Here is a 56,640-nt window from a genome sequence, read left to right on the forward strand (position 1 = left end):
GCCAAGCTGATCCCGATGAACGAGCCGGTCGGGGCGACTTGAGGAGGGAGGGCCCTCTCAAACTCGAGCGTGGGGCCCATCGTCGCCGAATGCATGCCGCGCCGCCGGCGAGTTTTTCAACGGAATCGGCGCAGAGCGGTCGCAGCCTCAACCCGCCTCGACCTCAGCCGTGGCGCCTTCGTCCACCCACCACCCCCAGACGCAAAAAACCCCGGCGGTAAGACTTGCGTCTCGACGACCGGGGCTTCCACGGGATGCCTTCACCTGTTCCGTCGCCCGCCAGTACATCCGTGGTCGACCCGATGGCGGGAAGGCTCCCTGAAGTCCGTGCCTTTCGGCTCGGACCACCATGGGCACCATATGACACCGATATCGTGAATAAAGTATGAACAAATCGAGGCGGCGGCGCCTTTATTCGGCTTCCGCCGAAAAACGCTCGCGATAGGCCTGCGGTCCGATCCCGAACCGGCGCAGAAACGCCCGCCGCATCGTCTCCTCGGCGCCGAAGCCGCAGCGCCGCGCGACCCGGGCGACCGCCCGCCCCTCTTCCAGCATCCGCCGCGCCGCCTCGAGCCGCATCTCCTCCACCGCCCGCGCCGGCGTCCGCCCCGTCGCCTGCCGATAGTGGCGCGAGAAGCTGCGGGCGCTCATCGCCGCCTTGTCGGCGAGGTCGGCGAGCGTCAGCGGCTGGTCGAGATGGAGCGCCATCCAGGCGTGGAGATCGTCGAAACGACCGCTCGCGTCCTGAAGCGACAGCGCCACCGAGAACTGCGACTGCCCGCCCGGTCGCTTGAGGAAGACCACCAACTGCCGCGCCACGTCGAGCGCCACCGCCCGGCCGAGATCGGCCTCGACCATCGCCAACGCCAGATCGATCCCCGCCGTGACCCCGGCCGAGGTCCAGACCTCGCCGTCGCGGATGAAGATCGGATCGGGCTCCAGCCGAACCTTCGGGAAACGCGCCTGAAATTCGTCGCAGCGATGCCAATGGGTGACCGCGCGCCGCCCGTCGAGAAGCCCGGTCGAGGCGAGCAGGAACGCCCCGCTGCACACCGACGCCGCCCGCCGCGCGGCACCCGCTCGCGCGCGGACCCAATCGACCAGCCCCGCGTCGTCGCAGGCCCCGTAGACCCCGAAGCCGCCGGCGACGATCAGCGTGTCGAGCGGCGCGTCGGTCGCGGGAAGCGGCGCGGCCGCGAGTTCGAGCCCCGACGAGGTCCGCACCCGCGGCTCCGCCGCCACCACCACCGCCTCGTAAGGCACCGGCTCGCCGGCGATCCCCGCTCGATCGTTGGCCGAGGCGAAGACCTGCAAGGGGCCGGCGACGTCGAGCAACTGGCAGGCGGGAAAGGCGAGGATTTCGACGCGGCGCATTTTGGCGAGATCCGAGGGGTGAATGGCAATCACGCCGGATCGTCGCCCGCTAGGCTCCGATCGTCAACCAGGAGACCCGCGCATGACCCTCCGCATCGGCATTCTCGTCTTCCCCGGCGTCCAGCAACTCGACCTGACCGGCCCTTACGAGGTCTTCGCCTCCGCCCCCGGCACGAAGGTGGAGTTGGTCTGGAAGTCGCTCGAGCCCGTCACGACCGCCACCGGCCTCGTCCTCACCCCCGACCTGACCTTCGCCGACGCCCCACAGTTCGACGTCGTCTGCGTGCCCGGCGGCGGCGGCGTCAACGCCCTTCTCGCCGACGCGGAGACGCTCGACTTCCTGCGGCGGCAGGCGGCCGGCGCGCGCTACGTCACCTCGGTGTGCACCGGCTCGCTGGTGCTCGGCGCCGCCGGCCTCCTGCGGGGCAAGAAGGCGACGACCCATTGGAACGCCGTCGATTTCCTCCCCGCCTTCGGCGCGATCCCGGTCGAGGCGCGGGTGGTGCGCGACGGCACGCTCTTCACCGCCGGCGGCGTCACCTCGGGCATCGACTTCGCGCTGGTGGTGGTGGCCGAGCTGATCGGCGAGACCGAGGCCCGGGTCGTCCAACTCGCGCTCGAATACGCCCCCGCCCCGCCCTTCGGCGACGGCACCCCGAAGACCGCCGCCCCGGAGATCCTCGCCGCCGCCAAGGCCGCCATGGCCGGTTCGCGCACCGAGCGGGAACGGCTTCTGGCCGGGGCGTGAAGCGGCGCATGAGGCTCGCCCCCATCGTTCGGCTTCACCCTGAGGCGCCCGGCATCGCCGGGCCTCGAAGGGCGAAGCCACGACGGGCCGTGCCGTTCGAAGCCGAACGATCCGAGCCGGCGCACACGCACACGGGCCCGCGACAGGCCCGCGCTCCCGTGCTATGCCGCGCGCCATGCCGACCCACGTCTATCGCCTCACCACCACCCGCTCGATCGCCACCCGCGTCGCCGACGCCCTCGGCGACGGCGAACTCGTCTTCGCCTTCGCCGATGCCGCCGGCGCCTTCGACCACGGCGACGGCACCTGGGGGGTCGAGGCCTATTTCCCCGAGGCGCTCGACGAGGCCGACCTCGCCGAGAGCCTCGCCGACCTCCTCGAGGCCGACGGCATCGTCTCCCGCGAGGCCGCGCTCGCCACCCTCGCCCGCGCCACCCAGCGCCCGCTCGACGGCGCCGATTGGGCCGCCATCGGCCTCGACGCGCTGCCGCCGATCGCGGCCGGCCGCTTCCGCGTCTTCGGCGAACACAATCGCCCGGAGGCGCTGCGCCGCGAGGACGTGCTGATCGAGGCCTCCTCCGCCTTCGGCTCGGGCGATCACGCCTCGACCCAGCTCTCGCTCGCCGGTCTCGACGAGATCCTGAAGCTCGCCCGGCCGAGAAACGTCCTCGATCTCGGCACCGGCACCGGCATTCTCGGCCTCGCCTTCGCGCGATTGTGCCCGACCGTCCCGGTGCTGGCGACCGATATCGCTCCGCACGCCGTCGCCACCGCCGAGCGCAACCGCCGCCTCAACGGCGTCGACCGCGCCTTCCGGGCGCTGACCGCCGACGGCCTGACCGACGTCCGCATCGCCCGCGCCGCGCCCTTCGATCTGGTGCTGGCCAACATCCTGCCCGATCCGCTCTGCCATATGGCCGGAGCGCTGGTGCCGCTGATGGCGCCGGGCGCCTTCCTGGTGGTGGCGGGCTTGCGGATCGGCGAGCAGAGCCGGCTCGAGCACGCCTATCGCGCCCGGGGCTTGCGTCTCGTCTCGCGCCGGTCGATCAAGGAATGGGCCTCGCTCACCTTCCAGAAGCCCTGACGCCCTCACGGAGTTTCCCATGCCCGCCGTCCAGGTCCGCCTCGTCGCCGAAGGCCCCGAATCCGAACGCCTCGAGCGCCTCCTCGGCGAAGCCTTCGAGGACGAGGGCTATCCCGTCACCCGCGAGGAGACGGTGCCTTATTCGGAGATCTGGTCGGTCGACACCCTCGTCTTCGACGCCGAGAGCGAGGAACAGGCCGCCGATCTCATCCGCGACGCGCTCGGCACCGACGCCTTCACCGCGCCGCTCACCACCTCGGTGCTCGATCTCGACGCCAATTGGGTCGCGATGAGCGAGGAGATCCGCCACCCCGTCCAGGCCGGCCGCTTCTACGTCCACGGCAGTCACGATCGCCATCGCCGCCCGCCCTCGGGCATTTCGATCGAGATCGACGCCGAGATGGCCTTCGGCACCGGCCACCATGCCACCACCTGGTGCTGCCTGATGGCGCTCGACCGGCTCCTCAAGGCGCGCCGCTTCGAGCGTCCGCTCGATCTCGGCACCGGCACCGCCGTGCTCGCCATCGCCGCCGCCCGGGTGTTGCGCGTGCCGGTGATCGCCACCGACATCGACCCCGTCGCCGTGCGGATCGCCGCCCGCAACGCCCATCTGAACGGCGTCGGCGCGGAAGTCCGCTGCATCGTCGCCGACGGCATGAAGGCGCGCCTGCTCGACACCGAGGGCCCCTACGATCTGGTGCTCGCCAACATCCTGGCCCGTCCCCTGACCAAGTTGGCCTTCCCAGTCGCCGCGCAGCTGGCGCGCCGGTCGGTGGTGATTCTCTCCGGGCTGCGCACCATCGAACGGCAATTGGTGCTCGCCGCCTGGGCCTCGCAGGGCCTGCGTCTCGCCTTCGAGGTCGAACGCGACGGCTGGCTCGCCCTGGTGCTCGAGACGGGTGATCGCTGATCGCCGTCTAGACGTATTCGCTCTCCGTATTTTTGACGGGCTGCCGCGTCGATCGACGCGCGCGCTCGCCGATTGCTTCGCTCGACCGGAGTGGAAGCGTGTCTCGACGCTCGGTCGTGATCGTCTTCCACCTCGCGTGACCTCCGAATCGTGTCGAAAATTCTCGAGGGCCCGCGTCATATCTCATGTTTCTGAAAATCATTGAAAGTCTATATCGCACTCGATTGGAATAAATTAAAATAATACGAATGCACCGCGTCATTGCATACATCCGCCCCTCGCGAGCCGTCAAACAAATGTGTAGTCGTAAGACTCGCTATTGACCGAGTGACGACTTGATACCTACATTCGCCATGGAGGTATCGGAGACCGAAAGTGCGATGACGGATCCCGAACCCGTTGACCAGTGGGAGGGACATCATGCCCCGTATGAAGATCGCCAATGGAACCTGGATCCTGGTCGGTGACGGTCGCAGGGCCATGGTCCTGCGCAACGACGGTCTGGCGGAAGCGCCGAACCTCCACTGCATCGCCAGCCGCGAGACCACCAATCCTCCGACCCGCGAGCAGGGCAGCGACGCGCCCGGCCGCGCCTATGCCTCGGTCGGCTCGATGCGCTCCAGCGTCGAGGAGACCGATTGGCACGAGCAGGAAGAGCGTCGTTTCGCCGCCAGTCTGGCCGCCGACCTCAACGCCGCCGCTCACGACGGCCGTTACGACCACCTGATCGTGGTGGCGCCGCCGCGCATCCTCGCCGAGCTGCGCCAAGACCTCTCCGGCGAGGCCAAGGCGCGTCTGCGTGCCGAAATCGACAAGGACCTGACGCGCCACACCATCGCCGACATCGAGACCATCCTGCTGGCCGCCGGCTGACCCCCCGCTCACGGACGCGCTCCTCCCCCTGACGCGTTCGTGGCGGCGACCGAAAGATGATCCCGCTCGAAAGGCCGCGCCGGTTCGCGAGAACCGGCGCGGCCTTCGACATTTCGCGCCCCTGTTTCGCCCCCCTCGGGAGGCGACGCCGGGGAGCTCTGCGCGCGAGACCGCTTGCCGGAACGCGGCGCGACGCTACACTCGCGCCTCATGTTCCAGAGCTTCGACACCCTCGCCGACCCCACCCTCGGCGCCCCCCGCCTCGCCCGCCTGCGCACCGAGATGGCGCGCGTCGGCCTCGATGGTTTCCTCGTGCCGCGCGCCGACGAATTCCAGGGCGAATACGTGCCCCCCTCGGCCGAACGGCTGCATTGGCTGACCGGCTTTTCCGGCTCGGCCGGCATCGCCGTGGCGCTCGCCGAGCGCGCCGCCGTCCTCTCCGACGGCCGCTACACGCTGCAGATCCGCGCCGAGGTCGATCCGGCCGCCTTCACCCCCGTCGACGGCGTCGCCACGCCCGTCCACGACTGGCTCGCCGAGAACGCGCCGGAGGGCGGCCGCATCGGTTTCGACCCCTGGCTCCACACCCGCGCCCAGACCCGGCGTCTGATCGAGGGCCTCGCCAAGCGCAGCGCCGAGCTCGTCGCGGTGGCGGAGAACCTCGTCGATCGCATCTGGAGCGACCGGCCGGCCCCGCCGACCGGCCCGATCTCGGTCCAGCCGCTCGCCTTCGCGGGCGAAACCGTCGAGACCAAGATCGCCCGCATCGCCGCCGATCTCGGCGCCGACGCCGTGTTGCTGACCCAGCCCGATTCGATCGCATGGCTCTTCAACATTCGCGGCCGCGACGTCGCCCACAATCCGATCCCGCTCGCCTTCGCCCTGGTGCCCGCGAAGGGTCGTCCGACGCTCTTCGTCGCGCCGGAGAAGCTCGACGCCGAGGTCCGCGCCCATCTCGCCCCGCACGTCGACGTCGCCGACCGCGACGCGCTGCTCGCCGCGCTCGACCGCCTCGCCGGCGGCGCGGTCGCGCTCGATCCCGCCTGGACCCCGGAGATCCTGGTCCGCCGCCTGGAGACGGCCGGCGCCCGCGTGGTCGAGAAGGAGGATCCGGTGATCCTGCCCAAGGCGTGCAAGAACGCCGCCGAGATCGAGGGCACCCGCGCCGCCCATCTGCGCGACGCCGTCGCCATGGTGAAGTTCCTCGCCTGGTTCGACGCCGAGGGTCACACCGGCGACGAGATCGGCTGCTGCGAGCGCCTCGAGGCGCTGCGCGCCGAGAGCGGCGAACTGATCGATCTCTCCTTCGGCACCATCTCCGGCGCCGGCCCCAACGGCGCCATCGTCCATTATCACGCGACTCGCCAGACCAATCGGCGGATCGATCGCGACAGCCTGTTCCTGCTCGATTCCGGCGGCCAGTATCGCGACGGCACCACCGACGTCACCCGCACCATCGCCGTCGGCACGCCCTCCGACGAGATGCGCCGCTGCTTCACTCTGGTGCTGAAGGGCCACATCGCGATCTCCTCGGCGCGGTTCCCGGTCGGCACGCCCGGCGCCGCTCTCGACACGCTCGCCCGCATCGCCCTGTGGAAGGCCGGCCTCGACTACGACCACGGCACCGGCCACGGCGTCGGCTCGTTCCTGTCGGTTCACGAGGGGCCGCAGCGCATCGCCAAGACCGGCGCGGTGCCCCTGCGCCCCGGCATGATCGTCTCCAACGAGCCCGGCTACTACCGCACCGGCCAATTCGGCATCCGCATCGAGAACCTCGAGTTGGTCATGCCGGCCGAGGCGATCGCCGGCGGCGAGCGGCCGATGCTCGGATTCGAGACCCTGACCCTGATCCCGATCGACACCCGCCTCGTCGACACGCGCCTGCTCGCCCGCGACGAGATCGCTTGGCTCGACGCCTATCACGCCCGCGTCCGCGCAGGCGTCGGCCCGCATCTCGACGCGACCACCCGGTCCTGGCTCGAGCAGGCGACCCGGCCGCTCGGCCGTTCCTCCCGCCCCTGAGACGGCCCGGCCGTCCCCACCCCGAGACGGCCACCGCCGTCGGCGCCTTCGAGAGGCTTCCATGAGCGACTATCGCCTTCACTGCTTCGGCGAAAGCGGCAATTCCTACAAGGCGGCCCTGATGCTGGAACTGACCGGCTGCGATTGGACGCCGCTGTGGGTGCCGTTCTTTCAAGGAGCGACCCGCTCCGAGCAATGGCGCGAGACCATCAACGCCATGGGCGAGGCCCCGGTTCTGATCCACGGCTCGCGCGCGCTGACCCAGTCGGGCGTCATCCTCGACTATCTGGTCGAGCAGACGGGCCGGTTCGGCGGCGCCGACGCCGACGAGAAGCGCGAGATCCTGCGCTGGATCCTGTTCGACAATCACAAGTTCACCAGCTACTTCGCCACCCTGCGCTTCATGCTCGGCATCAAGAAGATGCCCGAGAGCCCGGTCACGGAGTTCCTGCGCGGCCGCGTGATCGACGCCTGGAAGGTGGTGGAGAAGCAGCTCGAGGTGACCGATTGGCTCGTCGGCGGCCGCCCGACCATCGCCGACTTCTCGCTCGCCGGCTACGTCTTCTACGACGAGGAGGTCGGCTTCGATCCCTGGACGATGTTCCCGGCGATCGATGCCTGGCGGCAACGCCTCGCCGCGCTGCCCGGCTGGAAGGGACCGTGGGAGCTGATGCCCTCGAAGCCGACCGACGCCTGAGTCACACCTCGGGCAACGGACGCGGTCGGCGATCCTCGCCGATCGCCACGAAGGTGAAGACGGCCGAGGTCACCTTGACCATCTCGTCGCCCTCGCGCGGACGGCGCCAGGCCTCGATCAGGATCTTCATCGAGGTGCGGCCCGTGCCGACGATGGTCCCGTAGAAACTGACCTCGTCACCGACCAGAACCGGCTTCAGAAACGCCATCCCCTCGACCGCGATCGTCGCCGCGCGCCCACGCGCGCGTCGCGTCGCGACGTTGCCGGCGGCGAGGTCCATGTGGGCCATCAGCCAACCGCCGAAGATGTCGCCGGCCGGATTGGTGTCGCCCGGCATGGCGATGGTGCGGATGACGGGGGCGCTGTCGGGCGGATGATCGGACACGCGGAACTCCGGACGGACGAGACGGCGGAAGGCGTCGCGATGATGCGCGGCGGGCGAACCCGCGTCGCCGCGACCCGACGCCGCTGGAAGCCGATCGGTGAACCCGACCGGCCGAGGACGAACCCGCGATCGATCAGTCGTGATCGATCCAGCGATGGCGCAGACCGGCGTGGCGGCTGTATTCGCGCATGCCGCATTCGTCCGTCGTCGAACGGAACCGCGGCCGCGTCGGCGCGACCGTGAGACCGAAGGTGCGGCGCAGAACCTCGAGAAGACCGACCATGGAACCCTCCTTCGTCGGTGAAATTGGACCTGAAGCCCTCGGTCGCGCGTCCCTCCTCGACTGCGGTTCGATCCCCGCACTGTCATTGTGCGCGAAGCCTACCATATTGCGCCGCAACATGAATGATCCGCCTTCGCAATTTCATGCATGAAAGCCATGCGATTGCAGCAAGCCGAACCCGGCGACGGCCGCCGAGACTGCGACATCCCCCTCTTCGGTCGAGCGCGTATGGAATTTCGCCCGCCGTCGGGCTAGGGATGGCGACGCCGCGCGGAAAGCCAAGGAGCCTCGTCATGGCCGTCTCGACCGTCCCCACCCGTCCGATCGCCGGTCAGAAGCCGGGCACCTCGGGACTGCGCAAGAAGACGCGGATCTTCATGGAGCCGGGCTATCTCGAAAACTACGTCCAAGCGATCATCGAGGGCGTCGGCGGCGTGAAGGATCGCGAGATCGTCGTCGGCGGCGACGGCCGCTTCTACAACGACACCGCGATCGGCGTGATCCTGCGCATGCTCGCCGCCAACGGGGCGAAGCGCGCGATCGTCGGCCGTGGCGGCATCCTCTCGACGCCGGCGGCGTCCAACCTGATCCGCATCCGCAAGGCCTTCGGCGGCTTCGTGCTCTCCGCCTCGCACAATCCCGGCGGCCCCGACGAGGACTTCGGCCTGAAGTTCAACGTCTCGAACGGCGGCCCCGCCCCCGAGCCGATCACCGACGCGATCTTCGAGGCGACCAAGACCATCGCCACCTACGCCATCGTCGAGGAGGCCGCCCCCTCGATCGAGACGCTCGGCACCTTCGACCTCGCCGGCATGGTGGTGGAGATCGTCGATCCCGTCGCCGACTATGTCGCGATGATGCGCGATCTCGTCGATTTCGACCGCATCCGCGCGCTCTTCGCCTCCGGCTTCACGCTGCGTTTCGACGCCATGAGCGCCGTCACCGGACCCTATGCCACCGCCATCCTGGAAGGCGAGCTGGGCGCGCCGAAAGGCACCGTGGTCAACGGCACGCCGCTGCCGGACTTCGGCCACCACCACCCCGACCCCAATCCGGTCCACGCCAAGGAGCTGTTCGACATCATGTTCGGCCCCGACGCGCCCGACATGGGCGCGGCCTCCGACGGCGACGGCGACCGCAACATCGTTCTGGGACGCGGCATCTCGGTCGCCCCCTCCGACAGTCTGGCGCTGCTCGCCGCCAATCTCCACCTCGCCAAGGGCTATACGGCCGGCCTGAAGGGCATCGCCCGGTCGATGCCGACCAGCCGCGCCGCCGACCGCGTCGCCGCGAAACTCGGCGTCGGCATGTACGAGACGCCCACCGGCTGGAAGTTCTTCGGCAATCTGCTCGATGCGGGCAAGGTGACGATCTGCGGCGAGGAGAGCGCCGGCACCGGCTCCGACCACGTCCGCGAGAAGGACGGCCTCTGGGCGATCCTGATCTGGCTCGACATCGTCGCCACCCGGCGCCAGTCGATCATGGAGATCGTCCACGATCACTGGAAGACCTACGGCCGCGACTACTATTCGCGCCACGACTACGAGGCGCTGCCGACCGACGTCGCCGATGCCCTGTTCGCCGACCTGCGGGCGTCTCTGGCGACCCTGCCGGGCAAGGTCTTCGCCGGCCTGCTCGTCACCAGCGCCGACGATTTCGCCTACACCGACCCGACCGACGGCTCGGTCTCGTCGAAACAGGGCGTGCGCATCGGCTTCGAGGACGGCAGCCGCGCCATCTTCCGCCTCTCCGGCACCGGCACGGAAGGCGCCACGCTACGCCTCTACGTCGAACTGTTCGAGGCCGATCCCGCCCGCCACGATCTCGACTCGCAGATGGTGCTGGCCGGCGTCCTCGACGCCGCCGACGCCATCGCCGGCATCGAGAGGCGCACCGGCCGCGACGCGCCGAACGTGATCACCTGAAGGCCTCCGATCGCCGGGACGGCCCTCGGCCGTCCCCGGGCGAGGTCACCAGCGGCAGGCGCCGCCGAGGACGTAACGCGTGCGGGTTCCCTCGCGCGCCGCTTCCCGGTGCGAGAGTTCCAGATCGATCCGCATCGAACTGTCGTCGTGCTCGGCGGCCGCGTCGGCCTCGCCGAAGTCGCCGCGGAACAGCCGTCCGGCGAGCGCGATGAGTCGGGTCATGGTGGTCTCCTGATCGAAATCCTGACAGGCCCACTCGGCTCGACGTTCTTCCCTCGGGCACGCCTCCATCGGGCGCGCCGCTGTCGTTGTGACGAAGATCACATCCGACTATGACGATATGCGGGCAGGAATGGCAATTCATGCCCGTCATGCAAATTCATGCGGCGTCGATCGGCCGGTCGCCGGCCGTCACCCCGCCCCGACCAGCGCCAGCCATTCCTCCTCGGTCATGACCTGGACGCCGAGCGCCTGCGCCTTGGCGAGCTTCGAGCCCGCCCCCGGCCCCGCCACGACGATGTGGGTCTTGGCCGAGACGGATCCGGCGACCTTGGCGCCGAGCCGTTCGGCCATCGCCTTGGCCTCGTCGCGGGTCATCTTCTCCAGGCTGCCGGTGAAGACCACCGTCTTGCCGGCGACCGCCGTGTCCGACTTCGGCGTCTCCGCGTCGACGATGGTGAGTTCCGCGACCAGTTTCTCGACGATCGCCCGATTGTGCGGCTCGCGGAAATAGGCGGCGACGCTGTCGATCACCGTCTCGCCGATCTGGTCGATCGCGTCCATCTCCTCGCGCGCCACCGCGTCGCCGGCGACGATCTTCTCCGCCGCCTCGTGGAACGCCGCCCACGAGCCATAGGCCCGCGCCAACTGCCGCGCCGTGGTCTCGCCGACGTTGCGGATGCCGAGCGCGAAGACGAAGCGCTCGAGCGCAATCGTCCGCCGCGCCTCGATCGCCGCGAAGAGCTTGGCGACGGAGACCGGGCCGAACCCTTCCTTGTTCTCGAGCTTCTTCAGCGGGTTCGCCGCATTGCGCTCGGCGAGCGTGAAGATGTCGGCCGGCTCCCGCACCGGGAGATCCGGATCGGCGAAGAAGAACTCGATCTGCTTCTCGCCGAGCCCCTCGATGTCGAAGGCCTTGCGGCCGACGAACTGGCGCAAGTGCTCCTGGCGCTGGAACGGACAGGCGAATTCGCCGGTGCAGCGACGGATCTTGCCCTCCTCGCCCGAGGCGGTCTCCTCGCGGATCAGCGCCGTCTTGAGGTCGCATTGGCAGAGATGCGGGAACTCGAAGGCCGGACGCGCGGCATGCGCCCCGTCGTCGACCACCTCGACGATCTGCGGGATCACGTCGCCGGCCCGTTGCACCACCACCGTGTCGCCGATGCGCGCGTCCAGCCGGACGATCTCGTCGGCATTGTGCAGCGTCGCGTTGGTGACGACGACCCCGCCGACCGTGACCGGCATCAGCCGCGCCACCGGCGTATGCGCCCCGGTGCGGCCGACCTGGATGTCGATCCCCTCGAGGATCGTCCGCGCCTTCTCCGCCGGAAACTTGTGGGCGATCGCCCAGCGGGGCGAGCGCGACACGAAGCCGAGCCGGGTCTGGAGATCGATCCGATCGACCTTGTAGACGACGCCGTCGATGTCGTAGCCGAGGTTCGCCCGGTCCGCCTCGAGCCCGCGATAGACCGCCAGCATCTCCTCGACCGAGGAACAGCGCACCATGCGCGGATTGATCGGGAACCCCCAGCGCCCGAAGGCCTCGACCCGCTCGAACTGGGTCGCGACCTCCCACTCCGGCACGATCTCGCCCCAGGCATAGGCGAAGAACTTCAGGACCCGCGACGCAGTGATCTTCGGATCGAGCTGGCGCAGGGATCCGGCGGCGGCGTTGCGCGGATTGGCGAAGACTTTGCCGCCGAAGGCCTCCGCCTTGGCGTTGAGCGCCGTGAAGTCGGCATGGGCCATGTAGACCTCGCCGCGCACCTCGAGCACCTCCGGCAGGTCGCCCGACAGCACTTGCGGGATCTCGGCGATCGTCAGCACGTTGGCGGTGACGTTCTCGCCCTCCGCCCCGTCGCCGCGCGTCGCCGCCGAGACGAGCCGCCCCGCCTCATAGCGCAGCGACAGCGAGAGGCCGTCGATCTTCGGCTCGGCGGTGAAGGTGATCGGCTGGCCGTGGGTGGCGAGGAACTTGTGGACGCGCGCCACGAACTCGGCCACGTCCTCGTCCGAAAAGGCGTTGTCGAGCGAGAGCATCGGCACGACGTGCCGCACCTTCTCGAACTTCTCAGAGGGCCCCGCCCCGATCGCCGCCGTCGGCGTATCCGCCCGCTTCAGCGCAGGGAACGCCGCCTCGAGCGCCACCAGCCGCCGCCGCATCGCGTCGTAGTCGGCGTCCGACATGATCGGCGCGTCGTCGCGGTGATAGGCCGCATCCGCCGCCGCGACGCGTTCGGCGAGCCGCGCCATCTCGGCGGCGGCCTCGGGGGGAGAGAGCTGGTCCGGCGCGATCGCGGTTCGATCGTTCGACATCGACGTCCTCGTGATTGGGTTGGCGCGAGCGACCGCCCGCGACGCCTCATCCGGCGAGCAGGCTCTCCGCCGCCGCGCGGGCCTCGGCCGTGATCGTCTCGCCGGAGAGCATACGGGCGATCTCGTCGCGGCGGGCGTCCGCGTCGAGTTCCACCACCCGCGTCACCACCCGGTCCTCGCCACCGGCGACCGGCTCCTTCGAGATCAGGAAATGCGTGTCGGCCCGCGCCGCCACCTGCGGCGCATGGGTCACGCTCATCACCTGCACCGTCTCGGCGAGCCGCGCCAGACGCTGGCCGATCGCCCCGGCGACGGCACCGCCGACCCCGGTGTCGATCTCGTCGAAGATCAGCGTCGGCGCCGAGCCCTTGTCGGCGAGCGACACCTTCAGCGCCAGCAGGAAGCGCGACAGCTCGCCCCCCGACGCCACCTTCATCATCGGCCCGGCCCGGGTGCCCGGATTGGTCTGGACGTGGAACTCGATCCGGTCGATCCCCTCCGTCCCCGGCGCGTCCTCGCTGCGGTCGATCAGGAACCGCGCCCGCTCCAGCTTCAACGCCGGCAGTTCCGCCGCCACGGCGATCTCCAGCGCCCGCGCCGCCGTCTCGCGCGCCGCGCTGAGCGCCCGCGCCTGGACGCGATAGTCCGCCTCGGCCGCCTCGACCGCCGCCTCCAGCGCCGCCAGCCGCTCCTCACCGTGATCGAGATCGGCGAGATCGGTCGCCATCCGAACCCGGAGCGGCGCCAGCGCGTCGACCGCGCAGGAATGTTTGCGCGCCGCCGCCCGGAGCGCGAACAGCCGCTCCTCGGTGCGCTCCAACTCGCGCGGATCGAAATCCGCCTCGCGCAACGCGGCTTCCAGCGCCCCGCGCGCCGCCTCCAGCAGATCGAGCGCCTCGCCCATCGGCTTCAACGCGCTCTCCGCCAGCCCCGGCAGGGCGCCGGCCTTGCGCTCCAGCGTCCGCATCAGCGTGACGATCACCGGGATCGGCGAATGGGTGCCCTCGAAGGTCTCGACCGCCTCGGAGAGATCGCCCGCGACCTTCTCCGACTGCATCATCTTGTGCCGCCGGGTGGCGAGTTCGGTCTCCTCCCCCGCCTCCGGCTTCAGGGCGTCGAGTTCCTCGAGGCTGGCGCGCAGATAGTCCGCCTCCCGCCGCGCCGCCTCGATCCGGGCGCGGTGGCCGTCGCGCTCGCGGATCGCCTTGCGCCACGCGCTCCACGCCGCCCCGAGCGCGGCGACCGGCCCCTCGAGCCCACCGAAGGCGTCGAGCAGACGGCGATGCTCGCGCTCGTCGATGAGCGCGCGATCGTCGTGCTGGCCGTGGATCTCGACCAGCCGTTCGCCGACCGAACGCAGCAGCGTCGCGGAGACCGGACTGTCGTTGAGAAAGGCGCGGGTACGCCCATCGGCGCTCTGGACCCGGCGGACGATCAGATCGCCGCTCGCCTCGATGTCGTTCTCGGCGAGGAGCCGCCGCGCCGGGTGATCGCCGGCCACGTCGAACACCGCCGTGACCTGCCCCTGGGCGGCGCCGTGCCGCACCAACCCCGCATCGCCGCGCCCGCCGAGCGCCAGCGACAGACTGTCGAGCAGGATCGATTTTCCCGCGCCGGTCTCGCCGGTCAGTACCGTCAGACCACGCGCGAAATCGATCTCCAGCCGTTCGATCAGAACGATGTCGCGGATCGACAGGGCGGCGAGCATGGGGTGTCCGTGATTCTCCGGGAGCGTCGTCGGACGATAGCCGCAGTGAGAACGAATCGGAACCCCCCGACGCGGCTCACACCGCGCGCGGGACGATCACGCCTCCGCCCCCACCGGGCACGTCGACCTCAGAGGAGCTTCACGCCCGCCAGCGAACGCGAGATCCAGCTCGACGTGTCCTCGCTCGGCTCGTAGCCGCCCTTCTTGAGGAGGTCGTAGCTGTCCTTGTACCACGGGCTGTCCGGGAAATTGTGCCCGAGCACCGCCGCCGCCGTCTGCGCCTCGTTGACCACGCCCATGGCGTAGTAGCACTCGACCAGACGCGCCAGCGCCTCCTCGACGTGACGGGTCGTCTGATACTGCGACACCACCGACTTGAAGCGGTTGATCGCCGCCAGATACTGATGCTTGCGCAGGTAGAAGCGGCCGATGTCCATCTCCTTGCCGCCGAGCTGATCCTTGACGCTGAGGATCTTCTTGCGCGCGTCCTCGGCATAGGGCGAGGTCGGATATTTCTGGATCAGCTCGTCATAGGCGGCGAGCGCATTGGCGGTGCGCGCCTGATCGCGGCTGACGTCGGGGATCTGCAGATAGTAGCTCTCCGCCGTCAGATACTGGGCGTAGGCTGCGTCCGGGCTGGTCGGATAGAGCGTGATGAAGCGCTGCGCCGAGGTGATGCAGTCGGTGTAGGCGCCGCGCTCGAACTGGGTATAGGCCTGCATCAGCACGGCCTTCTTCGACCATTCCGAATAGGGGTGGAGCCGGTCGACGTCGTCGAACTTCTTCACCGCGTCGGCGCGCTTGCCCGCCTGCAGCTGCACCAGACCCTCGTTGTAGAGCTGGTCGGCCGGCGTGGTGTTCTCGAGAAGATCGTCCTTCTGCGAGGCACAGGACGCGAGCAGCAGCGACAGAGCCAGGGCCGAGCCCACCCGCCCGCGTGAACCGATGCGCCGAAGCACCGCGACGGGGTTCGTCGAAAATCCCATGCCCATCACTTCGCCATCCCCATGCTCACGCGATCGACCGTGCCGAACCCGCATCTCGTCCGCTGTACCTCGAGCATCCGCCGCGCTCGACACGACGGCGACCTCGCTCGACCTTCTACCGCGTCGAGCGTTCGCCGTCATCTTCGTGAGAAGGCATTGGTCCGTTTTTGTGGCGGACACCGAAATCGGACGCGCGACGCGGCGGATCGTCGGGACGGGTTCAGGCCACTTCGGCGCGGAAGGCGGGCGCCACCATGGCGGTGCCGAGCTCGGCCGCCGGCGTCGCCGGACGGCTCGCCGCCTCGACCAGCGCCCAGGCGGTCGGATCGGCGAAGAGCGCCTGAAGGGTCATGAAGTTGAGGCGATGGCCGCCCTTGTAGGAGCGATAGAGCCCCTGGATCGGCGCGCCGGACAGCGCCAGATCGCCGATCGCGTCGAGCAGCTTGTGCCGCACGAACTCGTCGACGAAACGCAGGCCTTCCGGATTGAGAATGCGATCGTCCTTGATCGCCACCGAATTCTCGAGACTCGACCCCTGGCACAGGCCCATCGGCAACAGCTTCTCGAGATCGGAGACGAAGCCGAAGGTGCGCGCCCGCGAGATCTGGCCGCGGAACGAGGCCGGCGTCAGATCGACCCCGATCGACTGATGGCCGATCACCGGATTGGTGAAGTCGATGGTGACCTCGTAGCGCGATCCCTCGTGGGGCCGCAGCTCGGCCCAGGCGGCGCCGTTCTCGACGCGGATCGGCTTGAGAATCTTGAGAAAGCGGCGACGGACCGCCTGGCGGACCACGCCGACCTGATCGATCGCCTCGACGAAGGCCTCCGACGATCCGTCCATCACCGGGACTTCCGAGCCGTCGATCTCGACGATCACGTTGTCGATGCCGAGGCCGCGCAGCGCCGCCATCAGATGCTCGATCGTCGCGACCGAGGCCGCGCGCGGATCGCCCACCATGGTGCAGAGGTCGGTGGCGGAGACGTTCTTCCAGGCCGCGGGGATCTCGACGTCGCGCCCGCCCTCGAGGCCGGTGCGCAGGAAGACGATGCCGGTGTCGGGGTCGGCGGGATGGAGCGAGAGCGAGACGCGCAGACCACTGTGGACGCCGATCCCCACGACCCGAGCCGTGTCGCCGATCGTCGTCTGGAAGTTCGCCGTGTTGCGCGCCATCGTCTTCATCCGTTGATCCCCGCCCCGCTCGTGACCGAACTCGAGGAAATGATCTCCCTCCCCTCGTCCCGGTCCCGCCGCCGCACCCGAGAGGGGGAGCCGAAGCGGTCGTCCGAAGGAAGCCTCGACTGAACACTACCCGTCATGCAGCGCGAAGCGAAATCACGCTTGATTACACATTGTTACCACGATTGGATTTCCGATTTCCCTTTCCTTTCAATGAAATGGCAGAGCACTTCGCACATGCGGAAACGGGGCCCGCCACATATGTGACGGACCCCGCTCGAGAGGCGTTCCGAAGGACGCCGCGTCAGTTCGCCTGACGCCGCAGGAAGGCGGGAATCTCGAGATTGTCTTCCTCGCTCGCCCGCGAGGCGACGCTCGGACGACCCATCGGGTCGAGATGGCCCGCCGCCGGACGGTGGGTCGGCTCGGGCGCGCGCGGCGCCGGACGCTTGGCGAAGTCCTCGTGAGAGGCCGAGCGATAGGCCGAGGCCTCACGCGGCGCCGGCTGTTGGAAGGTCGGCTCGCGCGCCGCCGCCGGGGCCTCGTCGTGCTCGTCGCGACGGCCGAGACCGTGGGCGAGACGCTGCAGCAGACCGCGCGGACGCGACTCCTCGGCGTGGCTCTCCTCGGGCTTCGCCATCTGGCGCTGAGCGATCGGCGGGAATTCGTCGATGCGCGGCACCCGGGTCTGGGCGGTCGGACGCTCGGCGGTCGGCGGGATGTAGGGGCTGCGATCGACCTGCGGTTCGGCCCGCATCGTCGGCTGCTCGATCTCCTGGATGGGGTCCTTGTGGACGTAGGTCGGCGCCGCCGGCTCGTAGCGCTGGATGGTGACGGCCGGGTCGGCCGCCGCCTGGGTCACCGGCTGCGGCATCGGCTGAGGCGCTTCCATCGCCGAGGCGGCGACGGCCTTGATGTCGAGCTCCATGCGGGCGGCGAGCGCGTCGCGCACCATCTCCTCGGAGCGGGCCGGCGCGGCCGCCGCCGGGGCGGCATGGACCGGAGCCGGCGCCGGGGCCGGAGCGGGCGCCGGGGCCGGAGCGGCCGGGGCGTGGTGCGCATGGGCATGGGCGGCGCTCGGCGCGGGCGCCGCGGCGGCGGCGCGCTGCGGCTCGAGCGCGGCGGGAACCGGACGGCCGGCGGCGCGCAGACGGTTGGCGAGATCCGCCATCCGCGCTTCCTGCTGGTTCACCTCGGTCTTGACCTCCTGGTCGATGCCGGTCGCGACCACCGAGACGCGGACCACGCCCTCGAGGCTGTCGTCGAAGGTGGCGCCGAGGATGATGTTGGCGTCCGGATCCACTTCCTCGCGGATGCGGGTGGCGGCCTCGTCGACCTCGAACAGGGTGAGATCCTTGCCGCCCGAGATCGAGATGAGGACGCCCTTGGAGCCCTTCATCGAGGTCTCGTCGAGCAGCGGATTGGCGATCGCGGCCTCGGCGGCCTGGAGGGCGCGCTTGTCGCCGGAGGATTCGCCGGTGCCCATCATCGCCTTGCCCATGCCGCGCATGATCGAGCGGACGTCGGCGAAGTCGAGGTTGATGAGGCCTTCCTTGACCATCAGATCGGTGATGCAGGCGACACCCGAATAGAGCACCTGGTCGGCCATCGCGAAGGCGTCGGCGAAGGTGGTCCGCTCGTTGGCGATGCGGAACAGGTTCTGGTTCGGGATGACGATCAGCGTGTCGACGCTCTTCTGCAGCTCGACGATGCCGTCGCCGGCGACGCGCATGCGCCGGGCGCCCTCGAACTGGAACGGCTTGGTGACGACGCCGACGGTGAGGATGCCCATCTCGCGCGCCGCCTTGGCGATGACCGGCGCCGCACCCGTTCCGGTGCCGCCGCCCATGCCGGCGGTGATGAAGACCATGTGGGCGCCCGTGAGGTGATCGTTGATCTCGTCGAGGACCTCGTCGGCGGCGGCCCGGCCGACTTCCGGCATCGAGCCGGCGCCCAACCCTTCCGTGACCGCCACGCCCATCTGGATGATGCGTTCGGCCTTGGACAGGGTCAGCGCCTGAGCGTCGGTGTTGGCGACGACGAAGTCGACGCCCTTCAATCCGGCCTGGATCATGTTGTTGACGGCGTTGCCACCGGCACCACCCACACCGAACACGGTGATCCTCGGCTTCAGTTCCCGAATGTCGGGCATCTTCAGATTGAGCGTCATGGCATCCTCGCTTGTCCCACCCATGGGCGCCGGGCGGTCGTCGTCTTCATCGTCACCGAACGATCCGGTCGCGCCCCTTTCGAGGCGCCCGGACCCACTCACCAACTCTCCTTCAGCCATTGGCCGACGCGGGAGAGGTAATGCCCCCCCGAGGCGGCCGAGGGCCGACGCTGGTTGCGCAGATCGAACTGTTCGATCTGAGCCACCTGCGGATAGATCAACAGGCCCACGGCGGCGGCGAACGCCGCGCCCTTGGCCGCCTGCGGCAGCCCGGCGATGCCGAGCGGCCGGCCGAGACGGACGTTCCGTCCCAGAATTCTGCGCGCGACCTCGACCACGCCGGTGAGCTGGCTCGCTCCCCCGGTCAGGACGACCCGCTTGCCGACGCGGCCCGCGAAGCCCGACTTGGCGAGCCGGTCGCGGGTCAGCTCCAGGATCTCCTCGACCCGGGGCCGAATGATCCGGGTCAACGCGCCGCGCGGCACGTTGACGATGTCATGGCGCTCCGCGCCGACCGACGACACGCCGATCACCTCGTGATCGTCGGACGAGGTGGCGAGCGCCGAGCCGTGCAGCGTCTTGATGCGCTCGGCGTCGGCGACCCGGGTCGACAGCCCCTGCGCGATGTCCATGGTGACGTGATGCCCGCCGATGGCGATCGCATCGACGTGGCAGAAGGCCCCGTCGGCGAAGACCGACATCGAGGTGGTGCCGCCACCCATGTCGACGCAGGCGACGCCGAGATCGGCCTCGTCGTCGACGAGGGTGGCGAGGCCCGAGGCATAGGGCGTGGCGACGATCGTCTCGACCTCGAGATGGCAGCGGTTGACCGCCAGCTCGAGATTGCGCACCGGCGCGCAGTCGGCCCCGACCACGTGCATGTCGACGGCGAGCTTCTCGCCGAGCATGCCGACCGGATCCTTGATGCCGCGCGTGCCGTCGAGCGCGTAGCCGATCGGCAGCGAATGGATCAGCGTGCGGTCCTCGGTCAGCGAATGGGAGGCACCGGCCGCCAGCACGCGCTGGATGTCGGCCTCGTCGACCACCTCGCCGCCGACGTCCACATGCGCCCGGTAGACCTCCGAATGGAGCCGCCCGGCGGTGATGTTGAGGATCAGGCTCTCGATCGTCAGGCCCGCCATGCGCTCGGCCGCGTCGACCGCCAGCCGGATCGACTGCTCCGCCTCGTCGAGATTGACCACCATGCCCGACTTCATGCCGCGCGAGCGTTGCATGCCGTAGCCGAGCACGGTCAGATCGTGGGTCCGGCCCGGCAGCACCTTGTCGTGGCCGCGCGGAGTCAGCTTGGCGATGATGCAGGTGACCTTGGTCGAGCCGACGTCGAGCACCGAGACGACGCTCGCCCGGCGGTTCGACAGCGGACGCATCCGCGGCACGGTGTGATCGGAGGGAGGAAGCGTCGTCATCCGCGAGCCTCCTTCTTGGCGCCGGACTTGATTCGCATCTGCTCGCGCCGAACCGCCGCCGCGGCGTCGGAGAGACGCACGAACAGACGATCGGGAACGCGCATGTCGACCACCTCGACGTCGCGCTCGAGCAGCTTCTTGGAGTCCTGGAGCACCGCCACGCGCTCGAGCGCCGCGGCCGGGTTCTCCTCCGGCAACAGGATCTCGATCCCGTCGACGGTGATCATGTTCCAGCGCCGTTCCGCCACCAGTACCGCGGCGCGGATCTTCGGCCGGAGGCTCGGCGCGGCGTTCATCAGCTCGACCGCCTCGGCGACGCGCGTATTGGCGCCCTGACCGACGATCAGCGGCAGGCCGGCGTTGCGCGTCTCGAGCACGTCGCTCATCACCGCGCCGGTCCTGTCGACCACCCGCACCTTGCCCTCGTCCTGCCACAGCGCGAACGGCCGGCGCTCGGTGAGATTGACGACGATCCGGTTGGGATAGAGCTTCTTGACGGCGACGTCGGCGATCCAGGGGATCTCGGCGATGCGCGAGCGCGCCTTCTCGACGTCGACCATCAGCAGCGACGACGTCTGGGTGACGTCGATCCGATCGGAGATTTCGGTGGAATCGGCCTCCGACAGGCCCCGGATCTCGATCGAGGCGACCGAAAAGCCGAGACCGGCGGTCAGCGCGTCGGCGGCGGTGCGCCACGCCCCCGACAGTGCCATGCCGTAGACGCCCCAGGCGCCGAGGAAGGCGAGCGCGGCGACGGTGCCCTGCATCGGACGCACCGACGAGAGCATCCGGTCGGCGAGACGGGTCCAGCGCCGAACGGTCCGCACGACCCGGCGCCAGTGAAATCCCGCGTCCTGCGGCATTTCACGAGCGTAGGGCGTACGATCCCAGCGCCGAGTGTCCCTCACCGATCGCAACTCGCGTCCTCCACCAACCATGTGACCAGCTCCTCGAAGGAGAGGCCCGAATGAGCCGCCATCTCCGGAGCCAACGACGTCGCCGTCATCCCCGGTTGCGTATTCACCTCGAGACAGACGAGTTCCCCGGTGCCCCGATCGTCGTATCGGAAGTCGGCTCGCGACACTCCGCGACAGCCGAGCGCCCGATGCGCCCTGACCGCCAGCATTTGGACCTCTTGGTAAATATCTGGTAAAATTTGCGCCGGAAGGACGTGACGAGACCCACCTTTCCGATACTTCGCATCGAAGTCGTAGAAGGCCTGACCCTCGGGAAGGATCTCGATGATGCCGAGCGCCCGCTCGGCCCCGGGGATGCCCTGCACCGCGCAGGTGAGCTCCCGCCCCGCCACGAATTTCTCCACCAGAACCGCGTCCCCATAGGGCCAATCCTCGCGCAGCAGCTCCTGCGGCGGATGGGTGCGGTCGGCGCTGACGATGATGACCCCGAAGGACGAGCCCTCGGCCACCGGCTTCACCACGTAAGGCACGGGCAGAACATGCTCTCTCGCCGCCTCGAAGCGGCTCGTCACGACCCCGCGGGCGAGCGGGATGCCGGCCTGGGCGAAGACCATCTTGGCCTTGTCCTTGTTCATCGCCAGCGCCGAGGCGAGGATGCCGGAATGGGTGTAGGGGATCCGGAGCGTCTCCAGCATGCCCTGGATCGCCCCGCCCTCGCCCCAGGGGCCGTGCAGCGCGTTGAAGGCGACATCGGGCCCCAGCGCCTCCAGACGGGCGTAGACGTCCTTGCCGACGTCGAGGCGGGTGACCCGGTAACCGGAGCGCTCCAGGGCCGCCGCGCAGGCCTCGCCCGACCACAGGCTCACCTGCCGCTCCGAGTCCCACCCCCCCATCAACACCGCGACGTGCTTGGTCATCTCATTCATCCCAGTTGCCGGGCGGCCGTCGTGGCGCCCCCGAATCGCTTCGGCCCGAGCGGAGGTCCGCCGGGCGTGAAAGAACATGTCCGATACGCAGGAACTGAACGCGTCGCCCTCGCCGATGCGTCACGCCCGTGAGGCCGGGCGCCCGAATCCATCCGCCGAAGCGGCGAGGCTTCGCGCCAGCATGAATCGAAGCTCGGCGAAAGTCACCATGCCATCAGGGGCTTCGGAGATTTGGTCGCGCCCCGCGCAGGCGCCCGTCGGAGGCGCGGCGCGCTCACGCGCCGAGGAACGGCTCGATCGTCTCGCCCTCGGTGAAACGCCCGAGGCGCTTGATCTCCCATTCGAGCCGCACCCCCGAGGAGGCGAGCACCCGGTTGCGCACGGTCTCGCCGAGCAACTCGATGTCGTGGGCGGTCGCCTCGCCCTCGTTGATCAGGAAGTTGCAGTGCATCTGCGAGACATGGGCCCCGCCGATCGCCAAGCCACGACAGCCGGCCGCGTCGACCAGCTTCCAGGCCGAATGGCCCGGCGGGTTCTTGAAGGTCGAGCCGCCGGTCTTCGAGCGGATCGGCTGGACCGTCTCGCGATGCTCGGTGACCGCGTCCATCTGCGCCGTGATCGCGTCGCGGTCGCCCGGCACCCCCTCCATCACCGTGGAGAGGAAGATCAGATCGTCCGGCGCCGAGGAGTGGCGATAGGCATAACCCATCTCGGCATTGGTGAGCGTCACGATCTCGCCGGCGCGGTTCATCGCCGTCACCGTGACGACGCGCGCCCGGGTCTCGCCGCCGTTGGCGCCGGCGTTCATCCGGAGCGCCCCGCCGATGCCGCCGGGAATGCCGAAATAGAAGGCGAACCCGTCGATCCCCGCGTCGAGCGCGGCGCGTGCCACCATCTTGTCGGCGATCGCCGCGCCGATCTCCATCCGCGTCTCGGAGACGACCTTGGTCCCGCCGAAGCCCTTCTGCGACAGCCGGATCGTCACGCCCGGCACGCCGCCCTCGCGAATCAGCAGATTGGAGCCGAGCCCCACCACCGTGATCGGCACGTCCTCGGGCAGCGCCTTCAGGAAGTCCGAGAGATCCTCCGCGTCGGCCGGCTGATAGTAGAGTTCGGCCGCGCCGCCGACCCGGAACCACGTCGTGTCGCCGAGCGCGAAGCCGGGCAGGAGCGCGCCGCGAACGCGTCGGGTATCGAGACGGGCGAGGAGATCGGTCGACGACATCTTGGATCCGCTTCCGGTCGAGAGAGGGTCAGCCCTGGGCGGCGAGTTGCTTGGGCAGGGCATAGGCCCACTGGGTGATGTTGCCGGCGCCGAGGAAGACGACGTAGTCGCCGTCGCGGGCCTGGGCACGGACGATCTCGGCGATCTGCTCGGGACGCTCGAGCGGCGTCACGTCGCGGTGGCCGCGTCCGCGCAGGCCTCCGACCAGCGCGTCGCGGCTGGCTCCGGCGATCGGCTGCTCGCCGGCCGGATAGACGTCGGCGACCATCACCGCGTCAGCGTCGTTGAACGCCTGGCAGAATTCCTCGAAGAGCGCGGCGAGACGCGAATAGCGATGCGGCTGGACCACCGCGAAGACGCGGCCGCCCTTGCCCTCGCCGGTCACCGCCGCGCGCGCCGCCTTGAGCACCGCCATGATCTCGACCGGATGGTGGCCGTAGTCGTCGAACACCGAGACCCCGTTCCACGCGCCGGTCGGGGTGAAGCGCCGCTTGACCCCGGTGAAGCCGGCGAGCCCCTTGCGGATCGCCTCCGGCGCGATGCCGATCTGATCGGCGACTGTGACGGCGGCGGTGGCGTTCGAGACGTTGTGGACGCCGGGCATGTTGACGACGAGATCGTCGATCACCTTCTCGGTACCGGCGATGCGGTCGCGGATCGTCACCGAGAAGCGCGACTGCTGGCCGATCGCCGAATGGATCACGTAGCGCACGTCGGCCTGCGGATTGGTGCCGTAGGTGACGATGCGGCGATCCTCGATCTTGCCGATCAGCGCCTGCACCTCCGGGTGGTCGAGGCACATCACCGCGAAGCCGTAGAAGGGCACGTTCTCGACGAAGTGGCGGAAGGCGTCCTTGACCTTGTCGAAGGTGCCGTAGTGGTCGAGATGTTCGGGATCGATGTTGGTGACGACCGCGATGTCGGCCGGCAGCTTGACGAAGGAGCCGTCGCTCTCGTCGCTCTCCACCACCATCCATTCGCCGCCGCCGAGCCGGGCGTTGGTGCCATAGGCGTTGATGATGCCGCCGTTGATCACGGTCGGATCGAGCCCGCCGGCGTCGAGCAGCGCCGCCACCATCGAGGTGGTCGTGGTCTTGCCGTGCGTGCCGCCGACCGCGATCGCCGACTTGAAGCGCATCAGCTCGGCCAGCATCTCGGCCCGCCGCACCACCGGCAGGAAGCGCGCCCGCGCCTCGACCAGCTCCGGATTGTCGGGCTTGATCGCCGAGGAGACGACGACGACCCGCGCGTCGCCGAGGTTGGCGCCGTTCTGGCCGACGAAGACGGAGATGCCCTTCTCGCGCAGCCGTTGGACGTTGGCGTTGTCGGCCGCGTCCGAGCCCTGCACCTTGAAACCGAGCGTGTGCAGCACCTCGGCGATGCCGCTCATGCCGATGCCGCCGATCCCGACGAAATGGACGGGTCCGATGGTCGAGGGCATCTTCATGGCGGGAGGTCCTTCCGGGTCGTGCGCCGCGACGGCCATCGCCGCGATTCGGACGTGTCTACTCAGGTTTCCCAGGATTGTCGAACCCTTGCAACCATGAGCCGGGTCGGTCGAGCCCCTTGCGTCATTCGACGGGATCGGAAACCGGGAGGCCGCGGCCACCTCGCCGCCAGGACAATGAGATCAGCCGCTCGAAATCGCCGCGCGGGAACGCATCCTTCTTGGCCCGGCCCACCCCTTCAATTGCCGCTCGAACGCGATCGCCTGATCGTAACGTTCGTATCCCATCGCCCACAGAAGTTCGACGGAGCGGCGAGAGTGCGTATATCCTCGATAGTGGCCCGACTGATGCTCCCCGATGCGACGATCGAGGTCGGTCTGGGCGAGGCCGACGTAGTAACTGCCGTCCGAACACCGCAGAATGTAGACGAACGGGCCGGACATGACGCTCCCCATGAGCCACTCATGGTTCGAGGCCGGCCTCCGGCCGGTACCTCACCATGAAGCGGAGCCCGGCGAGACGCAATCGAGGGTAGTCCCGATCGACCCGAGGCTTCATGCCGAGGCGCGAGCGAAGCGAGCCTCGAAGCACGAAGCCGGGCGACGCCGTCTCACCGCCGCGCCGCCACCGCCTCGACCAGATCGGCGAGCCGCGCCACCGCGTCGGGGCGTCCCGCCGCCCGTGCCGCCGCCGCCGCTTCCGCCAATTGCTCGGGATCGGTCATCGCCTTGGTCAACTCGTCGGCGAGACGGGCCGAGGAGAGTTCGCTCTGACGGATGGTCCAGGCGCCGCCGGCTGCCTCGAGATGGGCGGCGTTGGCGGCCTGATCCTGGTCGAGCGCGCCGGGCAGCGGCACCAGGATCGCCGGCCGGCCGATCACCGCGAGTTCGGTGACGCTCGACGCGCCCGACCGGCACACCACCAGATGTGAGGCCGCGATCCGCGCCGGCAGATCGATGAAGAAGGGCTCGACCTCCGCCGCGACCCCGATCCGCCGGTAGCCGAGCCGGACCGCCACCAGATCCTCCGGCCGCGCCTGATGGACGATCGAAAGCCGCGCCCGAAGCTCCGGCGCCAGCGCCTCGATCGCCGGCGGCAACACTTCGGCGAAGAAGCGCGCGCCCTGACTGCCGCCGAACACAAGAAGTTTGAACACCCCGTCCGGCGTCGGCGGATCGAACGGTACCCGCGCCGCCGAGATCACCATGTCGCGCACCGGATTGCCGGTGACCGTCGCCTTGGACGCGAAGCCGCCCATCAGGCCGGTCGCCGGAAACGACAGCGCGATCCGGCTCACCCGCGCCGCCAGCGCCCGGTTGGCCCGCCCCATCACCGCGTTCTGCTCGTGCAGGATCGTCGGAATGCCGCGCAACTGCGCCGCGAGCAGCGGCGGGAAGGTCGGATAGCCGCCGAAGCCGATCACCGCCTTCGGCCGGATCCGCCCCATCAGCCGCCACGCCTGCCAAGTGCCGTGCGCCAGGGCGAACACGGTGCGCAGGAGCGCCAGCGGATTGCGGCTCTTGAAGGTCGCCGACGCCACGATGTTGACGGCGCGCGCGGGAAAGGCGCGGCCGTATTTGTCGGCGCGCTCGTCCGTCGCCAGCTCGACGACATGGCCACGGCGCGCCAGTTCGCTCGCCAGCGCCTCCGCCGGGAAGAGGTGGCCGCCGGTGCCGCCGGCCGCGAGCAGAAGAGTTTCGCCCATGGGACAGGTCTCGCGTTGCGTCGGAGGATCAGGCGGCCTGCGCCGCCGCGTCCTCGTGACGTTCGATGTGGATCGGCGGCGCGAAACGCGTCGCCTGCGGGCGGCGGCGGGTCAGAGCCATCAGCGCCCCCATCTCGAAGGCGACTGCCAACAGCGACGATCCGCCGTAGGAAATGAACGGCAGGGTCATGCCCTTGGCCGGCATCAGTTGCAGATTGACCGCCATGTTGATGCCCGACTGGACACCGATCAGCACGACGAGACCGACGATCGCGTAGCGAATGAAGGCATCCTCCTCCCGCGCCGCGTGGCTGAGCCCGCGGAACACGATCCAGGCGAAGATCCCGGCGACGACGCCGCACATGATCAGCCCGAATTCCTCGCCGATCACCGCGAAGACGTAGTCGGTGTGGCTGTCGGGCAGCATCCGCTTGACGGTGCCTTCGCCCGGGCCGCGCCCGAACCAGCCGCCGTTGAGGAAACTGTCGTGGGCCTGCTGCGCCTGATAGCCGTCGGCGGTCATCGCGCCCTTGTGATTGCCGCCGTTCGCCTTGTCGAGGAAGCGGTTGATGCGCGCATGGACGTGCGGCACGAACGTGTAGGCCGCCCACACGCCGGCGACGCCGAGCCCGCCGAAGCCGACGATCCACCACAAGGACATGCCGGCGACGAAGAACACCGCCCCCCAGGCCGCCGACGTCAGGATGGTCTGGCCGATGTCCGGCTGCAGGATCAGCAGCGCGACGACGAGGCCGAACGAGGCGATCGCCAGGATGTTGCCCGGCATCTCCGGCCGCCGCTCGCGCGAGGCGAAGAGCCAGGCGGTGACGACGATGAAGGCCGGTTTGACGAATTCCGACGGCTGAATCGAAAAGCCGAACACCGTGATCCAGCGCCGCGCGCCCTTCACCTCCTGGCCGAAGAGGAGCACCGCCACGAGCAGCACCAGCGAGCCCAGGAACACCAGGAGCGACAGCCGCCGGATGTCGCGCGGCGAGAGCAGCGACACCCCGAACAGCACCGGCAGCGCCATCATGAAGAACACCGCGTGGCGCTTGATGAAATAGAAGCTGTCGGAGGCGCCGATCCGCTCCGCCACCGCCGGCGAGGCGGCGAACGAGAGCACCAGCCCGCCGACCAGCAGCGCCATCGCCGCCGCGATCAGAGTGCGGTCGACGGTCCACCACCAGGAGGCGAAGATCGAACGGTCGGTACGATTCATGGCCCATTCCCTCCCGGGAGCGAGATGCCGGGCATCGCCTGCACGAGCGAACGGAAGTGATCGCCGCGCACCTCGAAGTTCTTGAACTGGTCGTAGGAGGCGCAGGCCGGCGACAGCAGCACCACCGGCTCCTCGGCGCCGTCCTCGGCGGCGGCGCGCGCGGCCGCCGCGAGCGCCCGCTCGATCGTCTCGGCGCGCTCGTAGGGCACCCGCCCCTCGAGCGTCGCGGCGAAGTCGTCGCTCGACACCCCGATCAGATAGGCCTTGGCGATCTTCGGGAAGAAGGCGTCGAGCGAGCCGATCCCACCCGCCTTGGGCTTGCCGCCGACGATCCAGTGGATCCGGTCGAAACTCGCCAGCGCCTGGGCGGTCGAATCGGCGTTGGTCGCCTTGCTGTCGTTGACGAAGAGCACGCGCCCGCGCCGCCCCACCGTCTCCATCCGATGGGCGAGCCCGGGGAAGGAGGCGAGACCCGCCGCGATGCTCGCCTCGTCGAGGCCGAGCGCCCGCACCGCCGCCACCGCCGCGCAGGCGTTCTGCGCATTGTGACGACCGCGCAAGGAGCCGATGCCGGCGAGATCGGCGACGACGCGTTCGACCCCGCCCTCGGCGACGATCACCCGCGTCCCCTCGGCGAAGACGCCGTCGGAGAGCCGCCGCGCCGCCGAGATCCGCACCACCCGGTGCCCCTCGCCGGAGATGAGATCGGCGATCCCCTCCGAAAGCGCGTCGTCGACGCCGATCACCGCCGTCTGCGCCGCCTCCACCAGCCGTTCCTTGATGGCCGCATAGGCCGCCATCGTGCCGTGGCGATCGAGATGGTCGGGCGAGAGATTGGTGAGGATGCCGACGGTCGGATCGACGCTCGGGGCGAGATCGATCTGGAACGACGAGCATTCCACCACATAGGTCCGCGACGGCGCCAGCTCGTCGAGCGACAGCACGGCGCGGCCGATGTTGCCGCCCATCTGGGCGTCGCGGCCGGCGGTCCGCAGAACGTGGTCGATCAGCGCCGTCGTCGTCGATTTCCCGTTGGTGCCGGTGATCGCCACGAAGGCGGCGGTGCGGCAGCGCTCGCGCCGCTCGCGAGCGAAGAGCTCGACGTCGCCGATGATCGGCACGTTGGCGGCCTGCGCCGCCTTCACCGTCCAATGCGGCTCGGGATGGGTCAGAGGCACGCCCGGCGCCAGGATCAACGCCTCGACCGCCTGCCAGTCGATCGCCGCGAGGTCGGTGACCCGCAGCCCCTCGACCGCGGCGGCGGCGGCGCGCCCCGCCTCGCCGTCGTCCCAGGCGACCACCGTCGTGCCGCCGGCGATCAGCGCCCGCGCCGTCGCCAGCCCCGACCCGCCGAGACCGAACAAGGCGACGGTGCCGCCGCGAAAACCCTGGATCGCGATCATCGTCTCACCTCAGCTTGAGCGTGGCGAGGCCGATCAGCGCGAGCACCACCGAGATGATCCAGAAGCGGATCACCACCTGGGGCTCCTTCCAACCGAGCTGCTCGAAGTGATGGTGGATCGGCGCCATCTTGAAGACCCGCTTGCCGGTCATCTTGAAGCTCGCGACCTGGATGATCACCGACAGCGCCTCGAGCACGAAGAGACCGCCGACGATCGCCAGAACGATCTCGTGCTTGGTGGCGACGGCGACCGAGCCGAGCAGACCGCCGAGCGCCAGGGACCCGGTGTCGCCCATGAAGATCGCCGCCGGCGGGGCGTTGAACCACAGGAAGCCGAGCCCGGCCCCGACCACCGCCCCCAGCACCACCGTCAATTCGCCGGCGCCGGCGATGTGGTTGATGCCGAGATAGGCCGAATAGTCGACACGGCCGGTCAGATAGGCGATCGCCGCGAAGGTCGAGGCCGCGATCATCACCGGGCCGATCGCCAGACCGTCGAGACCGTCGGTGAGATTGACCGAATTGCCGGCCGCCACCACCACCACCGCGCCGAACACGACGAAGAACCAGCCGAGGTCGAGGAACAGATCCTTGAAGAAGGGGAAGGCGACCGCCGTCGCATGCGGCGACTTGCTCCACCACACCATCACCACCACCGCGATGCCGGCGATGAGGAACTCGAAGGCGAGCCGCTGCTTGCCGGAGAAGCCCTTGTGGCTCTGCTTGGTGACCTTGAGATAGTCGTCCCAGAAGCCGATCGCGCCGAAGCCCAGCGTCACCGCCATGACGGCGAGCACGTAGACGTTGGAGAGATTGGCCCACAGAAGCGTCGACACCACCAGGCCCGACAGGATCATCAGGCCGCCCATGGTGGGCGTGCCCTTCTTGGTCAGGAGATGGGAGGCCGGCCCGTCCTCACGGATCGGCTGGCCCTTGCCCTGCTTGACCTTCAGCGTGGCGATGATCGCCGGCCCGAACAGGAACACGAACAGGAGCGCCGTCAGGATCGCCCCGCCCGTTCGAAAGCTCTGATAGCGAAACAGATTGAAGAGAATGAACCGATCGGAGAGTTCTCCGAGAATATAGAGCATCGAAGGTCGTCCCTTGTCAGAGCTCGTCGGCGCGGGCGCGGGTGGAGGAGAAACGGGTCTTCAGCATTTCGACGATCGGCCCCATCCGGCTGCCGTTCGATCCCTTGATCATCACCGCGTCGCCGGGCTGGAGCGCGGCCGCGAGCGGCGCCTCGAGGTCGCTCGACACCAGCGACTGACAGCCCTGCATCTCCGGCGGCAGCGCGTGCCACAGCGCATGCATCAGCGGACCGGCGCAATAGACCCGATCGACGCGCGCCTTCTTCAGTGCCTTGGCCAGTTCGACGTGCAGCTTCTCGCCCTGCGGGCCGAGTTCGAGCATGTCGCCGAGCACCGCGATGCGCCGCCCCTTGAGCCCGACCGGGGTCTGGCCGAGCAGGTCGATCGCCGCGCGCATCGAGGCGGGATTGGCGTTGTAGCTCTCGTCGATCAGAAGCGCCTCGCCGTGACCGAGGTGGAGCGCATGGCGTTCGCCGCGCCCCTTCGGCGGCGCCATCGCCGCCAGCGACAGGCCGGCGCGGGCGAGATCGCCCCCGACCAGCACCACCGTCGCCAGGACGGCGAGCGAATTCTTGACGACGTGCCGTCCCGGCGCGCCGATCTTGTAGGTGATCTCGCGGCCGAGAACCTCGGCGACGGCGGTCGAATTGTCCGCCTGGAGCGAGACGTGGAGGAGCCGCGCCTCGAGCCCGGCGCTCTCGCCGAACCGCACGATCCGCGCGCCCGCCGCCTCGGCGGCCTTCACCAGGATCCCGACCTGGGCGACGTCGCCGTCGATCACCGCCGCGCCGTCCGGCTCGAGCGCGGAGAAGACCTCCGCCTTCGCCTCGGCGATCTCCTCGATGTCGCGGAACTGGGCGAGATGGACCGGCGCCACCGTGGTCACCACCGCCACGTGCGGCCGCACCATGGCGACCAGCGGCGTGATCTCGCCGGGATGGTTCATCCCGATCTCGAAGATCGCATAGGCCGCGCTCGCCGGCATCCGGGCGAGCGTCAGCGGCACGCCCCAATGGTTGTTGTAGGAGGCGACCGAGGCATGGGTCTCGCCCTGATCGGCGAGCACGTGGCGCAGCGCCTCCTTGGTCGAGGTCTTGCCGACCGAGCCGGTCACCGCGACGATTCGCGCATGCGACCGCGCCCGTGACGCGACGCCGAGCCGGCGCAGACCCGCGAAGACGTCGTCGACCACCACGTAACGCCCGTTCTCGGGCAGCGTGCCGAGCTTCTCCTCGGCGACCACGCAGACCGCCGCGCCCGCCTTCAGCGCCGCCGGCACGAAGTCGTGACCGTCGCGGGTGTCGCCGAGGATGGCGAAGAAGGCGTCGCCCGCGCCGATCGTGCGGCTGTCGATGGAGATGCCGGAGATCTCGTCGCCCGGTCGGCCGACGACGCGGCCACCGCATCCGGCGACGAAATCGGCGAGGGTCCAGAGGGGGGCGGTCATCGGGCGAGATCCTCGAGAGCGGAACGCAGCGACTCATGGTCGGAGAAGGGAAGCACCGTCTTGCCGACGATCTGGCCGGTTTCGTGGCCCTTGCCGGCGACGACGAGAAGATCCCCGGCGCGCAGCATCGCCACGCCCCGGCGGATCGCCTCGCCACGATCGCCGATCTCGATCGCGCCGGGGGCGGCGGCCAGGATCTGGCGGCGGATCTCGGCCGGATCCTCCGAGCGCGGATTGTCGTCGGTGACGATCGCCACGTCGGCGAGCCGCACCGCGATCTCGCCCATGATCGGCCGCTTGCCGGCGTCGCGGTCGCCACCGCAGCCGAACACCACGATCAGACGGCCGCTCGTATAGGGCCGGACCGCCTCGAGGCACTTCTCGAGCGCGTCGGGCTTGTGGGCATAGTCGACGAAGACCGGCGCACCCTCGGCGGTCGCCCCGACCCGATCGAGCCGGCCCGGCGCCCCGACGAGCCCCTCGAGCGCCGCCAACACCGCCTCGACCGGCGAGCCGGTGACGATGGCGAGCCCGGCCGCGACCAGCGCGTTGGAGACCTGGAACGTGCCGAGCAGCGGCAGCGCGATGCGGTGGATCGTCCCCGCCGCCTCGATGGTGAGGATCTGCCGGCCGGCCACCGGCTCGACCGCGACGAGACGCAGCCCCTCGCCGGCCCGCCCGACCGTGAACACCTCGCAGCCCGCCGCCCGCGCCCGTTCCGCCGCGCGCAGGCCGTCGGCGGTGTCGACGTCGATCACCGCCGGCGCACCCTTCGGCAGCAGCTGGTCGAAGAGATGCATCTTCGCGTCGAAATAGGCGGCGACGCTCGGGTGATAGTCGAGATGGTCGCGCGAGAGATTGGTGAAGGCCCCCGCCGCCACGCGGACGCCGTCGAGACGGTGCTGATCGAGCCCGTGCGAGGACGCCTCCAGCGCCACGTGGGTGACCCCGCGCGCGGCGAGACCGGCGAGATCGCGGGCGAGATCGACCGGATCGGGCGTGGTCAGCGACCCGTAGACCGCCCCCGACGGCTCGACGATGCCGATCGTGCCGATCGAAGCGGCGGCGAGGCCGAGACGCGCCCAGATCTGGCGTGTGAAGGCGGCGACCGAGGTCTTGCCGCTGGTGCCGGTCACCGCGACGATCGTCGCCGGCTGCGCCCCGAGGAGCCGCGCCGCCGCGAGAGCCAGCGCCCGGCGCGGCTCGGCGACCCGCGCCACCGGAACGGCGAGCGCGCCGAGCGCCGCGTCCTCGGCCGCGATCACCGCGACCGCGCCGCGCTCCACCGCCTGGAGGGCGAAGCGCGCGCCGTCGGCCCGCGCGCCCGCGAGCGCCGCGAAGACGAAGCCCGGCTCGACCTTGCGGCTGTCGGCGGTGATGCCGGTGACGTCCGGATCGGTGCCGAACGCGGCGTCGTGGATGCCGGAGAGGAGTTCGCTGAGGCGCATGCCTTCGTGACCTCGCATGGCCTCACCGCATCGGTGAGGCTCAGTTGGACGCGACCGTCCCCTTGGGGAGATCGTATTTCGGCATCACGCCGAGCAGCGGCGCGATCCGGCGAATGATGGCTCCGGCGGTGGCGCCGGCGTTGAGACCCGCCGTCGCCGGCCCGTCGCCGCCCGATTCGGCCTTGGGATCGTCGAGAACGGTAAGCACGACATATTTCGGGTCGTCCATCGGGAATGCGGACAGGAACGAGTTGAACCGCTTGTTGGCGGAATAACGGCCGTTCTCGATCTTCTCCGCCGTGCCGGTCTTGCCGCCGACCCGGTAGCCGGGAACATCGGCCTTGGAGCCGGAGCCGCCGGTGCCGGGCGTGGCGTTGAGACGGAAGAGATAGCGCATCTTGTCGCTGGTCTCGGGCTTGAGGACGCGTTTGGCCTCCGCTTCCGCCTCCGCGCGGGTGCGCGGATAGAAGGTCGGATCGAGGAAGAGCCCGCCGTTGACCACCGCCGCCCCCGCCACCGCCGTGTGCATCGGCGTCACCGAGAGGCCGTGGCCGAACGACATGGTCGCGGTGGAGACGTCGGAGAGGCGCTTGGGGAAGAGCGGCAGGCCGAGGTCCGGCAGTTCCGTCTCGAGCCGGCGATGGAAGGCGACCCTCTCGAAGAAGGCGCGTTGGGCCTCCGAACCGGCCTTCAGCGCCATCCGCGCCGAACCGTTGTTCGAGGAATAGAGGAAGATCTCCGGGACGGTCAGCGCCCGCCCCTTGGAATGGAAGTCGTTGATCCGTTGCGAGCCGAACACCAACGGCGTGGTGTCGTAGACGTCGTTGAGCGTGACCTTGCCGCTGTCGAGAGTGAAGGCCGAGTTGAAGGTCTTGAAGACCGAGCCCATCTCGTAGACGCCGAGCGTGGCGCGGTTGATGTGATCCTTCTTGAAGGCCTCGTTGCGGTCGTTGGGGTCGAAGTCCGGCAGCGACACCATCGCCAGGACTTCCATCGTGCGCGCGTCGAGCACGATGCCGACGCCGGCGATGGCATGGAACTTCTGCACCGCCTCGACCATCTCGTCGCGGACGACGTGCTGGACGCGGATGTCGAGCGACAGACGCTTCGGCTTCATCTCGCGTTCGCCGGCGAACCCGGCCGCGTGCAGCGCATCGAGGCCCATGTCGCGGTCGATCGCCCGCTCCATGCCGAGAATGCCGCGGTTGTCGACGTCGACCGTGCCGATGACGTGGCCGGCGAGCGCGCCGCCCGGATAGATCCGGCGGTTCTCTTCCATGAAGCCGATGCCGGGCAGACCGAGGCGGAAGATCTTGCGCTTCTGCTCCACCGTCAGCTCGCGCCGGAGCCAGACGAAACCGGCCTTGGAGGAGAGCTTCTTACGGATGGCCTCGTCGGCGCGCATCTCGGGAATGACGCTGCCGAGCGCGTCGATCGCCTCCTCCACGTCGAGGATGCGCCGGGGCTCGGCATAGAGCGACGACGACTTGATGTCGGTGGCGAGCACCTCGCCGTTGCGGTCGAGAATGTCGGGACGCGCCGTCGAGACCTGGGTGCGGCCGCTCGCGAGCGCCTCGGAATGCTCGTCGCTCGCCCCGCCGAGCGAGACGAGGCGCATCGCCACCGCCGCGTAGATCACCGCGAAGCCGAGCCCGGCCAGCACGATGCGCTTGCGCGACGCCTTCATGTGGCGCGTCGAGGCGCTCTCCTGCGCCTCGTGATCGACGGCGGCCTCGGTCGGCGTCGCCGCCGCGGCTTCGACGCGTTCGGCGCTCTCGGGGGCGAGGGGAGAGGACGGTTCGCTCACCGGATCACCTTCATCTGTTCGGAGGATCGGGGCGTCGCCGGACGCGTCGACGGCGGCAGCGGCATCAACATCATCGGTCCGGAAGAGGACGCCTTCGGGATCGACCCCGTCGTGGTCGGCCCACCGGCGCGGCCCGACGACGGCAGCCGGTCGAGGAACTTGCCGATCGTCACCGCGTGATCGGTCGCCCGTTCCGGCTGGGCCAGCTTGACCGATCCCTTGGAGCTCGGACGCGGCGCCAGGGCCGGCGAGGCCGGCGAGGCGGGCGACGCTGCGGCGGCGGCGGTGGTCGTACCCGGCGCCCCGGCCGGACGCGGCGCGCCGTCGGCCGGCACCGCCGGCTTGAAGGGAATGTCGTCGATCGAGCCGATCTGGGTCGGCGCGAGCGGATCGAGTTCGAGATAGGCGTGATGGCGTTCGGTCAGCTCCTGCAGGCGCTTGGGCTGATTGAGCAGGCTCCATTCGGCCTTCAGCGTGGCGATCGCGTCGCGCTCGGTATCGATCTTGCGATTGATCCGCGCCACTTTCGCCGTCGCCTTCTCGGCCTCGAACTTGAGGTCGTAGACGATGCCGGCGCCGATCAGCATCAGGGCGATCAGCAGGAAGTTGATCATACGCATCATCGCCGCGCCCCCCGGCCGGAAAGATCGACATGAGGAAGGCCGAGCGCCTGCGGATCGACGGCGCGCGCCGGCGCGCCGGTGCGCACACCGGCCCGGAGCTTGGCGGAGCGCGCCCGCGGATTGTCCGCGATCTCCGACGCGCCGGCCTCGTCGTGACCGCGCATGAGAAGTTCGAAGGTCGGCGCGAGCACCACCGTCGCCGGCGCGTGGCGCGACCCGCCCGCCTCGCGCCGCGAGCGTTCGGCGAGGAAGCGCTTGACGATCCGGTCCTCGAGCGAATGGAAGGTGACCACCACCAGCCGCCCGCCCGGCTTCAGGATCCGCTCGGCCGCGCCGAGCGCCCGCACGAGCTCGCCCAATTCGTCGTTGACCGCGATCCGGAGCGCCTGGAACACCCGCGTCGCCGGATGGATCTCGCCCGCCTTCGGCCAGATCACCGTCTCGATCACCTTCACCAGCTGTTTCGTGGTCTCGAACGGCGCCGCCTTGCGCGCCTCGACGATCGCCCGCGCCACCTGCCCCGCCCGCTTCTCCTCGCCATAGGCGTTGAAGATGCGGTGGAGCGTCGAGACGTCGGCGCCGTTGACGATGTCGGCGGCGCTCGGCCCGTCGCAGGCCATGCGCATGTCGAGGGGGCCGTCGAAGCGGAAGGAGAAGCCGCGCTCGGCCCGGTCGAGCTGCATCGAGGAGACGCCGATGTCGAGCACCACCCCGTCGACCGCGTCGTGGCCGAGGTCGCGCACGTGCTCGTCGAGATCACCGAAGACGCCCTCGACCAGCGTCAGCCGCCCGCCCGAAGCGGCCACCAACGCGGCGCCCGCCTCGATCGCGGTCGGATCGCGGTCGATCGCGATCACCGACGCGCCGGTCTCGAGGATCGCGCCGGTGTAACCGCCGGCCCCGAAGGTGCCGTCGACATGGATCTCGCCGGGCTTCGGCGCCAGACGCGCCAGAACCTCGCCGAGCATCACCGGCAGATGCGGACGAGAGCCCTCGTCCGCGCATCCCCCATTCATCTCTCGACCTCCGAACCGGGCGCTTCGGCTCCTCTCGACGGTCCCCGCCACCGTCGATCGCCGCATCCGGCGACGCGCATCGACCGCCCCGCCGAACGGGTGGGCGAGCACGGACCGAGACGAAACGGCGAGCGACATTCGACGAGAACCCGAGTGGAACCCCATGAGTACCGACCGTCGAGGCGCCCGACCCGCTTCGACCATTCCCGGGCATTCCAACACCCTCACGGTTAATCGCGCGTTTACGATGAAGATTTCCTTGACGCCGGAACGCCCCCGACGCGGCGATCCGCCCCCTCGAACCGGCCCCGTCCGGTGCTAGGATCCCCGCGAGAACCAAGGAGAACGCGATGTTTCGCTGGGGCATTCTGTCGACCGCCAGGATCGGACGGGACCTCGTCGTCCCCGCGATCCTCGAGTCCGAGAACGGCGTCGTCGCCGCGATCGCCAGTCGCGACGGCGCCCGCGCCGAGGGTATGGCCGCGCGCTTCGGCGCCGCGCGGGTCTTCTCCTCCTACGAGGCCCTGCTCGCGAGCCCCGACGTCGACGGCGTCTACATCCCCCTGCCGACCTCGCAGCACGTCGAATGGACCCTGCGCGCGGCCGACGCGGGCAAGCACGTCCTGTGCGAAAAGCCGATCGCGCTGCGGGCCGGCGACGTCGACGCCCTGATCGCCGCCCGGGATCGCAACGGTGTCCTCGTCTCCGAGGCCTTCATGGTGACCTATGCCTCGCCGTGGCGGCGCGTCCGCGCGCTCCTCGCCGAGGGCCGCATCGGCCGCCTGCGTCAGGTCCAGGGCGCCTTCAGCTATTGGAACCGCGACGCCGCCGACCTGCGCAACCGCCCCGAGCTCGGCGGCGGCGGCCTGCCCGACATCGGCGTCTACCCGACCGTCACCACCCGTTTCGCCACCGGCGCCGAACCGCTCCGCGTCCAGGCGAGCCTCGAGCGCGATCCCGACTTCGGCACCGACGTCTGGGCGAGCGTGCGCGCCGATTTCGGCACCTTCGAATTGAGCTTCTACGTCTCGACCCAACTCGCCGCGCGCCAATCGATGGTCTTCCACGGCGACGAGGGCTTCATCGAGCTGCGCTCGCCCTTCAACACGAACCGCTGGGGCGCCGAGGAGATCGAGATCACCGACCGCGCGCACACCCGCTCCACCGTCGAGCGCTTCCAGGACGATCGCCAATATCGCCGCGAGGTCGAGGCCTTCGTCACCGCCGCGACCGGCGGGGCGGCCGAGATCTTCACGCTGGAACAGTCGCGCGCCAATCAGATGATGATCGACGCGATCTATCGCGCCGGCGACCACGACCGCTGGGAGCCGGTGTGACGGCCCGATTGGCAAAGCGGACCGCTCCCACGACGTTTCGACCCTTGCGAAACGTCGTGAGACGGAGGAGAGGTGCCAGCCGGCCTGTAAGCCGGGTTCTGTATGGCGGGCTTTCGCCCACGTGGCGGCCATTCGTCTGGGACGTCCATTGCTGGACGCCTCGCGCAACCAACCCGGGCGACTGGTCCGGAAAAGACCGGAACTCTTTCGAGCCCACGCCGCCCCTATTCGGTCTTGCTCCCGGTGGGGTTTGCCGTGCCGTCCCCGTTGCCGGGTCCGCGGTGGGCTCTTACCCCACCTTTTCACCCTTACCGCGGTCACCTCCCGAAGGAGGCCTTCGTCTCGCGACGAGACCGAGGCGGTCCGTTTTCTGTGGCACTGTCCCTGAGGTCGCCCTCGCCGGTCGTTGACCGGCACCGTCTTTCCGTGGAGCCCGGACTTTCCTCCCCGGGTTTCCCCGGAGCGGCCGCCCGGCCGACTGGCGGGCGAGACATGGTCGATAAGCCGCGCGCGGTCAAGGGGAAGACCCCGCTCACAGCATCCCCGTGACCTGCTTCGCCCTGATGCAATAGTTCCAGGCCGCCGCCGAGATCGACTTCGTCATGATGCCGCCCTTGTATTTGGCGACGGCGAGGCACGGATCGCCCTTGGCCGCCGCCCAGGTCCAGCCGAGTTCGCGCATGCCCCAGACGATGTTGGTCTCCGGGTCGAACAACTGCTCGTTCGTCCCCTTGTAGCCCTGGAACCGCGCCGTCGACGGCATCACCTGCATGATGCCGACCACCGTATGCGAGCCGCGCAGTTTCGGATCGTACTTGCTCTCGACATATCCGACACCGATCGCCAGCCACAGCGGCACCTTGTTCCGCGCCGCCTCGCGCTTGATCAGATGAAGGTAGGGCAGCGCCTCCTTCGGCACCTTCCTCGGCGGACCGAAGACGCCGTCCTCGGCGAGGATCGGCGGCGCCTCGGCGAGCCGCGCCGACGCGCCGACCCCGGCCGCCGCGTCGAGCGCCGCCACCTGGGTCGCCACCGTCGGCACCGACGGACGGCGGCGCGGCATCGGCACCGCGATCGGATGCGGCCCCGCCGCGAAGGCCCGGTCGGCCGGAAACACCGACCCGTCCGACACCGGCGCATAGCCGATCGCCGGAACGCCGGGCGCCACCTCCGCCGGACCGGACGCCGGATCGCCGGCCGCCGCCTCCGTCTCGGGCATCACCCCGGGCGGAGCCGCGAGGATCCTCGCCTCGAGCGGCGCCGGGGGTGCGTCGTCGGCGGTCGGGTCGAATTCGCCGCGCACCGCCGACCAGGCGCGCGCGATCCGCGCGTCGACCAGCTTCGATACCGCCTCGTCGGCGACGGCGCTCGCCGGGTTCGCCGCGACGACCCCGGCGCCGAGCGCCAGACCCGCCGCGAGACCGAACCTCGATCGCCGATCGCTCCGCCTCATGCGACCACCTCGCCGGCGACGGCGCGATCGAGCAGGCCGCGCAGCGTCGCGATCGTCGAGGGATCGGCGATGCCGTCGACCAGGGCCGGACGGAAATGGCGTTGGAACGCCTCGACCACCTCGCGGGTCGCCGTGTCGTAGACCCCGGTCACGGCAATGCCCCAACCATGGCTCGCGAGCATCGCCTGGAGGGCGGCGACCGGCGGCGAGCATTCGCCCGGAGCGAGCGTCCGCCCCATGCCGGATCCGATCGGCGCCGGCTCGACCCAGAGGCCGACGCCCGCCGCGGCGAGCCGGTCCCAGGGAAACTTCTCGCCCGGATCGCGCTTGCGCCCCGGCGCCACGTCGGAATGGGCGAGAACGCGATCGGCGGGGATGGCACGACGGGCGAGAATGTCGCGCGAAAGCGCGATCACCGCCGCGATCTGAACCTCGGCGAAATCGCCGTAGCCGGGGTGGATCTCCGGCATCTCCTCCGCGTCGCGGTCCGGCACCGCCGCCAGATCCCACCAATGGCCGGGATGGGCGATCTCGATGCCGATCGAGGCGGAATTGACGTCCTCCTCGCCCGCCCAGGACGAACGGCCCGCGTGCCAGGCGCGCGCGCCTTCGGCCACAAGCTGCGTCACGGTGCCGTCCTCGGCGACGACGTAATGGGCGGAGACCTGCGACACCGGCGTGGTCAGCCAGCGGATCGCCCGCTCGGCCGCGCTCATCCCGCGCCCGGCCGGCATGCCGGTATAATGCAGCAACAGGAGATCGGGGCCGGTCTCGGCCCAGCGCCCGCGTCGCGCGCCGAAGTTCGGCGACGGCCTGACCACGTCGACCACCGCCGTGTCGGCGGCGAAGGGGACGCCTCCCGTTTCGCTTTCCATCGTCCCGCCTTCCTCGATCCGCCTCACGCCGCGCCGCGCTCGATCCGGATCCGCTCCCAGGCCGCGTTCACCGCCGCCAATCGATCGTTGAGGATCGCCATCGCCTCGTGCGGCAATCCGTGGGCGAAATGGCGATCGGGATGGCACTCCGCCACCGCCCGCCGCCACGCCGCCTTCACCTCCGCGTCGCTCGCCTCGCGGTCGACCCCGATCACCCCGTAGGGGTCGGGCCCGTGGCGTCGCACGAAGCCGCTCGCCACCCGGTCGAACGCCGCCTCGTCGAAGCCGAACAGCTCGGCGACGCGCTCGAGGAAGGCGAGTTCCGCCTCGTGGACGTAGGAATCCGCCGCCGCGATGTGGAACAGTCCCGTCAGGACGTCGCCGAGAAAGATCGCGTCCCCCTCGGCCAGCGTCGCGATCCGCCGGGCATGCGCCTCGAATCCGGCGACGTCGCGGCGGGCGAGGTCGAACAGGCGCTCGACGTTGCGCTCCTCGCCCGGCGGCACCTCGACCACCCGGCGGAACATCGCGATCTCGTCGCGCGTCACCACCCCGTCGGCCATGGCCATCTTTGCGGAGAGCGAGATCAGCGCCACCGTGAAGGCGACCTCGCCCTGCCCGCCGAGCCAGGTCTGAAGGCGCTCGCCGACGGTCTCCAGGAACGGCCCGACCCCGGTCAGGTCGCCGACGAAATCGACGATCCGGCCGAGCCCCGCCCACAACCTGGACCCGGTCTCCTGCGCATCCTCGATCCCGCGATCGAGCCGTCCTCGTTCCGTCGTCATCCGCCGTTCGATCGCCTCTCTGGTTCGGCCGGGCACACTAGTGCACCGGCCCGGTCGCCGGCAAATGACGAGATGTCGCCCGGCGCCGTGGACCGCGCCGATCGCGGTGGTTGTCGTTCGCCTCCGCTCCGACTAGCTTCGCCCCATCACGACGGCGAGGATCCCATGCTCGGTCAGGACCTGAGTCTGAAGGGCGTGTCACGGGCCGCCGCCGGCCTGCCCACCCTGGCGTCCCTCGATCTCGAGGTCGCCGCCGGCGAGCACGTCGCCCTCCTCGAGCGCGGCGACGGCGCCGCTCTCACCCTGCTCCGGCTCGTCGCCGGCTTCGCCCGACCCGACATCGGCCGCGTCGTCGTCGGCGGCGTCGACGTCACCGATCGCCCGCCCGGCGAGCGCCCCGGCGTCCTGGTCGCCGCCGATCCCGGCCTCTTCGCCGCCGTCCGGGTGGAGGAGGCCGTCGCCCTGGCCGCCGGCCGGCGCCACCCCCACGATCGCGGCGCCCGCCGCGCCCGCGCCCGCGCGCTGCTCGAGGACTACGGCCTCGCCGACGTCGCCGATCGCTTCCCCGTCGCGCTCGACGCCGCCACCCTCTGCCGGGTGGCGCTGATCCGCGCGCTCGCCGCCGAGCCGGCGCTGCTTCTCCTCGACCGGACCTTTCTCGGGGTTCCCGTCGCCGACCGCCCGCCGCTGCGCGACCTCCTCGACCGGATCCGCCGCGACACCGGCGTGAGCGTCCTCGAACGTTGCGACGATCCCGCCGAGGCCCTCGCCCGGGCCGATCGGGTCGGCGCCCTCCACGGCGGCCGCCTCGTCCAGATCGACACGCCCGACCGGATCTGGTCGGCGCCGCTCTCCCTCGCCGTCGCCCGTCTCGGCGGCGCCGTCGACGTGGTGCCGGGTCGACTGATCGACGCCCAGGGCGGCAAGGGCCGCATCGACACGCCGATCGGCCCGCTCGTCGGCACCCTCTTCGGCGAGATCGCGCCGGGCACCGCCGTCACCGCCGCCATCCGCCCCGAACGCATCGATCTGGCCGACCGGGAGCCGGCGCCGGACCGCGTCGTCAATCGCTTCGAGGCCGATTTCGTCGAACGCCGCCTGACCGGCCCGCTCGTCCGCCACGTCTTCGCGGTCGGCGACACCCGCCTCACCCTGGTCCGGCTCGATCGCGGCCTCCACCGCCTGTTGCTGGCCGGCCGCAGCCTGCTGGCGATCGACGCCGACGACGTCTGGATTCACCCGGCCGAGAGCGGGGGCGACTTCGGTGGGTGATCGCTCGCGCCGCGTCTCCAGCCTCTGCCGTGCCGGCCTCGCCGCCTTCGCGCTGGTCTGGCTCGCCCTGGTCGGCACCCTCGTCGCCCGATCGACCGAGACATGGATCCCGGTCGACCCGGCGCTCGCCCAGCGCCTGCTCGACCTCTCCTCGGAACAGCGCCGTCTGAGCCGCGCCTGGGAGAGCGCGCAGCGCGGCGAGACCCGCTTCCAGCTCGACACCGAGATCCGCTTCGTCGCCGCCCGCATCGACGAGATCGAGAGCATCGCCCGCCAGCCGCGCCCGACCCACGGTCTCGCGCCCTGGGCGCGGCTCGCCCCGGTCCTGCGCCCCCTCGCCCTCGCCGCCGCCGAGATCGTCGCCGCGACCCTCGTCGCCCTCGCCCTCGCCGGCCTGATCGCCGGCCCCCTCGCCCGCTTGCGCCCGCGATCGCGGATCCTCGCGCTCGCGACCCTGCTCGCGCCGCTCGCCCTGCCGCCGCCGCTCTTCGCCGCCGCCGTCGCCGACCTCGGCCGGAGCCTCGGCCTCGCGCCCTCGCCCGGCCTCGCCTTCGCCGGCCTCGTCCTCGCGGTCCTGCCGCCCGCGGTGATCGCGTTCGCGCTCGCCGGGGCCCGCCTGCCGCGTTCCGAGATCGCCAGCGCCGAGGACCTCGGCCTCTCGGCCCTCGCGATCGGCCGCAGGATCATCCTGCCGCGCCTCGCGCCGACGCTGGCGATCGTCGCCGTCGCCGCCGTCCTGCGCCTCACGAGCGATCTCTCGATCGGCCGGATCGTCGGCGCGGCGACGGCGCCGACCACCTTCGGCGAATGGCTGCGCCACCGCATCGTCGCGGCGATCGATTTTCCCTCCGCCGCCGCCGGAGCCCTCGCCGCCTTCGCCGTCGCCGCCGGCTTCGCCGCGCTCCTCGCCGTCGCCGCCGCCCGGCTCGCCCCGCCTCCGGGATCGATGCCCCGCCTCCGCTCCCCTGGTCCCCTCGGCGACGACACGCGTCACGGCGGCCGAGAGGGAGGTGATCCGGGCTCGCGCGGGGCCGACGTCGTGGCCGCCGCTCTGATCGGCCTCTCGCTCGCCCTCCTCCTCGCCGTCGCGCGGCGTCTCCTCACCGGCCTCGACCCGTCGCCCCTCACGCTCGACGCGCGCGCGGTCGAGGCGATCGGCGAATTCGTCCGCGCCGGCCTCGCCGCCGGCCTCGCCCTCCTCGGCGCGCTCGCCGTCGTGGTCGCTGTCGAGCGCTCGCGGCGCTGCCGCTCCCGCCCCTTCGCCGCGCTCGCCCTGATCGCGCTGGCGCTGCCGCCGCCCATGCTCGGCCTCGGGCTGCGCCTCCTCGCCGATGCCGCCGATCTGCCGGCCGGCGCCTGGGTCGCGGTCCTCGCCCAGACGCTCGCCGCGCTCGGCCCGGTCGCCGCCCTCCTCCTCGCCCACCTGCCGCCGAGCCGGCTCGACGGTCTCCACGCGCCGTTGCGCCCGACGCTCGCGCCGGTCCTGCCGCTCGCCGCCGTGATCGGCTTCACCCTCGCCCTCGCCGTCGCCGACCTCGGATCGATCCTCGGCGTGGTCGATCGCACCGCGCTGCTGCGCCCGCCCGCGCTCGGCCTCGCCGATCCCGCGGCGCTCGTCGCGATCGTCGCCGCCGTCCTCCTCGGCCTCGGCGCGGCCGCCGCGCTCGAAACCGCGCGAGGTCGCGGATTCGATCCGTGAAGAAGCGGAATCGTCACTTGAAGTGGGCGATTTTTCGATTCGTCCGCAAGGACTTGCGCCCCACCCTCGAGACGACGGACGAGCCCGGGACGCCGATCGCGGCGCGACCGGACTCTCCGTCTCCGCCCTCGGCCCCAAGGGATTCCCGCGACTCGTCTTTTCGTCCCTCCGGACGGCCGATCAGCCGTTCTCGCCGGCGACCGCCTCCTGGACCGGCTCGCCCCAGGTCTCGACCGTGGCGAAGCCCTCGAGACCGTCGGGATCGTCCTCGAAGGCGTGTTCCACCTCGACGAACGTGTCGGGGTGGAAGCCGTTGAATCGAGTCCGGAGCGACAGCGAATAGGCGCCGATGTGACCGATCTCGATGAAGTCGCCGGTGTCGACCGTCGAAGGCAGCCAGAACGGCCGCGACAGGATGTCGACCGAGTCGCAGGTGACCCCGCACACCCGGAAATCCTCGAGGCGCTTGGGGTCGCCCACCCGCCGCCGCCGCGCCGGGTCCGGGATCAGCCGGGCCGGCAGGGTGATCTTGCCGGTCCAGCTGTCGGAGAGAGAGCCCCAGATGCCGTCGTTGATGTAGATCCGCTTGCCGTCGCGCAGGAGCACCCGGACGATCACGGAGAGCGACCGCGCCACCATCACCCGGCCCGGCTCGGCGACCAGTTCGAGGTCGTCGAACCCGTGCCGGGCGACGTCGGCGGCGATGTCGGCGACGAGCCGCGCCGGATCGGGAACCGCCTTCTCCGGCCCGCGCGGATCGCGGCCGTAGGGCGCGGGGAAGCCACCGCCGATGTCGAGCCCGCAGAGATCGACCTTGGCCTGACGGCGCACCGAGGCGGCGAGCGCCAGCGCGCCGTCGTAGGTCGAGATCTCCTCGACCTGGGAGCCGACGTGAAAGCAGAGACCCGCCCGGAACCCGGCCCGGTCGACCCGTTGGAGGAGCTCCACCGCCTCGCCCGGCGCCGCGCCGAACTTCTTTGAGAGTTCGTAGGCGGCATGCCCCTTGGTGGCGAGGCGCACGAAGAGCGAGATCGTCCGCGGATCGAGGTCGAGCGCCTGGACGATCAACCGGATCTTCTCGAACTCGTCGGGATGATCGAGCGCCATCGTGCGGATGCCGAAGGTCTCCAGCGCCCGACGGATGTCGGAGAGCGACTTGACCGGATGCATGTAGAGCTGCTCGGCGGTCGGCGCCACCGCGCGCACCGCTTCGAACTCCGCCCGCGACGCCACGTCGAAGGCCCGGACCCCGGCGCCGGCCACCGTCTCCAGGACGAAGGGCTCGCCGTTGGTCTTCACCGCATAGGCGGTCTTGCCGGGAAAGGCGGAGAGAAAGGTGGCCACGTCGCGCGCCAGCACCGACGGGCGGAAACAATAGACCGGCTCGTCCGGCCTGAGCGCCAGGGCCGCCGCGCGGCCGGTCTCGTATTTCGGCATGGTCATCGCGGGATCACTCCGTCTCGTCCGGCGACCGGCCCGGCCGTCCGGCTCGTCCGGCGACCGGCACGGTCGCCCGGGAGGCACCATGGACCTACGACTTCGTCGCGGCCGTGACGATGGACCGAGATCGGGGCGGGAGGCGGCGCGCCGTCGTCTCGCGCGCCCGCTTCCCGCTCGACCGTCTCGTGCTCACTTGTCGTAGATGCCCTCTTCGGGATCGCGGATCTCGTCGTCGCCGTCGCCGGGGATCGACCCGGTCCTGTCGAGTTGGTCGTCCTTGAAGATCGTGTCGTCCTTGAAGAACGACAGGAGACGCCCACCCTCCGGCACCGGCTCGTCGCCGCCCCGACACACCCGCCGTCCCTTGGAATGGCGGGCCAGATCGAGATGGAGATGGTCCTGATGGGCCGCGCCCGAGCCCGGCCCGAGCACCGTCGTGAAGTCGTCGCAGGCCGAACCGCCGACGGCGCGCAGGAAGCTCGCTTCCGAGGCGTCGGCCGAGCGCCAGCCCGTCTTGACCCGCACGGTGCGCCCGTCCGCCAGCTTGAAGCCGGAGACGTCGATGGCGTTCATGTAGGCGTGCTCGGACATGTAGCGGCTGCCGGCGATGCGGCGGCAGCTGTAGGTGCCCATGTGTTGCACCTCGACCACCGGCTGACCGAAGAAGGCTTCCGCCGCCGGCTGCACCACCCGCTCGAGCCAATTGTCGGTCGCCGCCACCAGCGGACAGTTCATCGCCGTCTGCTCGTTGAGCGGGATCGGCGTCTCGCGGCCGAGCGCCGAGACCTTGAAGGGCCGATCGGCGCCGCAGGCGCCGGGTCCGTCGACCTCGCCGATCGGACGCACCACCGCCGACGGCCTGACCGCGCCGGAGGAGAGACAGGCGTTTTCCGCCTGGGAACGCCAAGCCGCCCGCTTCGGACCTCCCCAGGAGCCGAACAGCGAACAGCCGCCGACCGACGCGGCGAGGGCGAAGACGAACGCAGGGTACAAGATACGCTTCATGGCGCGAGTTTGCGCGCCGATCCGGAAAGGTTCCGTTAATGTCGAATCGAATCGTCGCTCCGACGTGAACCTCTCGTGAGCCACATGCCCCTGCCCGTCCGCGCGTTCCTCCTCGCCACCCTTCTGCTCGCCCCCCTGCCCGCCGCCGCCACCGATACGCCGCCCCCCGTCACCGGCCCCGCCGCCGCCCCCCGCCCGTGGTCGCCGAGCGAGAAGACGATCGCCAAGGGCTCGCCGCGCGCGCGCGTCGCCGTGCCGGATTTCACCGCCCTGCCGCCGGCGCCGCTGCTTCCCCCCGGCCTCGCCGGCTCCGTGCGCCGGGTCGACCTGCCGCCGGGCGAGAAGCTCGTCGCGCTCACCTTCGACCTCTGCGAGACCGCCGGCGAGGTCGCCGGCTACGACGGCGAGATCGTCGACACGCTGCGCCGGCGCGGCATCGCCGCCACCTTCTTCGTCGGTGGCCACTGGGCCGCGACCCATCCCGAGCGCTTCCGCGAGTTGGCCGCCGATCCCCGTTTCGAGATCGCCAACCACACCTGGACCCACGCCAATCTGCGTCTCGTCGACGACGCCCGCCTCGCCCGCGAGATCCTCGCCCCCGAGGCCGCCTTCCGCGACGCCGGATGGCAGGCGCGGTCGAAATATCTGCGCTTCCCGTTCGGCGCCTGCGACGCCCGCTCGATGGCCGCCGTCAATGCCGCCGGCATGGCGGCGATCCAATGGGACGTCTCGACCGGCGATCCCTCGCCCTTCGCCTCCGCCGACATGATCGTCGCCGAGACCCTGCGCGGCGTCCGCCCCGGTTCGATCGTCCTCGCCCACGCCAACGGCCGCGGCTTCCACACCGGCGCGGCCCTGCCGCGCATCCTCGACCGGCTGACTGCCCAGGGCTACCGCTTCGTCTCCGTCGGAGACCTCCTCGCCCGGGGGCGCCCGGTGGTGACCCCGACCTGTTACGATTCCCACCCCGGCGACACCGACAAATACGATCATTGGGCGGCCCTCGGCGGCCGCAAGCCCTCGACGAAGCCCCTCGCCGCGCCCGAGCGCCCCTTCGGCGCCCCGGCCGCCGGGACGGCGAAACCGGCCACCGGAGCGCCCACGCCATGACCGACGCCCGCGCAGCGGCCCACGCCCTGCCCTTCGCCGCCCGCCGCCACGACCTCGACTCGGTCACCCTCCTCCCGCTCGACACCGCCACGGCGCCGGCCCTCGCCGCCCGGGTCGTCGCCCTCGACCCGTGGGCACGGCTCGGGCTCGCCGCCGCCGCCATGGCCGACCGCATGACCCGCCCCTCGCCCGGCGCCCACCGCTTCGCCGTCGTCGACGCCGGCCGGCTCGTCGGCTATGTCGCCGTGCGCCACCCCTTCATGCGCGGCCCCTATCTCGAGACCATCGCGATCCTGCCCGAGGCGCAGCGCCGGGGGATCGCGCGCCGGGTGATCGGCTGGATGGCGCGCGAGGTCGAAGGCCTCGACGCCAATCTCTGGCTCTGCGTCACCGAATGGAACGCCGCCGCCCGCGCCACCTATGCCGCGCTCGGCTTCGTCGAGGTCGGCCCGATCCCCGATCTCGTCGCCGCCGGTCAGAGCGAGATCTTCATGCGCCGCGCCCTCGCCCCACCGCCGAGCCGACCCGGCTGAGGTTCGACCGGGGCGCGACGCCGGGGCGATTTGCCCGCCGCCGCCCCCTTCCCCTCGCCGGCCGGCCGGTCCACACTGGCCGCGACGCCCATCGCGGGAGAAACCCCATGTCGACCGTTCTCGTCACCGGCGCCGCGCGCGGCATCGGTCTGGCCCTCGTGGCCGCGCTCGCCGATCGCGGCGACGAGGTGATCGCCACCGTGCGCGATCCCGAACGCCTGTCCGATCTCGCGGCGATCGTCGCCCGCCATCCCGACACGATCGAGGTCCACCGGCTCGAGGTGACCGATCCCGCTTCGATCGCCGCCCTCGCCGAACGGCTCCAGGGCCGGCGCATCGACGTCCTGATCAACAACGCCGGCATCATCGGCCCCGAGCGCCAGTCGACCCTCGACATGGACTTCGCCGGCTGGGCCGAGGTGTTCCGGGTCGACACGATGGCCCCGCTCGCGGTGTCGCAGGCGCTGTTGCCCAATCTGCGGCTGTCCGACCACGGCAAGATCCTGACCGTCTCCAGCGGCATGGGCTCGATGAGCACCACCAAGTCGGACCACGTCGCCTATCGCTCGGCCAAGGCGGCGGTGAACAAGGTGATGCAGTGCCTCGCCACCGACCTCGCCGAGGAGGGCATCGCCGTCGCGGTCTGCCATCCCGGCTGGGTCAAGACCGACATGGGCGGGTCGGAGGCCGACATCACCCCTGAGATGAGCGCCACCGGCCTCACCCGGATCGTCGACCGCCTCGGCCTCACGCGCGCGCCCGTCTTCCACGTCTGGGACGGCGGAATTCTGCCCTGGTGAGGCCGGGATCGCCCCGGCGCGGCGCGCGATTTCGGCGCCGTGCCTTCGCGGGCGCGAAGGATTTTTTCCCACCGATCTCGGCGCCGCAGCGACGAATTTACCTTTTCCTGCCCCGCTTCGGCCTCTAGACTCGTGTCCGCCGTCGAAGAGCGGCCAGTCGACAACGATGAAGGAGGAGCCAAATGGCCCTGAACCGGACCTTCGACCTGATCATGGTCTCCGCCGCGTTCCTGTTCGTTTCCGCGTTGTGTGTCGGGCTCTTCTGAGCCGTGAACCTCTCGCACCCGGACCGAAGCGTCCGGATGGAGACATCGGCCTCGCCAGCGGCGAGACCCTGCCCGGCCCGCCTCGTGCGGGCCGTTTTCATATTCCTCCCCGCCTCGTGCGGGCCGTTTTCATATCGCGCCCCGCGAGGCGGGGCGCTGTCCTCTTCGAAGAGCCCACCTGAAGCCGTCCGGCTCGATCGCCGAACGCCGCGCCTCCGCTTTTCCCCCGGCTTGCGGCGGGCCGGTTCAGCCTGCTTTCATGTCGGCGGAATACGGTCCGCCGCGTCGTCGACCTGAATTCGCCGCCGCCGCGAATGGCGCGGGGCGAATTCGTCATGGAGACTTTTCGAATGTCCGTTCTTTCCACCTCCCCCGCCGCCCCGCGCAACTGGGACGCCGGCGTCAAGGCGCTGCATTGGTCCATGGCGCTGCTCATTCCGCTGACCTGGGTGCTCGCGGTGGTGCGCGAGGATCAGCCCCGCGAGACCGCGATCAAGCTGATGATGGCCCACAAGAGCGTCGGCCTGGTGGTCTTCGCGCTGCTGCTGGTGCGCGTCGCCTGGCGCCTCACCCATGCCGCCCCCGAGACCGAGAAGACCCCGTGGGAGCCGCTCGCCGGCCTCCTCGCCAAGCTCGGCCACGGCCTCCTCTATCTCCTGATGATCGCCGTGCCGCTCGGCGGCATCGCCGCGACCTTCACCAACGGCCGCTCGCTGCCCTTCTTCGGCCTGTTCGAGATCGCCTCGCCGATGGCCCAGAACCACGACCTCTCCGAGCTGATCGGCGGCGTCCACGAGTTCGCCGGCCACGCACTGCTGGCGCTCGCCTTCGCCCATGCCGTCGCCGGCATCCTCCATCACGCCGTGCTGAAGGACCGCACGCTCCTCAAGATGAAGCCCTTCGCCCGCGACTGAGGCCGGGGACGTCCCCTCGACACGAGCCATGCCGAAGACGAAGCGCCCCGCCCGGGGCGTTTCGCACTTCCGTAACGGCCGGTTTCGTGTTTTTTTTGAGTTTCCGTCGTTTTGTTTCGGGCCCGTTCCCGGCGCCGGACCACGTGTGTCGCCCGCCGCACCGGCCCGGGATCGGCCCGTGTCTCCCGCCCGTGATCGCCCGGAACGTCACCCACGACGGTTGGGGGATCGAAGAGGGGGAGATCGTCGAATGCGACAGTCGATTGCGTTCATCGCCTTGATGGGACTGTGCGGAATCGCCTCGGCCGCACCCGAGCCGGGGCTGGAGGAAGCCGGAGCGCGCTGCGACGCCACCACCGTTCAGGGCTGCCGGCCCGAGCGGCTCGCCGCCGCCGAGACCGCCCATTTCGGCCCGCTCGCCGAGAAGCGGCCGGCCGCCTCCGCCGGAACCGGCGCCGAAATCGTGGTCGCCCAGAACGTGCTGTCGTCGAGCGGCAGCCAGAGCGGCTCCATCGACGTCGATCTCTGCAATCGCTCGCCCTATGCGCCGCTCTTCTCGGCCATCGCCTATTTCAAGGACCCCGACGACCAGTACGTCACGCTCAAGGGGTGGTTCAAGATCGAGAAGAATTCCTGCCGCACCTTCCACGCCCTCTTCGGGCGCTTCCAGAAGATCAAGTTCGCCTATTACGCGGAATGGGAACACGGCCGCCGCTACTGGCCGTCCGGCGGCGACTGGAAGCTCTGCATCGACAAGCAGAAGGCCTTCGAGCGCTACAACTCCTCGAACTATACCTGCGAGTCGCGTGAGAAGCTGGTCGATTTCGACGTGATCACGGTCGATCGCGACCAGCCGTCGCGGACCATCAACTTCCGCTGAGGCCACCGCCGCGCCCTTCGGCCTCGTCCGGAGGGCGCGAGCCTCATAGGGAGCCCGCACGCACGGGCGGGACGACGTCCCCCCGAAACGGGCGCTCAGTCGGCCGACAGGATGACGTTGCGGACGATCGGATAGATCTGATTGTCCCAGCGCTTGCCCGAGAAGACGCCGTAATGGCCGACACCGGCCTGCATGTGATGGCGCTTGCGATAGGGCTTCAGCGACGGCGTCAGATCGTGCGCCGCCGCGGTCTGGCCGAGCGAGCAGATGTCGTCGCGCTCGCCCTCCACCGTCAGCAGCGCCGTGCGCCGGATCGCGCGCGGGTCGACCGTGCGACCGCGATGGGTCATCACCCCGCGCGGCAGCCGCGCCTCCTGGAACACCCACAGGATCGTCTCGAGATAGAACGCGGCGTCGAGATCCAGCACCGCGAAATACTCGTCGTAGAAGGCCTTGGTCACCGCCGCCTTCTCTGTCTCGCCCTTGGCGAGATGCTCGTAGAGTTCGCGATGCGCCTTGACGTGGCGGTCCATGTTCATCGCCATGAAGGCGGAGAGCTGGACGAAGCCCGGATAGACCCGCCGCCCCGCCCCCGGCCAACGGCTCGGCACGGTGGCGATCATGTTCGTCTCGAACCACTCGTAGGGCTTGGAGGTGGCGAGTTCGTTGACCTTGGTCGGGTTGACGCGGGTGTCGACCGGCCCGGCCATCAGCGTGATCGAGCGCGGCTGCGCCGGATCGTCGTTCTCCGCCATCACCGCCGTCGCCACCATCACCTGCACGCAGGGTTGGCACACCGCCACCACATGCGTCCCCGGCCCCAGCACCTGGAGGAAGGTGACGATCGTGTCGACGTAATCCTCGAAACCGAACCGGCCCTGCGTCAGCGGCACGTCGCGCGCATTGTGCCAGTCGGTGATGTAGACGTCGTGATCGGCGAGCAGCGTCTTGACCGTGTTGCGCAGCAGCGTGGCGAAATGGCCCGACAAGGGCGCCACCACCAGAACCCGCGGCTGCGCCACCTGCACGTCCTTCTTGAAGTGCAGCAGCGTGCCGAAGGGCGCCACGAAGCGCGGCTTCTCCTCCACCTTGACCGTCTCGTTGCCGACCACGACCTCCTCGATCCCGTAGGGCGGGCGGCTATGGGTCAGCGAGGCGCGCGAGATCATCTCGTAGGCGGCGGCCAGAGATCGCAGCCCCGCGGGCGCCGACGAGGTGAGCCAGGGTCCCAGCGTCGACATCATCGTCCGCGCCACGGTCCGCAGGGGATCGGCGAGGTCGTTCTGGCTCTGATAGGCGAGATAGAGCATGCGGTAACCCGATGAGCGCCGTCGAGAAATCCCGTGCGGCTCGGAAGGTTCGCAGCGGACGCCCTCGCCCCCGCTCGGTTCGCGTCAGGAAGACGCGGACGTGAAAAGGCTAGTGCAAATTGCAATTGCTTGCGAGATAATTCTGGAACGGCTTCGACCGACGCTGCGCCCTCGCGGGCCGGCCCGGTGGTGGCGATCTCGGAAGGAGACCGGCTCATGCCCTCGGCCACGCTGACGATATCCAGCAAGAACTACTCGTCCTGGTCGCTGCGCGGCTGGCTTCTCGCGCGCATGAGCGGGCTCGCCTTCGAGGAGAGGATCGCCTCGATGGACGACCCCTCGACCCGCGCCGAACTGCTGCTGCTGTCGCCGTCCTTCCTCGTGCCCTGCCTCGCCCACGACGGGCTCGAGGTCTGGGACACGCTGGCGATCGCCGAATATCTCGACGAGCAGCGCCCCGAGGCCGGCATCATCCCCAAGGAGCGGGTGGCGCGCGCCCATTGCCGCTCGATCTCCGGCGAGATGCACTCCGGCTTCGCCAATCTGCGCTCGGCCCTGCCGATGAACCTCAAGGCCCACTACCCGAACTTCAAGGTCTGGGCCGGCGCGCTCGGCGACATCGAGCGCATCCGCGCCATCTGGAAGGAGGCGCTCGCCGCCTCGAAGGGTCCGTTCCTGTTCGGCGAGGCGCCGACGCTCGCCGATGCGATGTACGCCCCCGTCGCCGCCCGCTTCACCACCTACGACGTGAAGCTCGATCCGGTCTGCGAGACCTATCGCGCCACCGTCATGGCCTGGCCCTTGATGACCGAATGGATCGACGCCGCGCTGGCCGAGCCGGAAGAAATGGACGAACTCGACGTCGAGTTCTGAGACCCGGCGGCCTGGTCCGAGCGAGGCACGGCCGCGCGCTCAGCGCGCGCCGAGCAGTTCCGACAGCGGCTTGATCGGAATGGCGGTGTCGACCAGTTCGAGATCCCGCTCGATCTCGTCGAGATGGGAGACCATCTGCGCCACCGCCTCGGCGCTACGGCCCCCGGTGATCGCCTCGACCAGGGCCGCGTGGTGATCGACCTTGCAGCACTGCGAGCGCGAGCGCCGATAGAGCAGGATGATCAGCGACGACCGCGCCACCAGCTCGCGCAGGAAGTTCTCGTAGATCCCGTGCCCGGCGATGCGCGCCAGCACCAGATGGAATTCGCCGGAGAGCCGGATCGCCGCGCGATCGTCGCCCGCCCGCTCCGCCGCCTTCTCCTGCGCCAGATGATCGCGCAGCAGCGCCGCGCCGGCGACCTCGCAATGGGCCGTCGCCAGTTCCGTGATCTTGGGCTCGATCAGCCGCCGCGCCGAGAACACCTCCGCCGCCTCCTTGACGGACGGATGCGCGACGAAGGCGCCGCGGTTCTTCTCGATGACGACGATGCCCTCGTGGGCGAGCGACTGCAGCGCCGCGCGCACGATCGTCCGGCTGACGCCGTAGATCGCTCCGACCTCGTCCTCGCCGAGCTTGGTGCCGGGCCCGAGCCGCTGCTCGAGGATCGCCCGGACGATGTCGCGGTGAATGGCTTCGGCGCGCGTGCCGGGCCGATCCGGCCCGGCGTCCTCGTGAGTTGCGAAGATGTCGGCCATGGCGCCCTCCCGGCGACCGCCCGCCGCAGCGGATGAAGCGACGAAAGACGCGACTCCGCGCCGTCTCATCCAATATAATCCATCGCCGAAGCGAGCAATCGGAAATGATTGTATACGAAAATAAGGCCTTTCGTGTGCATTTGCCTTATTTTCAGGCATCCCGAGACGCCGAGACGATCGGAGCGGCCTCAGAGACCCGATCGCTCCGTCAATGAATCCATTGACTTGACGAAATGGTGCCGTCTGGCACGCCGTTTGCGAACCTCCTCGAAGCCACGCCGACAACGGAGCGATCATGGGTCACCCCGCCGCCTTGGAACTCGTCGATCTGACCCGCCGCTACGGCCCGGTCGTCGCCGTCGCCGGGATCGATCTGAAGATCCCCGCCGGCACCTATTGCTGCCTCTTGGGGCCGTCGGGCTGCGGCAAGACGACGACGCTGCGCATGATCGCCGGCCACGAAAGCGTCACGGAAGGCGACATCGTGCTCGGCGGCGCCAACGTCACCGGCCTCGAGCCGGCCCGGCGCGGCACCGCCATGATGTTCCAGTCCTATGCGCTGTTTCCCCATCTCGACGTGATCGACAACGTCTCCTTCGCGCTGCGCATGCGCGGCGTCGACAAGAAGACCCGTCATACCCGCGCCCGCGAGCTGCTCGACCTCGTCGACATGAGCCCCTACGCCGACCGCCTGCCCTCGCAGCTCTCCGGCGGCCAGCAGCAGCGCGTCGCCCTCGCCCGCGCCCTCATCACCGAGCCGCAGATCCTGCTGCTCGACGAACCGCTCTCCGCCCTCGACCCGTTCCTGCGGGTGAAGATGCGCGCCGAGCTGAAGCGCCTCCAGCGCGAACTCGGCATTACCTTCATCCACGTCACCCACGGCCAGGAGGAGGCGATGGCGCTCGCCGATCTGGTGGTGCTGATGAACGGCGGCCGGATCGAGCAACAGGGCAGCCCCCGCGACGTCTTCAACGCACCGCGCACCGAATTCGTCGCCCGCTTCATGGGCGGCCACAACGTGGTCGAGACGCCGACGGGCAAGATCGCCATCCGCTCCGACCTGACCCGCCTCGTGCGCGGCGACGGCCCCCGCCCCGCCTTCGTCCGCGCCATCGAATATCAGGGCCCCCACGTCCACGTCGCGGTCACCACCGCCGACGGGGTCGAGCACCTCGCCATGGTGCCCGAGGCCGTCTTCGACCGCGACCCGCTCGAACCCGGCGCCGTCGTCTCCATCGATTGGGACGAAGCCGCCGCGCATACGCTCGCCTGACCTGCCACCACTTCGGCGTATCCCAGATCGGGAACGCCCTGTCCGAGGGAGACTGGAAGATGTCCGACGTGACCGAGAAGACCACGGGTCTCAGCCGCCGTTCGCTCCTCAAGGGAGCCGCGGGCGTCGCCGGCATCGCCGCCGGCTCCGGAGCGATCACCGGCTTTCCCTATGTGATGTCGTCAGAGCCCAAGGTGCTGCGCTACCTCGGCACCGCCGTCAACGAGGGCGACGACATCGCCAAGAAGTGCTTCGCCGACACCGGCATCAAGATCGAGTACATCACCGCGACCACCGACGACGTCACCAAGCGCGTCATCACCCAGCCGAACTCCTTCGACGTTCTCGACACCGAGTATTTCAGCCTCAAGAAGCTGATCCCGTCGGGCAACATCCTTCCGCTCGACGCCCGCAAGATCAAGGAATTCGACAACATCACGCCCGTCTTCACCAAGGGCGAGCTGCCCAACGGCAAGAAGATCGGCGGCCAGGGCACCGCGCCCTGGAAGGTGCTCTATCTCGAGAGCGAGACCTCCAAGACCTTCGCGACCAAGCCGACCGAATGGATTACGCTGATCCCGACCGTCTACAACGCCGACACGCTCGGCATCCGCCCCGACCTGATCAAGCGCCCGATCAACTCCTGGGCCGAGTTGCTCAACCCCGAGTTCAAGGGCAAAGCGGCGCTGCTCAACATCCCTTCGATCGGCATCATGGACGCCGCCATGGTGGTCGAGGCGACCGGCCAGTACAAATATGCCGACAAGGGCAACATGACCAAGGCCGAGATCGATCTCACCATGAAGATCCTGACCGAGGCCAAGAAGGCCGGTCAGTTCCGCGCCTTCTGGAAGGACTTCAACGAGAGCGTCAACCTGATGGCCTCGGGCGAGACCGTCATCCAGTCGATGTGGTCGCCGGCGGTCACCAAGGTCCGCTCGATGGGCATCCCCTGCACCTTCCAGCCGCTGAAGGAGGGCTATCGCTCCTGGGCCTCCGGCTTCTGCGTGTCGAAGGGCGTCTCCGGTCCGAAGCTCGACTGGGCCTACGAGTTCGTGAACTGGTTCCTGTCGGGCTGGGCCGGTGCCTATCTCAACCGCCAGGGCTACTATTCGGCCGTCCTCTCCACGGCACGGGCCAACATGGAGCCCTATGAGTGGGCCTATTGGATGGAAGGCAAGCCCGCCGAAAAGGACATCCTGTCCCCGACCGGCGCGCTGCTCGAGAAGGCAGGCAGCCTGCGTGACGGCGGCTCCTACGACGACCGCATGGGCAACGTCGCCTGCTGGAACGCCGTCATGGACGAGAACGACTACATGGTCCGCAAGTGGAACGAGTTCATCGCCTCCTGAGGAGCGAGAACCACCGCCGTCTCCCGTCGCGGTCGCCGATCGCGGCGGGAGCCGCCCTCCCCGGCGCTTCGCGCCCTGCCCGATCCGTTCGGGTCCCGGGCGACGAGATCGGAGATCCGCGCA

Annotated in this window: 49 protein-coding genes and 1 other RNA gene; 18 read left to right on the forward strand and 32 right to left on the reverse strand. The window is 69.9% G+C overall.

All coding sequences use genetic code 11. The features are described 5' to 3' along the window. Positions 1 to 411: 411 nt before the first annotated feature. A complete protein-coding gene (locus J3S89_RS04250) occupies positions 412 to 1,374 on the reverse strand; it encodes a GlxA family transcriptional regulator (RefSeq protein WP_217926241.1) in 963 nt (320 codons plus the stop codon). 82 nt (positions 1,375 to 1,456) lie between these two features. Between J3S89_RS04250 and J3S89_RS04255 the strand changes: the two genes are divergently transcribed. From J3S89_RS04255 to J3S89_RS04280, 6 genes are all read left to right on the forward strand, one after another. After that, positions 1,457 to 2,122, forward strand: a complete 666-nt coding sequence (locus J3S89_RS04255) for a DJ-1/PfpI family protein (RefSeq protein WP_217926242.1) — start codon at positions 1,457 to 1,459, stop codon at positions 2,120 to 2,122. Between the two features lie 175 nt (positions 2,123 to 2,297). Then, entirely contained in the window at positions 2,298 to 3,206 is a 909-nt protein-coding gene (locus J3S89_RS04260) for a 50S ribosomal protein L11 methyltransferase (RefSeq protein WP_217926243.1), read from the forward strand. A gap of 19 nt (positions 3,207 to 3,225) precedes the next feature. Continuing rightward, on the forward strand, positions 3,226 to 4,116 hold the full coding sequence (locus J3S89_RS04265) for a 50S ribosomal protein L11 methyltransferase (RefSeq protein WP_217926244.1): 891 nt from the start codon (positions 3,226 to 3,228) through the stop codon (positions 4,114 to 4,116). 420 nt (positions 4,117 to 4,536) lie between these two features. Continuing rightward, positions 4,537 to 4,989, forward strand: coding sequence for a baeRF12 domain-containing protein (locus J3S89_RS04270; protein ID WP_217926245.1), 453 nt, complete (start codon positions 4,537 to 4,539; stop codon positions 4,987 to 4,989). Positions 4,990 to 5,199: 210 nt separating this feature from the next. Continuing rightward, on the forward strand, positions 5,200 to 7,011 hold the full coding sequence (locus tag J3S89_RS04275) for an aminopeptidase P family protein (protein ID WP_217926246.1): 1,812 nt from the start codon (positions 5,200 to 5,202) through the stop codon (positions 7,009 to 7,011). Positions 7,012 to 7,072: 61 nt separating this feature from the next. Continuing rightward, positions 7,073 to 7,708 carry a glutathione S-transferase family protein gene (locus tag J3S89_RS04280; RefSeq protein ID WP_217926247.1) on the forward strand — a complete coding sequence of 212 codons (636 nt, stop codon included), beginning with the start codon at positions 7,073 to 7,075 and terminating at the stop codon, positions 7,706 to 7,708. Position 7,709: 1 nt separating this feature from the next. Here the strand turns inward: J3S89_RS04280 and J3S89_RS04285 are convergent, their stop codons facing one another. Both J3S89_RS04285 and J3S89_RS04290 read right to left on the reverse strand, forming a co-directional pair. Beyond that, positions 7,710 to 8,045 (reverse strand): acyl-CoA thioesterase, encoded by a 336-nt coding sequence (locus tag J3S89_RS04285; protein ID WP_217926812.1) that lies wholly within the window; start codon positions 8,043 to 8,045, stop codon positions 7,710 to 7,712. Positions 8,046 to 8,226: 181 nt separating this feature from the next. Next, positions 8,227 to 8,376, reverse strand: coding sequence for a hypothetical protein (locus tag J3S89_RS04290; RefSeq protein ID WP_217926248.1), 150 nt, complete (start codon positions 8,374 to 8,376; stop codon positions 8,227 to 8,229). 293 nt (positions 8,377 to 8,669) lie between these two features. On the opposite strand from J3S89_RS04290, the gene J3S89_RS04295 reads away from it, so the two are divergent. After that, positions 8,670 to 10,301, forward strand: coding sequence for an alpha-D-glucose phosphate-specific phosphoglucomutase (locus tag J3S89_RS04295; RefSeq protein WP_217926249.1), 1,632 nt, complete (start codon positions 8,670 to 8,672; stop codon positions 10,299 to 10,301). A 45-nt stretch (positions 10,302 to 10,346) separates the two neighbouring features. Here J3S89_RS04295 and J3S89_RS04300 read toward each other — a convergent pair whose 3' ends face one another. The 21 genes from J3S89_RS04300 to rsmH all read right to left on the reverse strand — a co-directional run bounded on the left by J3S89_RS04300 (position 10,347) and on the right by rsmH (position 36,584). Beyond that, a complete protein-coding gene (locus J3S89_RS04300) occupies positions 10,347 to 10,523 on the reverse strand; it encodes a hypothetical protein (RefSeq protein WP_217926250.1) in 177 nt (58 codons plus the stop codon). A 189-nt stretch (positions 10,524 to 10,712) separates the two neighbouring features. Beyond that, a complete protein-coding gene (gene ligA, locus J3S89_RS04305) occupies positions 10,713 to 12,836 on the reverse strand; it encodes an NAD-dependent DNA ligase LigA (RefSeq protein WP_217926251.1) in 2,124 nt (707 codons plus the stop codon). A gap of 46 nt (positions 12,837 to 12,882) precedes the next feature. After that, on the reverse strand, positions 12,883 to 14,544 hold the full coding sequence (gene recN / locus J3S89_RS04310) for a DNA repair protein RecN (RefSeq protein WP_217926252.1): 1,662 nt from the start codon (positions 14,542 to 14,544) through the stop codon (positions 12,883 to 12,885). Between the two features lie 128 nt (positions 14,545 to 14,672). After that, positions 14,673 to 15,530 carry an outer membrane protein assembly factor BamD gene (locus J3S89_RS04315; RefSeq protein ID WP_230489274.1) on the reverse strand — a complete coding sequence of 286 codons (858 nt, stop codon included), beginning with the start codon at positions 15,528 to 15,530 and terminating at the stop codon, positions 14,673 to 14,675. 220 nt (positions 15,531 to 15,750) lie between these two features. Further along, positions 15,751 to 16,713 (reverse strand): UDP-3-O-acyl-N-acetylglucosamine deacetylase, encoded by a 963-nt coding sequence (gene lpxC, locus J3S89_RS04320; RefSeq protein ID WP_230489273.1) that lies wholly within the window; start codon positions 16,711 to 16,713, stop codon positions 15,751 to 15,753. A 301-nt stretch (positions 16,714 to 17,014) separates the two neighbouring features. Next, positions 17,015 to 18,880, reverse strand: coding sequence for a cell division protein FtsZ (gene ftsZ, locus J3S89_RS04325; RefSeq protein WP_217926254.1), 1,866 nt, complete (start codon positions 18,878 to 18,880; stop codon positions 17,015 to 17,017). Between the two features lie 98 nt (positions 18,881 to 18,978). Next, positions 18,979 to 20,268 carry a cell division protein FtsA gene (gene ftsA / locus J3S89_RS04330; protein ID WP_230489284.1) on the reverse strand — a complete coding sequence of 430 codons (1,290 nt, stop codon included), beginning with the start codon at positions 20,266 to 20,268 and terminating at the stop codon, positions 18,979 to 18,981. A 35-nt stretch (positions 20,269 to 20,303) separates the two neighbouring features. Further along, a complete protein-coding gene (locus J3S89_RS04335; RefSeq protein WP_217926256.1) occupies positions 20,304 to 21,134 on the reverse strand; it encodes a cell division protein FtsQ/DivIB in 831 nt (276 codons plus the stop codon). 77 nt (positions 21,135 to 21,211) lie between these two features. Continuing rightward, complete coding sequence (locus tag J3S89_RS04340) at positions 21,212 to 22,141, reverse strand: D-alanine--D-alanine ligase (RefSeq protein ID WP_217926257.1); 930 nt, start codon at positions 22,139 to 22,141, stop codon at positions 21,212 to 21,214. Between the two features lie 283 nt (positions 22,142 to 22,424). Continuing rightward, a complete protein-coding gene (gene murB / locus J3S89_RS04345) occupies positions 22,425 to 23,375 on the reverse strand; it encodes a UDP-N-acetylmuramate dehydrogenase (RefSeq protein ID WP_217926258.1) in 951 nt (316 codons plus the stop codon). Positions 23,376 to 23,403: 28 nt separating this feature from the next. Continuing rightward, positions 23,404 to 24,822 carry a UDP-N-acetylmuramate--L-alanine ligase gene (gene murC / locus J3S89_RS04350; protein WP_217926259.1) on the reverse strand — a complete coding sequence of 473 codons (1,419 nt, stop codon included), beginning with the start codon at positions 24,820 to 24,822 and terminating at the stop codon, positions 23,404 to 23,406. Between the two features lie 183 nt (positions 24,823 to 25,005). After that, positions 25,006 to 25,266 carry a GIY-YIG nuclease family protein gene (locus J3S89_RS04355; RefSeq protein WP_338019817.1) on the reverse strand — a complete coding sequence of 87 codons (261 nt, stop codon included), beginning with the start codon at positions 25,264 to 25,266 and terminating at the stop codon, positions 25,006 to 25,008. Positions 25,267 to 25,433: 167 nt separating this feature from the next. Beyond that, positions 25,434 to 26,528, reverse strand: coding sequence for an undecaprenyldiphospho-muramoylpentapeptide beta-N-acetylglucosaminyltransferase (gene murG / locus J3S89_RS04360; RefSeq protein WP_217926260.1), 1,095 nt, complete (start codon positions 26,526 to 26,528; stop codon positions 25,434 to 25,436). 28 nt (positions 26,529 to 26,556) lie between these two features. After that, positions 26,557 to 27,750 carry a putative lipid II flippase FtsW gene (gene ftsW / locus J3S89_RS04365; protein ID WP_217926261.1) on the reverse strand — a complete coding sequence of 398 codons (1,194 nt, stop codon included), beginning with the start codon at positions 27,748 to 27,750 and terminating at the stop codon, positions 26,557 to 26,559. After that, on the reverse strand, positions 27,747 to 29,153 hold the full coding sequence (gene murD, locus J3S89_RS04370) for a UDP-N-acetylmuramoyl-L-alanine--D-glutamate ligase (protein WP_217926262.1): 1,407 nt from the start codon (positions 29,151 to 29,153) through the stop codon (positions 27,747 to 27,749). Before murD ends, ftsW begins: the two co-directional genes overlap by 4 nt. A 4-nt stretch (positions 29,154 to 29,157) precedes the next feature. Continuing rightward, on the reverse strand, positions 29,158 to 30,243 hold the full coding sequence (gene mraY, locus J3S89_RS04375; protein WP_217926263.1) for a phospho-N-acetylmuramoyl-pentapeptide-transferase: 1,086 nt from the start codon (positions 30,241 to 30,243) through the stop codon (positions 29,158 to 29,160). A 16-nt stretch (positions 30,244 to 30,259) separates the two neighbouring features. Continuing rightward, positions 30,260 to 31,690, reverse strand: a complete 1,431-nt coding sequence (locus tag J3S89_RS04380; RefSeq protein ID WP_217926264.1) for a UDP-N-acetylmuramoylalanyl-D-glutamyl-2,6-diaminopimelate--D-alanyl-D-alanine ligase — start codon at positions 31,688 to 31,690, stop codon at positions 30,260 to 30,262. Beyond that, entirely contained in the window at positions 31,687 to 33,138 is a 1,452-nt protein-coding gene (locus tag J3S89_RS04385; protein ID WP_217926265.1) for a UDP-N-acetylmuramoyl-L-alanyl-D-glutamate--2,6-diaminopimelate ligase, read from the reverse strand. Before J3S89_RS04385 ends, J3S89_RS04380 begins: the two co-directional genes overlap by 4 nt. A 40-nt stretch (positions 33,139 to 33,178) precedes the next feature. Next, positions 33,179 to 34,945 carry a peptidoglycan D,D-transpeptidase FtsI family protein gene (locus J3S89_RS04390; RefSeq protein WP_230489272.1) on the reverse strand — a complete coding sequence of 589 codons (1,767 nt, stop codon included), beginning with the start codon at positions 34,943 to 34,945 and terminating at the stop codon, positions 33,179 to 33,181. Next, on the reverse strand, positions 34,942 to 35,568 hold the full coding sequence (gene ftsL, locus J3S89_RS04395) for a cell division protein FtsL (protein WP_217926266.1): 627 nt from the start codon (positions 35,566 to 35,568) through the stop codon (positions 34,942 to 34,944). The genes J3S89_RS04390 and ftsL overlap by 4 nt, the downstream gene beginning before the upstream one ends. Beyond that, a complete protein-coding gene (rsmH, locus tag J3S89_RS04400; protein WP_217926267.1) occupies positions 35,565 to 36,584 on the reverse strand; it encodes a 16S rRNA (cytosine(1402)-N(4))-methyltransferase RsmH in 1,020 nt (339 codons plus the stop codon). Before rsmH ends, ftsL begins: the two co-directional genes overlap by 4 nt. A 350-nt stretch (positions 36,585 to 36,934) precedes the next feature. Here rsmH and J3S89_RS04405 point away from each other — a divergent pair, with 350 nt between their 5' ends. Continuing rightward, positions 36,935 to 37,921, forward strand: coding sequence for a Gfo/Idh/MocA family protein (locus J3S89_RS04405; protein ID WP_217926268.1), 987 nt, complete (start codon positions 36,935 to 36,937; stop codon positions 37,919 to 37,921). 71 nt (positions 37,922 to 37,992) lie between these two features. Here J3S89_RS04405 and rnpB read toward each other — a convergent pair. The 4 genes from rnpB to J3S89_RS04425 all read right to left on the reverse strand — a co-directional run bounded on the left by rnpB (position 37,993) and on the right by J3S89_RS04425 (position 41,034). Further along, positions 37,993 to 38,403: RNase P RNA component class A (gene rnpB / locus J3S89_RS04410), an RNA gene on the reverse strand. A gap of 50 nt (positions 38,404 to 38,453) precedes the next feature. Continuing rightward, positions 38,454 to 39,374, reverse strand: a complete 921-nt coding sequence (locus tag J3S89_RS04415; RefSeq protein ID WP_217926269.1) for a transglycosylase SLT domain-containing protein — start codon at positions 39,372 to 39,374, stop codon at positions 38,454 to 38,456. Then, positions 39,371 to 40,249, reverse strand: coding sequence for an N-acetylmuramoyl-L-alanine amidase (locus J3S89_RS04420; protein ID WP_217926270.1), 879 nt, complete (start codon positions 40,247 to 40,249; stop codon positions 39,371 to 39,373). Before J3S89_RS04420 ends, J3S89_RS04415 begins: the two co-directional genes overlap by 4 nt. Positions 40,250 to 40,272: 23 nt before the next feature. Next, positions 40,273 to 41,034 (reverse strand): J domain-containing protein, encoded by a 762-nt coding sequence (locus J3S89_RS04425; RefSeq protein ID WP_217926271.1) that lies wholly within the window; start codon positions 41,032 to 41,034, stop codon positions 40,273 to 40,275. Between the two features lie 165 nt (positions 41,035 to 41,199). Here J3S89_RS04425 and J3S89_RS04430 point away from each other — a divergent pair, with 165 nt between their 5' ends. Both J3S89_RS04430 and J3S89_RS04435 read left to right on the forward strand, forming a co-directional pair. Beyond that, positions 41,200 to 42,306 (forward strand): ATP-binding cassette domain-containing protein, encoded by a 1,107-nt coding sequence (locus J3S89_RS04430; protein ID WP_217926272.1) that lies wholly within the window; start codon positions 41,200 to 41,202, stop codon positions 42,304 to 42,306. After that, positions 42,299 to 44,005: a hypothetical protein gene (locus J3S89_RS04435; RefSeq protein ID WP_217926273.1), complete on the forward strand. Its 1,707-nt coding sequence runs from the start codon at positions 42,299 to 42,301 to the stop codon at positions 44,003 to 44,005. The genes J3S89_RS04430 and J3S89_RS04435 overlap by 8 nt, the downstream gene beginning before the upstream one ends. A gap of 180 nt (positions 44,006 to 44,185) precedes the next feature. Here J3S89_RS04435 and J3S89_RS04440 read toward each other — a convergent pair whose 3' ends face one another. Next, positions 44,186 to 45,442: a type III PLP-dependent enzyme domain-containing protein gene (locus J3S89_RS04440; protein WP_217926815.1), complete on the reverse strand. Its 1,257-nt coding sequence runs from the start codon at positions 45,440 to 45,442 to the stop codon at positions 44,186 to 44,188. 192 nt (positions 45,443 to 45,634) lie between these two features. Next, positions 45,635 to 46,450, reverse strand: coding sequence for an extensin-like domain-containing protein (locus tag J3S89_RS04445; protein ID WP_217926274.1), 816 nt, complete (start codon positions 46,448 to 46,450; stop codon positions 45,635 to 45,637). An 84-nt stretch (positions 46,451 to 46,534) separates the two neighbouring features. On the opposite strand from J3S89_RS04445, the gene J3S89_RS04450 reads away from it, so the two are divergent. The 5 genes from J3S89_RS04450 to J3S89_RS04470 all read left to right on the forward strand — a co-directional run bounded on the left by J3S89_RS04450 (position 46,535) and on the right by J3S89_RS04470 (position 50,953). Continuing rightward, entirely contained in the window at positions 46,535 to 47,560 is a 1,026-nt protein-coding gene (locus tag J3S89_RS04450) for a polysaccharide deacetylase family protein (RefSeq protein WP_230489283.1), read from the forward strand. After that, on the forward strand, positions 47,557 to 48,093 hold the full coding sequence (locus tag J3S89_RS04455; RefSeq protein WP_217926276.1) for a GNAT family N-acetyltransferase: 537 nt from the start codon (positions 47,557 to 47,559) through the stop codon (positions 48,091 to 48,093). Before J3S89_RS04450 ends, J3S89_RS04455 begins: the two co-directional genes overlap by 4 nt. Before the next feature lie 107 nt (positions 48,094 to 48,200). Continuing rightward, positions 48,201 to 48,893: an SDR family oxidoreductase gene (locus tag J3S89_RS04460; protein WP_217926277.1), complete on the forward strand. Its 693-nt coding sequence runs from the start codon at positions 48,201 to 48,203 to the stop codon at positions 48,891 to 48,893. A gap of 616 nt (positions 48,894 to 49,509) precedes the next feature. After that, complete coding sequence (locus J3S89_RS04465) at positions 49,510 to 50,073, forward strand: cytochrome b (protein WP_217926278.1); 564 nt, start codon at positions 49,510 to 49,512, stop codon at positions 50,071 to 50,073. 250 nt (positions 50,074 to 50,323) lie between these two features. Further along, positions 50,324 to 50,953: a DUF1036 domain-containing protein gene (locus tag J3S89_RS04470; protein WP_217926279.1), complete on the forward strand. Its 630-nt coding sequence runs from the start codon at positions 50,324 to 50,326 to the stop codon at positions 50,951 to 50,953. 95 nt (positions 50,954 to 51,048) lie between these two features. Here J3S89_RS04470 and J3S89_RS04475 read toward each other — a convergent pair whose 3' ends face one another. Further along, complete coding sequence (locus J3S89_RS04475; RefSeq protein ID WP_217926280.1) at positions 51,049 to 52,263, reverse strand: polyhydroxyalkanoate depolymerase; 1,215 nt, start codon at positions 52,261 to 52,263, stop codon at positions 51,049 to 51,051. A 216-nt stretch (positions 52,264 to 52,479) separates the two neighbouring features. Here J3S89_RS04475 and J3S89_RS04480 point away from each other — a divergent pair, with 216 nt between their 5' ends. Beyond that, a complete protein-coding gene (locus J3S89_RS04480; protein WP_217926281.1) occupies positions 52,480 to 53,136 on the forward strand; it encodes a glutathione S-transferase family protein in 657 nt (218 codons plus the stop codon). Positions 53,137 to 53,175: 39 nt separating this feature from the next. Here the strand turns inward: J3S89_RS04480 and J3S89_RS04485 are convergent, their stop codons facing one another. After that, positions 53,176 to 53,892, reverse strand: a complete 717-nt coding sequence (locus J3S89_RS04485) for a GntR family transcriptional regulator (protein ID WP_217926282.1) — start codon at positions 53,890 to 53,892, stop codon at positions 53,176 to 53,178. Between the two features lie 295 nt (positions 53,893 to 54,187). On the opposite strand from J3S89_RS04485, the gene J3S89_RS04490 reads away from it, so the two are divergent. After that, complete coding sequence (locus J3S89_RS04490; protein ID WP_217926283.1) at positions 54,188 to 55,165, forward strand: ABC transporter ATP-binding protein; 978 nt, start codon at positions 54,188 to 54,190, stop codon at positions 55,163 to 55,165. Between the two features lie 59 nt (positions 55,166 to 55,224). Then, positions 55,225 to 56,517: an ABC transporter substrate-binding protein gene (locus J3S89_RS04495; protein WP_217926284.1), complete on the forward strand. Its 1,293-nt coding sequence runs from the start codon at positions 55,225 to 55,227 to the stop codon at positions 56,515 to 56,517. The last annotated feature ends 123 nt before the right edge of the window (positions 56,518 to 56,640 follow it).

It is taken from the genome of Pinisolibacter aquiterrae (assembly GCF_019160155.1).
Lineage (GTDB): Bacteria > Pseudomonadota > Alphaproteobacteria > Rhizobiales > Ancalomicrobiaceae > Pinisolibacter > Pinisolibacter aquiterrae.

Excerpts from the sequence above, each read along its gene's own strand:
- J3S89_RS04250 (WP_217926241.1), bottom strand. The coding sequence starts at position 1,374 with ATGCGCCGCGTCGAAATCCTCGCCTTTCCCGCCTGCCAGTTGCTCGAC.
- J3S89_RS04255 (WP_217926242.1), top strand. The coding sequence starts at position 1,457 with ATGACCCTCCGCATCGGCATTCTCGTCTTCCCCGGCGTCCAGCAACTC.
- J3S89_RS04260 (WP_217926243.1), top strand. The coding sequence starts at position 2,298 with ATGCCGACCCACGTCTATCGCCTCACCACCACCCGCTCGATCGCCACC.
- J3S89_RS04265 (WP_217926244.1), top strand. The coding sequence starts at position 3,226 with ATGCCCGCCGTCCAGGTCCGCCTCGTCGCCGAAGGCCCCGAATCCGAA.
- J3S89_RS04270 (WP_217926245.1), top strand. The coding sequence starts at position 4,537 with ATGCCCCGTATGAAGATCGCCAATGGAACCTGGATCCTGGTCGGTGAC.
- J3S89_RS04275 (WP_217926246.1), top strand. The coding sequence starts at position 5,200 with ATGTTCCAGAGCTTCGACACCCTCGCCGACCCCACCCTCGGCGCCCCC.
- J3S89_RS04280 (WP_217926247.1), top strand. The coding sequence starts at position 7,073 with ATGAGCGACTATCGCCTTCACTGCTTCGGCGAAAGCGGCAATTCCTAC.
- J3S89_RS04285 (WP_217926812.1), bottom strand. The coding sequence starts at position 8,045 with ATGCCGGGCGACACCAATCCGGCCGGCGACATCTTCGGCGGTTGGCTG.
- J3S89_RS04290 (WP_217926248.1), bottom strand. The coding sequence starts at position 8,376 with ATGGTCGGTCTTCTCGAGGTTCTGCGCCGCACCTTCGGTCTCACGGTC.
- J3S89_RS04295 (WP_217926249.1), top strand. The coding sequence starts at position 8,670 with ATGGCCGTCTCGACCGTCCCCACCCGTCCGATCGCCGGTCAGAAGCCG.
- J3S89_RS04300 (WP_217926250.1), bottom strand. The coding sequence starts at position 10,523 with ATGACCCGACTCATCGCGCTCGCCGGACGGCTGTTCCGCGGCGACTTC.
- ligA (WP_217926251.1), bottom strand. The coding sequence starts at position 12,836 with ATGTCGAACGATCGAACCGCGATCGCGCCGGACCAGCTCTCTCCCCCC.
- recN (WP_217926252.1), bottom strand. The coding sequence starts at position 14,544 with ATGCTCGCCGCCCTGTCGATCCGCGACATCGTTCTGATCGAACGGCTG.
- J3S89_RS04315 (WP_230489274.1), bottom strand. The coding sequence starts at position 15,530 with ATGGGATTTTCGACGAACCCCGTCGCGGTGCTTCGGCGCATCGGTTCA.
- lpxC (WP_230489273.1), bottom strand. The coding sequence starts at position 16,713 with ATGAAGACGATGGCGCGCAACACGGCGAACTTCCAGACGACGATCGGC.
- ftsZ (WP_217926254.1), bottom strand. The coding sequence starts at position 18,880 with ATGACGCTCAATCTGAAGATGCCCGACATTCGGGAACTGAAGCCGAGG.
- ftsA (WP_230489284.1), bottom strand. The coding sequence starts at position 20,268 with ATGCGTCCGCTGTCGAACCGCCGGGCGAGCGTCGTCTCGGTGCTCGAC.
- J3S89_RS04340 (WP_217926257.1), bottom strand. The coding sequence starts at position 22,141 with ATGACCAAGCACGTCGCGGTGTTGATGGGGGGGTGGGACTCGGAGCGG.
- murB (WP_217926258.1), bottom strand. The coding sequence starts at position 23,375 with ATGTCGTCGACCGATCTCCTCGCCCGTCTCGATACCCGACGCGTTCGC.
- murC (WP_217926259.1), bottom strand. The coding sequence starts at position 24,822 with ATGAAGATGCCCTCGACCATCGGACCCGTCCATTTCGTCGGGATCGGC.
- J3S89_RS04355 (WP_338019817.1), bottom strand. The coding sequence starts at position 25,266 with ATGTCCGGCCCGTTCGTCTACATTCTGCGGTGTTCGGACGGCAGTTAC.
- murG (WP_217926260.1), bottom strand. The coding sequence starts at position 26,528 with ATGGGCGAAACTCTTCTGCTCGCGGCCGGCGGCACCGGCGGCCACCTC.
- ftsW (WP_217926261.1), bottom strand. The coding sequence starts at position 27,750 with ATGAATCGTACCGACCGTTCGATCTTCGCCTCCTGGTGGTGGACCGTC.
- murD (WP_217926262.1), bottom strand. The coding sequence starts at position 29,153 with ATGATCGCGATCCAGGGTTTTCGCGGCGGCACCGTCGCCTTGTTCGGT.
- mraY (WP_217926263.1), bottom strand. The coding sequence starts at position 30,243 with ATGCTCTATATTCTCGGAGAACTCTCCGATCGGTTCATTCTCTTCAAT.
- J3S89_RS04380 (WP_217926264.1), bottom strand. The coding sequence starts at position 31,690 with ATGACCGCCCCCCTCTGGACCCTCGCCGATTTCGTCGCCGGATGCGGT.
- J3S89_RS04385 (WP_217926265.1), bottom strand. The coding sequence starts at position 33,138 with ATGCGCCTCAGCGAACTCCTCTCCGGCATCCACGACGCCGCGTTCGGC.
- ftsL (WP_217926266.1), bottom strand. The coding sequence starts at position 35,568 with ATGATGCGTATGATCAACTTCCTGCTGATCGCCCTGATGCTGATCGGC.
- rsmH (WP_217926267.1), bottom strand. The coding sequence starts at position 36,584 with ATGAATGGGGGATGCGCGGACGAGGGCTCTCGTCCGCATCTGCCGGTG.
- J3S89_RS04405 (WP_217926268.1), top strand. The coding sequence starts at position 36,935 with ATGTTTCGCTGGGGCATTCTGTCGACCGCCAGGATCGGACGGGACCTC.
- J3S89_RS04415 (WP_217926269.1), bottom strand. The coding sequence starts at position 39,374 with ATGAGGCGGAGCGATCGGCGATCGAGGTTCGGTCTCGCGGCGGGTCTG.
- J3S89_RS04420 (WP_217926270.1), bottom strand. The coding sequence starts at position 40,249 with ATGGAAAGCGAAACGGGAGGCGTCCCCTTCGCCGCCGACACGGCGGTG.
- J3S89_RS04425 (WP_217926271.1), bottom strand. The coding sequence starts at position 41,034 with ATGACGACGGAACGAGGACGGCTCGATCGCGGGATCGAGGATGCGCAG.
- J3S89_RS04430 (WP_217926272.1), top strand. The coding sequence starts at position 41,200 with ATGCTCGGTCAGGACCTGAGTCTGAAGGGCGTGTCACGGGCCGCCGCC.
- J3S89_RS04440 (WP_217926815.1), bottom strand. The coding sequence starts at position 45,442 with ATGCCGAAATACGAGACCGGCCGCGCGGCGGCCCTGGCGCTCAGGCCG.
- J3S89_RS04445 (WP_217926274.1), bottom strand. The coding sequence starts at position 46,450 with ATGAAGCGTATCTTGTACCCTGCGTTCGTCTTCGCCCTCGCCGCGTCG.
- J3S89_RS04450 (WP_230489283.1), top strand. The coding sequence starts at position 46,535 with ATGCCCCTGCCCGTCCGCGCGTTCCTCCTCGCCACCCTTCTGCTCGCC.
- J3S89_RS04455 (WP_217926276.1), top strand. The coding sequence starts at position 47,557 with ATGACCGACGCCCGCGCAGCGGCCCACGCCCTGCCCTTCGCCGCCCGC.
- J3S89_RS04460 (WP_217926277.1), top strand. The coding sequence starts at position 48,201 with ATGTCGACCGTTCTCGTCACCGGCGCCGCGCGCGGCATCGGTCTGGCC.
- J3S89_RS04465 (WP_217926278.1), top strand. The coding sequence starts at position 49,510 with ATGTCCGTTCTTTCCACCTCCCCCGCCGCCCCGCGCAACTGGGACGCC.
- J3S89_RS04470 (WP_217926279.1), top strand. The coding sequence starts at position 50,324 with ATGCGACAGTCGATTGCGTTCATCGCCTTGATGGGACTGTGCGGAATC.
- J3S89_RS04475 (WP_217926280.1), bottom strand. The coding sequence starts at position 52,263 with ATGCTCTATCTCGCCTATCAGAGCCAGAACGACCTCGCCGATCCCCTG.
- J3S89_RS04480 (WP_217926281.1), top strand. The coding sequence starts at position 52,480 with ATGCCCTCGGCCACGCTGACGATATCCAGCAAGAACTACTCGTCCTGG.
- J3S89_RS04485 (WP_217926282.1), bottom strand. The coding sequence starts at position 53,892 with ATGGCCGACATCTTCGCAACTCACGAGGACGCCGGGCCGGATCGGCCC.
- J3S89_RS04490 (WP_217926283.1), top strand. The coding sequence starts at position 54,188 with ATGGGTCACCCCGCCGCCTTGGAACTCGTCGATCTGACCCGCCGCTAC.
- J3S89_RS04495 (WP_217926284.1), top strand. The coding sequence starts at position 55,225 with ATGTCCGACGTGACCGAGAAGACCACGGGTCTCAGCCGCCGTTCGCTC.